This is a genomic window from Paenibacillus sp. J31P190 (assembly GCF_059692075.1).
Genome location: NZ_JCAUAS010000004.1, coordinates 403,700 through 461,370 on the forward strand (window position 1 = coordinate 403,700; position 57,671 = coordinate 461,370).

Genomic DNA, 57,671 nt, shown 5'->3' on the forward strand with positions numbered 1-57,671 from the left:
ATTTGACTGAATTGACTTTACCCTCATCGTTGAACCTGAAATTACGACCGTTGCCCAACCTATTTATGACATGGGCATGCTATCTACGAGACTACTAATCAAAAAGATTGAAGGCGACATCCAAGAAGAGCAGACACATCTGTTTGATGTGACTCTCATACCAAGAGGATCGACAGAAAGGAAAAGAAATGATGAATAAACCCCGTATTGTGGTTATCGGGAGCTTGAATATGGACATTGTAGTGGAAACGTCTCGATTTCCGCGTGTTGGGGAAACTCTGACAGGCGAGCATGTCCACTTTATACCAGGCGGTAAAGGCGCGAATCAGGCCGTAGCTGCTGCGAGGTTAGGCGGTCAAACGACGATGATCGGCTCCGTGGGAGACGATATGTTCGGACAATCGCTCATTGAATCGCTTCAGCAGGATGCGATTTCCACAGATCACGTCAATCGGATCACGGGAACCCCGACAGGAATCGCCTCCATCATGCTGGCCGAATCGGACAACCAGATTGTAGTCGTTCCGGGGGCAAACGCAAGCTGTTTGCCAGAACATATTCAAGCAGTGGAGCAAGTCATCGCGGAGCATGATATCGTGCTCGTGCAATTGGAAATTCCGCTTGAAACGGCTTCGGCCGTTTGCCAGTTAGCGAAGAAGTTAGGCAAGACCGTTATTCTGAATCCAGCACCTGCGCGCAAGCTGCCGGAGGCCATGCTGAACTGCGTGGACTATATAACGCCGAACCGCTTAGAACTAGCGACGCTCACGGACATCGATGCTTCTGGCGATCAGCTGCAGACAGCTATGGAAGCGCTGCTTGAGATGGGACCGAGCTATGTCATAACGACGCTCGGCGAGGAAGGCTCTGCCTTTCTGCGCAAAGGAGAACCGTTAGTGAAAGTTCCGGCTTACCGTGTTCCTGTTGTAGATACGACTGGAGCGGGTGACGCCTACAACGGCGGACTGGCTTATGCGCTAGCCGCGGGCAGTGAGTTGAAAGAGGCGGTAGCTTTCGCCTGTAAGGTATCTGCGATGTCTGTAACAAAGCTCGGCGCACAAGCTGGTATGCCGACCCAGGAAGATTTAAAAACACTCCAATAAGATAATCCTAAGGGGGATTTACACGATGAAAAAAAGATTAGGAATCACTGCCTTATTGTTACTGTCCGTATTGGTATTCTTAGCAGGTTGCGGGAAGTCCAACACATCGACAAGCGCGCCAGGAGCAGCAGGTACACCTGCTGCGGGCAAGAAAATCAATGCTGTATACTTCGTGAACGGAACGCTTGGAGATAAAGGGTTTTTCGACTCTGCACAAAGAGGCGTGAAGCAAGCTGGTGAAACACTTGGCATGACAGTGAAAACCGTTGAAGGCGGCACGAACCAAGCTGACTGGCCTTCAGGACTAGAATCACTCGCTTCCAGCGGGAAATATGACGTGATCGTTCTTGGGACAAGCCAAATGACGGACATCATCAAAGATGTGGCAAAGCGTTACGAAAAACAAAAGTTTATTTTCTTCGATGAAGCTATTACAGGACTTCCGAATGTATACTCCATGACGTACTCGCAAAATGAAGGTTCTTTCATGGCAGGAGCATTTGCAGCATTGGTTACGACAAGTACGGAACTGAAAGGTGCAAATCCAGAAAAAGTGATCGGCTTTATCGGCGGTATGGACATTCCAATTATTAATGACTTTAAAGCAGGCTATGAGCAAGGCGCGAAATACGTGGATCCCGCAATTACAGTTGTCGCTTCTTATGTTGGTGACTTTGCAAACGCTCCCAAAGGTAAAGAACTTGCACTAGCTCAGTATAATTCGCAAAAAGTAGATATCGCATTCAACGTAGCAGGAGGAGCTGGCCTTGGCCTTCTGGAAGCCGGTAATTCTTTAGGGAAATATTCGCTCGGTGTAGACTCCAACCAAAACGGTCTGTATCCGGGCAGTGTGTTAACTTCCATGGTAAAAGCCATTGACAACTCTGTTCTACGTGCATTGACTTTGTTCAGTCAAGATAGACTGGGATTCGGCAAGAATGAAGTGTTAGGTATTAAAGAAGGCGGAGTAGGCTTGGCGAAAGACGAATTGTACAGCAAACATGTTCCTAAAGCTATGCAAGATAAGATCTTGGACATAGAGCAGAAGTTAAACAAAGGCGAAATCAAAGTGATATCTACTTTGAAATAAGCCGGTAACGAGGGGGAAACGTATCCATGGCGATTTTGCTGGAGATGAAAGACATCCATAAAACTTACCCCAATGGTACGAAAGCGAACCGTGGTGTGGATTTAACGATACATGAGGGCGAGATTCATGCACTAGTCGGCGAGAATGGAGCTGGCAAATCAACGCTTATGAAAATATTGTTCGGACTAGAGGCACCGACAAGCGGCTCCATCCTTTATAAGGGCCAACCGCTTCGCTTCCAAGGACCGAAAGATGCGATTAAGCAAGGGATGGGCATGGTGCACCAACATTTCATGCTTGTCCCCTCGCTCACGGTTTCGGAAAACATCGTGCTTGGTGAGGAGCCCGTCAAAGGGCTTTTCTCCCTCGTGCGAGATCGTGCTAAGGAGCTTTCCGAAATTGAAAAATTGATTGAAACTTTCAAGCTGAAGGTTGATCCTCGTGCAACGGTTGAAACGATATCCGTTGGGCAAAAACAACGCGTGGAAATTATCAAGGTGCTGTATCGCGGCGCACGCCTCATTATTCTTGATGAACCTACGGCTGTATTAACTCCACAGGAAACCGATGAGTTGTTTGAATCGATCCAAACGTTGGTGCGACAAGGCTATACGATCATTTTCATTACGCATAAACTGCGCGAAGTGATGGAAATATCTAATCGTGTTACGGTGCTTAAAGCGGGGAAAACGATCACGACACTGCTCACCAAGGAAACGAATCCGGAAGAAATTTCGAGACTCATGGTTGGCAGGGAAGTATTATTCCGCGTCGAGAAGCAGCCTTCTGAACCGAAAGAAACTGTATTGTCAGCTAAGAATCTGTGCGCTTCTGATGACAAAGGAGCACCGGCGCTTCGTGGTATTTCGCTCGATATTCGGGCTGGCGAGGTTGTGGGAATCGCAGGCGTGGAAGGAAACGGACAAACGGAATTGGTCGAAACGATCACGGGTTTGCGAAAAGCAACGTCAGGTACAATCAGCTATTTTGGCGAGGAACTGATCGGAAAAAGCGTTGCACAAATTCGCGCGATGAAAATCGGGCACGTACCAGAAGACCGGCAAACGACGGGGGCCAGTTTAACGTCGACCATTGCCGAAAACTTAATTCTTGACCATTATCGGAATCCTGAATTCCGACGGGGACCTTTTCTGAATAAAAAGAAAATCAAGGAATTTGCAAAAGTGATGATGGATGTTTACGACGTGCGGGCTCAAAACGAAGATGTAATGGCAGGAGCTTTATCCGGGGGCAACTTGCAAAAAGTAGTGATTGCCCGGGAGATTTCAAAAAATCCGAAGCTTCTGATCGCTTCGCAGCCAACCCGGGGCGTCGATATCGGAGCCATCGAATCGATTCATCGTGAGATTATCAAAAGGCGTGATGGTGGTGCGGCAGTGCTGCTCGTTTCAGCTGAATTATCAGAAGTTATGGGCTTAAGCGACCGGATTGCCGTTATGTACAATGGTAAAATAGTTGCCATTCTTGATAATCATGACGGGCTGACAGAAGAGGAACTCGGCTATTACATGCTGGGGATCAAGAATCAGGAAAGGAAAGAGGCGCTCCAATGAATACAAGACAAGCTATCTATTTGGAAATCACAGGTATCATTGCCGCAGCTATCATGGCGATCCTTTGCGGATTCATCGTGATCTTGTTCTCCAGCCAAAATCCGATTGAGGCGATCAGTTCTTTTCTGGGCGGCCCGCTTTCAGGGGCGTTCAATATCGGCACCATTTTGAATAAAGCCGTACCCTTGATTTTGACGGGATTGGCGCTGTCTGTTGTTTTTCAGAGCGGCGTATTCAGCATGGGGGCAGAAGGTCAACTGTACGTTGGGGCTTTCGTAGGTTCTCTAGTCGCTGTCTATGTACACGGATTACCGGCTTGGATTTTGCTTCCCTTGGTGCTCATAAGTGCAATGGCTGGCGGGGCGCTCTATGGTGCAATACCGGGCTGGCTCAAGACAAAATGGAATGCGAATGAGATTGTCACCACGCTGATGATGAACTTCGTCGCAATTTTGACCACCTCGTATTTAGTCAACAACGTATTCAAAGATCCGACTAGCGGCGGCTTCGCTCGCATGCATTATGTGGATGAAGGTGCCAAGCTGGGCAAAATATTCGCAGGATTTCCGGCACACTATGGTGTGGTAATTGCACTGCTTGCGGCTATTGTCGTGTATCTCTTTATGTACAAAACGAGATCAGGGTATGAGCTGCGCTTAGTAGGTAAAAACAGCCGATTCGCTGATTACGGCGGTATCTCAACGAAACGTGTTGTGATTGTAAGCGTGATGATTAGCGGAGCGCTTGCTGGACTCGCTGGTATTGTTGAAATTCTGGGAGTACACGGAACTTACAAAGATAATTTTTCGTCTGGATTAGGTTTTGATGGGATTATCATTGCTTTGCTTGCAAGGAATCATCCGATTGGCGTAGTGGCTGTCAGTTTGTTCTATGCTTACCTTCAAGTGGGTGCTGCATCCATGCAAGTTGGGAGCGATATGCCGCGTGAGCTGGCTATCATTATTCAAGTTATGTTGGTCTTATTCGTTTCTTCGCAAGCGATCTTTGCTTATTTGAAACAAAAATTCGTCCTGCGTCAAAAGGCGGTGAACTAGATGCTATCAGCTCTTTGGGGTCAAATTATCGACTTATCTCTGTTTGTTGTACTGCTCAGATTCACAACACCGATTCTGCTATCGGCTTTGGGCGGACTTATCGCCGATGTCGCAGGCGTCATCAATATCGGCTTAGAAGGTTTGATGCTAATCTCAGCGTTTAGCGCCATTGCCGTTGGTTCTGTAACGGATAGTTGGGTTCTCGGTTTGGTTGCAGGAGTTGCTTCTTCCATGCTCGTTTGTTACGGGATGGGGTTCTTTTCTCTCAAACTGAAAGTGGATATGATCATTACCGGCTTTGCCGTGAATATTTTGGGTTCAGGCTTGACGATTTTCCTTATGAACAAAATTTTCGGAGTGACAGGCAACTACTCACCTTCTGGACTACACAATATTCCGGTTGTTCGAATTCCGTTTATTGATACGATTCCTTTCTTAAATAAGCTGCTTAGCGGGCATAGTCTTATGACCTGGATCGCTTTCTTATCTGTATTGTTATGTGTGTTTATTCTGTACAAAACACCATATGGGGTTCACCTCCGTTCCGTAGGTGAAGCACCGCAAGCGGCCAAATCACTCGGTATTTCCATAAATCGCATTCAATATTCGGCGCTTGCATGGAGCGGATTGTTTACGGGTTTAGCTGGCGCTTACTTATCGTTGGGCATGACGAGTATGTTCGTTAAAGATATGACCGCAGGCACAGGCTTCCTGGCACTTGCCGTCGTTTTACTCGGGAACCGCAATCCAGTTGGCATCTTGTTCGGCTCGCTGATCTTCGGCTTAGCTAGCGCGATCGCCACCGTTGTCCAAACGATTCCGGGCAGTAAAGTACCGAGTCAATTTATCCAAATGATACCTTATCTCGTAACCATTGCAGCACTTGTATTCTTTGCCATTCGCAAGAAGAAAAAGCTGAACGAAGCGCTAAGGGCGCAGGCCGAAGGGGCAGTGAAAGTCGCTGCGGCTTAAGAAAAGGAGCGAACAATGGAAACTAAAGTGAAAAGAAAAATTATTATTGATTGCGATCCGGGGCACGATGATGCTATAGCGATTTTGCTGGCAGGGGCTAATCCGCACGTGGAGCTGGTCGCCATCACGACTGTGGCAGGCAATGCCGAGGTCGAGAAAACGACGGTTAACGCGTTGAAAGTATGCGAACTGGCTGGCATCACGCACATTCCTGTGGCAAAAGGGGCGGGACAGCCGCTCGTTCGTGAGCGCCGAACCGCAGCTGATATACATGGCGATTCGGGTATGGATGGCCCTACGCTGCCTAATCCAAGGAAGTCGGTGGAGAAGGAGCATGCTGTTGATCTCCTCATTCGCAAGTTGATGGAATCAGATGGCGATATTACGCTGGTTCCTGTCGCTCCGCTCACGAACATTGCCCTGGCGATGCGCAAAGAACCTGCGATTTTATCTAAAATTCAAGAAATAGTTATCATGGGTGGAGGAACGTTTGGTAATACAACACCTGCTGCCGAGTTCAATATTTATGTCGATGCGGAAGCGGCAAAGGTTGTTTTCGAAAGCGGCGTGCCCATCACGATGATGGGGCTGGATTTAACGCATCAAGCGATCGTAACGGACGATGTTCATCAACGAATTCTAGATGTGGATAACCGGGTTTCTCATTTCGTTCATGAACTTCTGGGTTTTTTCTCCCATACGTATAAAGAAGTTTTCGGCTTTGCTGGTGCTCCGATTCATGATGCTTGCTGCGTCGCTTACTGTATTGATCCGACGGCATTCGGAACGAAGAAACTGCGGGTTGATATTGAAACAACAGGTGAGCATACGTACGGCATGACGGTTATTGATTTGCTAGGCGTCACAGGTAGGGAGCCTAACGTGAATGTGGCCTTCACACTTGACCAAGATAAATTTTGGAACATGCTTATTCAAACTTTGAAAAATTACACATAGAGGTGAATACTTTGCAAAACGTTCGCATGATTCTTGATGTTGATACAGGTATTGATGATTCAATGGCGATTTTGCTCGCCCTGAAAACAAAACACATAAAAGTAGAAGGCATTACAACGGTGTTCGGTAATACGGATGTCGTGCAAGCCACTCGCAACACGCTGCAAGTGATTGAGCTGTCGGGCGTTGATTACGAAGTACCTGTAGCTATGGGCGCAGCAAAGCCGCTGTTCCGCGACTGGCGCGGTCCTGTCACGCATATCCACGGCGATAACGGGATCGGCAACTGCGAGCTGCCGCAGCCCAAAGGAAAGGCCATTGCGGAAAGCGCTGCTCAGTTCATCGTCCGCAAGGTGAATGAAAACCCGCACGAACTAACGCTAGTGTTCGTGGGCCGAATGACGAACCTGGCTATCGCACTCGCGCAAGATCCTTCCATCGCTTCCAAGGTGAAGCGTCTTGTGATCATGGGCGGTGCAGTGAAAGTGCCTGGCAACGTTACACCTGTTGCTGAAGCGAACATTTACGGCGATCCTGAGGCAGCGCATCGCGTGTTTGAATCCGGCATCCCGATTACGCTCGTCGGCCTAGATGTAACGATGAAGACGGTCATTGGCGAGGAGCACCGACGCGTACTTATGGATTCGCCTGCACCTGGCAATGAAAGGGCGGCCGCTTATATAGGAGAAGCTATCCAGTTTTATTTTGGCGCATATGACAAGCAGAATGGTTTCTATGGCGCACCACTGCATGATCCGCTTGCGGTTGCAGTTGCTGCTTATCCGGATCTCGTCACGACGGAAGATCTTTATATAAGCATTGAGACAAAAGGGACCATGTCCTATGGAGCTACATTGGCTGATTTCCGCAGGACGGTGGCGGTTACCAATACATCAGTGGCATTTGAAGTCAACAGCCCGCGGTTTCTTGACTATTTCATCAACACATTAAAGAGCTAACGAGAGGAGAAACTTAGATGAAACCGATTATTTTGGATGTTGATACAGGTATTGATGATGCACTGGCAATAAGTTACGCGGTGAATGCCCCAGAAGTGGAATTACTGGGGGTGACGACTTGCTTCGGTAACGTTACAGTTCAAGAAGCGACCCGCAATACGCTGCTTGTTCTTGAACACTTGGACAGCTCAGTTCCTGTCATTCCGGGAGCGGCAAAGCCGCTTTTCGTTAGCCGGGTGAAAGCGAGTGCGACCCATATTCATGGCGAAGACGGAATTGGGAACACGCTGACAGATATGTCTACACGAGAAGCATCGAAGCAATACGCACCACAATTTATTATTGATCAGGTGCGGAGTAAGCCGCATCAAGTGACAATTATTACGGTTGCAGCGATGACGAATTTGGCGCTAGCGATCATGCAGGCTCCTGATATTGTTGGCCTAGTGGACAAGGTGGTTGTTATGGGCGGGGCTGTAACCCGAGCGGGTAATGTGACGCCGCATGCGGAAGCAAACATTTACGCTGACCCTGAAGCGGCGGATTATGTATTCGCCTCCGGCATCCCGATCACACTGGTTGGCCTCGACGTAACGATGGAGACGCTGCTGCCGAAGAAAGATGTTCAGGTATGGCGGGACAAGCAAACGGCTCTCAGTACCTTATTGGCGGATATGACCGACTTTTATATCGATGCCTATGAAGATTTCTACCCAGGCATCGGCGGCTGCGGCCTTCACGATCCGCTTGCCGTTGGTGTGGCCATTAATCCGGATTTCGTCAAAACGAAACGCTTGCATGTTCGGGTCGACCTCGACGGTTTCCACTCACTAGGCCGTACAGTTGGTGATCTGCGAAGCAGGCCTGCACACGAGCCTAACATGGATGTTTGTTTGGAAGTAGACGCTGAGCGCTTCTTGGAACACTTTCTCAGTAAAGTAGTTTAAATGGAAGTGACTCGATTTCGTCATAAGATTTATATATAATGGCATAATAACGAAACGTGGCGGACTGGGCACACAGTCCGTTTTTTTCTTTTCGCAGGGAGGCATCATGAAATACATTTTATTTGTTTTAGCTGGGGCATGCAGCTTCGGTTTATTATCTACTTTTGTAAAGAAAGCTTATGAGTCTGGTTTCAATGTCGGCGATGTCGTCGGCAGCCAAAACCTATTCGGTGTGATTATGTTGTGGATGTTGGTATTCTTGACCGCGAAATCCGCCAAGCAAACCTCGGCATCTAGTACGTTTAAAGTAACAAAACGGCAAGTGCTCTCGCTCATGGCCGTTGGTACGACCACAGGCATAGTGGGTATGTTATATTATGCGGCATTGCAATATATTTCCGCTTCGTTCGCGATCATCTTGTTGTTTCAATTTACATGGATGGGCATTTTGCTGGAGGCAATCGTTGAACGCAAACGCCCTGGCAAGGAGAAAATTCTATCACTTGTCATTTTGTTTGTTGGGATTATTATGGCAAGCGGCTATTTAGGCGGGGGGCAGGAAGCTGTTTCGTGGATAGGTGTTGCCCTTGGCTTGTTGGCTGCAGTAGCTTATGCGCTCTTCATCTGGTTTAGCGGGAAAACAGCCAATCATGTCGCCCCGATCACACGAAGCGCTATCATGCTAACTGGTTCCTTCATTCTCGTCATGCTGGTGTTTCCACCGCATTTCCTTGTGAACGGATCTTTACATGAGGCACTGCTTCCTTGGGCGCTGCTGCTAGCTCTCTTCGGTGTCGTCATTCCGCCGTTGTTCTATGCCATAGGTGTACCGCGTGTTGGCGGCGGACTAGCAACAATCTTGAGTGCGGCTGAACTGCCAACGGCCGTCATTATGTCATACGTCGTGCTGAATGAGTCCGTCAACTGGCTGCAATGGCTTGGCGTGGCGATCACGATGTTCGGCATTGCCCTTCCTGAGCTTATGAAGCGCAAGAAGAGTCAAGCCGCTATTGTCGGCGCGAATGTAAGTGCGTAGTGTGTGATCGTCGCGTCTTTTTCGACATTTAGCATTTATAAGTTTTGGGTTTGGGGGTAAGCGATGCTTATCCTTTTTTTCAGTTGATAAGAATAAGTGAATGAGGGATTTGAGGAGATTGAGGGGATTGAGGAAGCCAAGTTGGAAAACGTGCAACAATTTCCTTGATTTCTGCTGAATAAGTTAATGTTGTTGTATGTTGTACAACAATTTAGCGTTCTTTTCTGGTAATGTGCTGTTTTTGACTGGAATTGTTGTAATTTTTGCAACAATCGCGGGGAAAACGTGAAAAACCATGCTAAATTTTGTACAAAATGCAACAATATGTAGCAGCCTGACAGAGTAAATGCAACAACATACAGCAAAATGATAGAGAAAGAAATTATATGGTTACAAAGTGCACCATCTCATACATAAGCGCCCGAATAATTCATGCATGACCAAAGATGTAGCCTATTGCCCCGCAGCAAATTGGGCTTTCCCGGTTGATTTTATTCCATCAACCGATTACAATGCTCATGAATCTGTTGATGAGGTGTTCGCTATGCGTAGATGGTTTAAGGAAAGTTGGAAGCGCTTATTTCAGCGTAAAACGATTTTTCGCAATATGGTTACCTTGTCTTTATTTGTAGCTGTCATTCCGGTAATAGCCGTGGGATTCGGAAGCTATTGGTTTTCTGCTTCAGTCGTACAGAGTGAAGTTAACCAATCAAATGTCCGCATTTTGAATAATGTGTCCTCGAGTATCGATTCCACATTGGATCGGATACAAAACAATGCCATACAAATGCTGCTGGGCACTTTTTTTAGCTCGAATTTGACAGAGCTGAAAAGCACGAACTATACCGGCTTTTATTCCGGCATTTCACGTGAGTTATCTGCGCTGCAAAATGGCAACAAAGAAGTAAGCGATGTCGCAATTTACGTACCGGACGAAGGTTATTTAATTTCGCCAATCAACGGTGGCCGCAGAATTACGGAAGACAAAGATCGCCAGGCTTTGCTGAAAGAACTTGCATCCGATGACCAGATCAGATGGGTCACGGGGCCGGTTCCGTATTTACCCGGTTATCATCTTAACGGCGTAACCCTGATATCTAAGGTGCCGCTATTAGCCAAAAATCCGACTGGACTTTTGTTTATACGTATCGATGAGGCACTCTTTCAAAACATTATGAGCCGGTTCGTCAGTTATAGCGGCGAGCAAATGTTCATCTTAAACGCAACGGGCAACCTTGTGACTTCAAGCGGCGGGAATAGCGTTCCAGAAGGCTTAGTCGAACTTATTGCTCAAAAGCGAACTGAGCAGCGCTTTACTTTCACTTTTCAAGATACGGATTACATGGTGACGCCAATTACTTCCTCCTACAACAAATGGCAGTATATTAACATGGTGCCGGTCAATGAATTGAACGCCAAATCCAAAGGCATTGCCATGATTACGCTGACGATCATTGCCGTTTGTCTTGTACTGGGTATCTTAATTGCGTTATGGGGTACACGGCGTGTCTATCGACCGATCGAGAACCTCGTGGCCCATTTGAAAGGCGGACAAGCACTCGACTCGGAAACGGATGAAGTTGGCTTCGTACGCAAACGATGGGGTGAGCTGAACAGCACGGCCAATCAACTGCAGCAGCAGCTAAGCGATCAATTACCTTTAGTTCGAGAAATCTTTGCACTGCAGCTGTTGCAGGGGCGGTTTCTCCACTACTCTGGGGATCAGTTAGAGGGCATGTTACGCAGATACGACGTACCTTCAGGACGGGAAAACAGTGTCTTCGTCATCACTTGCGACCCGCCGCAGGAAAGCGGTTCGCGCTTTCAGGAAAATGACCGTGATTTGATCGTCTTTGCCTTGAAAAATATTGTCGGTGAACTGATGCAATCGCAAGAGATGGAGGGTATCATCATCAATCTGCTGAATGACCAGGTCGCTGTTTGGCTGTTCCGCGACCCCGAGGAAACGGATGATGGGCAGACTGAGGTTAAATTGTTTGCGGAACGCCTGCGAATGCTTGTGTCCGATTATCTACGTCTTCCAGTGACGATCGGTTTGAGTGGACAGAGCGAACGGATTACAGAGCTCCCCGAACTTTATGAAGAGGCGGTTTTGTCTGTTCGCTCTCGCATGATCGTTGGCGGTAATCAGGTGATTACGCACACGGGCGGTGGCGGCGCATCTGAACTTCATTACCGCTATCCGCTCGAGATCGAAACCCACTTCGAACATTCCCTGCAGCTAGGCGATCAGGAAGAAGCGGAGCGGATGCTGGCCGAATTCGCCAAGTCGATGAGTGACAACGTCCAAAAGCTAGAGCTGATTCAAATGTCGTATTATCGGCTGCTAACCGCTGCAATTCGTACTGCATATTTGTTGGGTCTCGATTCGGCGCATTTGTTCGGAGAAGCGGAATCCGATCCTTACGGACAAATCCACAAAATAAGCACGATTCGTGAATTGAACGAATGGTTCAAGCTGCAAATGGTCGATCCGATTGTTGCTTATGTCCATGGCAAACAGCACCAAGAACATGAACAATTAATCCAAAAGGTCGTCCGCTACATCGAGGACAACTACCACTTTGATCTATCGCTTGATCAATGCGCGCAAATTTGCGGTTTGAGTTCCCACTATTTAAGCAAACTGTTTAAAAAGACGATGGATGTTTCATTTATCGAATATTTGACGAAGATCAGGATTGAACAGTCCATCGAGCTGCTGCGAACGACGGATTTGTCGGTTTCGGACATTGCCGAAAGAGTCGGCTACCAGACGAAAAACTTTATTCGTGTATTCAAAAAGCACATCGGCGTAACGCCGGGTCAATACCGGGGAGCCGATAATGATAATTAGCATGCACATATTTTGTTCGGCAGGCTTGTTCTAAAGCAAGAAAAGCGTATAAATTTTCGGAGGAACCCCATTACTGCGGGGTTTCTCTTTTTTTGCCTCAGACGTTTTAGACTACAAGAATTGGTCATTGTACGGAAAGCTGTGATCATTGTACGATCTGTTCATGCAAAACAGCGAGATGCTAATGACATGAACGAGAGGTGAGGAAGTTGTCGCAAAGTCAATTGAAACCGCTCCAGGCAGCGGCACCAGCTGGAGTGGAAAAAGCAATTCGAGTAAAAGGCTCGTGGGTGCAGGATTGGGCCGTCGCGATAAAACGTGACAAATATCTATATGCAATGGCAGCGCCTGGATTATTGTTTTTCCTGCTATTTAAATATTTCCCATTGTGGGGACTTCTGCTTGCCTTTCAAAACTATTCTCCTTATTTAGGTTTTTGGGATAGTGAGTGGGTGGGCCTGAAATACTTCAACGAGTTTTTCACCAATCCCGATTTTATGCAATTGTTCCGAAATACGATGGCGATCAGCTTGTTGAACATCTTTTTCTTCTTCCCGATTCCAATCGTAGTGGCACTTCTGCTGAATGAGGTGCGTAAGCTCGCTTTCAAAAAAATCGTACAAACGGTCATTTACTTGCCGCACTTTCTTTCCTGGGTCATTATTGTTGGGATTTGCTTTCTGATCTTCGGTCAAGGCAGCGGAGTCATTAACCAACTGATCGCCGAGTCCGGGGGACAAAAGATCGAGTTCATGACGGAACCGAACTTATTCTGGGCTATGCTGACCGCACAAAGCATCTGGAAAGAAGCGGGTTGGGGGACAATCATTTTTCTTGCCGCCCTTGCTGGCATTAACTCAGAGCTATATGAAGCTGCGCAAATCGACGGTGCTAGTCGCTGGCAGCAAGCGAGGAATGTGACGCTTCCCGGTATTAAAAGCACGATCATCGTCCTGCTCATCCTGCGTTTGGGGCAAGTGATGGACGTAGGCTTTGAACAAATTTACTTGATGATGAGTGGACCGGTTGCGCATCTGGCCGATGTTTTCGATACCTATGCGTACCGTGTAGGTATTCAGCAAGGAAGATTCGGTTATGCAACGGTTGCCGGACTTTTCAAATCTGTGGTAGGACTAATCCTTGTTGTAATGTCCAATCGCTTAGCCAAAAAATTCGGAGAGGAGGGACTCTACTAACATGAATAGAAGCTTCGGCGTGAAATTCTTTACTGCGATCAACTACGCTGTGTTAACGATATTTGCGCTTGTGACGTTGCTGCCATTTCTCTATGTCATACTTGTATCTTTTACCGACCCGACAGAGTACATGAGCAAATCAATCGTATTAATACCACAAACATGGAGTCTCTCTGCTTACGAATTTATTTTTTCGACTAACGCGTTCGTGAAAGCTATGGGAGTCAGCGGATTTTTGGCGGTCTTCGGTACGCTCTTGAGCCTAATCGTTACGAGTGCACTCGCTTATGTCCTATCGCGTAAAAGGCTGAAGGGAAAGAAATTTTTCTTGGTTGCTATTTTGCTAACCATGCTTTTTAACCCGGGCATGATTCCAAATTATTTACTCGTGGATAGTCTTGGCTTGATGGATACGGTATGGGCTCTCATATTGCCTGCATTGACTAGCGCTTGGTATGTCTTTTTAATGAAAAACTTTTATCAGGAAATACCGGATGAATTGGAGGAAGCGGCTAAAATCGACGGCTGCTCGGATATCGGGGTTTTTATCCGTATCATGCTGCCTGTGTCCGTTTCAGCGCTTGCAGCATTCGGCTTGTTTTATGCTGTAGCTTACTGGAATACGTACTTCAGTGGAGTTCTCTACATTAACACAGACACGCTCAGACCGCTGCAGGTTCTGCTGCAAATGATGCTGGTTTCTGCTTCGCAAATGGCGGACCCGTCCATTGCCGCAATGCTGGAGAGTGAGCAGACGGTGCCACCGCAGGTGATCAAAATGGCCGCTGTCGTTATTTCTTCGCTTCCAATCGTCATCGTCTATCCGTTTCTGCAAAAATATTTTGTCAAAGGCATGATGGTTGGCTCCGTGAAAGGATAAAGGTTTATAGCTCTGAAAGGGGTGATGCTGGCTTAAACGCACAGCAGAAGAGGTAAGTATAAAGATATTATTCCTGGGAGGTCCTCACATGAAACTAATGGTTAAAAAATTGGCTGTTGTTATGACAGCGGCTGCGCTTACGGCATCCATGGCGGCTTGCGGCAGCGCATCAAATGAAGGTCAAAAGGCAGGCAGCACGGCAAGCAGCAAGCCTGCGAAACCGACGGATATTTCAATTACGACGCTGGCCTTCGCCGCAGCTCCAACGGGCGAACTGGAAGCGGTTAAAAAACTGAATGAGAAATTAAATGTTAACCTGAAGCTGAGTTGGATTCCATCCGCTCAAATATCGGAAAAATTAAATGCACTGCTCGCCTCCAGAGATTTGCCGGATGTGCTCTTCATCGAGGACTTCAATTCAACGCCTGCCTTCTTGAATGCTATCGATCAAGGCGCTTTCTGGGAATTAACGGATTATGTTAAAAATTACCCAAACTTGGCCAAATACCCGGAGAATGTGTACAAGAATGCATCGCTCAAAGGAAAGCTTTACTCGCTGCCACGCGTCAGACCGCTGGACGGTCATGAATCGCTGCTAATCCGCAAAGATTGGCTGGATAAGCTCGGCTTGCAGCCGCCGAAAACAATGGATGAGCTTTACAACGTGCTCGAAGCATTCGCGAAGAAAGATCCGGACGGCAATGGCGCTGCGGACACGTATGGCGCTGTATTTCCTGGATCTCCTGGACCGTCCAGTTATTTGTTGTCGCTATTCGGTACAGGAACAAAGTGGAAGGAAGAGAATGGCGGCCTGACGCCATATTGGTGGACCCCGCAAGCGAAAGAGGCGCTAATCAGTTGGAACAAAGTTTACAAATCAGGCGGTATCTTGCCTGACTTCCCTGTGCTCAAGACTGCACAAATCAAAGACATGCTCGTGCAAGGGAAGGCAGGTCTTGCCATCGCTAACGTTGTTGATGCCTACAAATACAATGTTGAACTGCAAAAAACGAATCCTAAGGCAAATCTGGTTGCTTTTGAGCTTCCGAAAGCGGCGGACGGCAAAGCCTATTACGAGCAAGCTAGCGGTTTCTACGGTCAATTCCTGATCAATAAGAAATCCGTAGACGAGGTGAAGCTGAAGAAAATTCTTGAAGTTTACGATTACACAGCTTCTTTAGAAGGTTACAACCTGGCTGTATACGGTATTCAAGACGTTGATTACAAATTAAAGCCTGACGGCTTTGTCGAGCAAACGGAAGAAGGCAAGAAAAAAGGATATTCGGGTGATACGACCGGCCAATGGGTGACGGGAACCTTTGATAAATACCTTAGAGCGAAAGTATCGGGCATCCCGAGCGACGTATTTGAGGCAAATAAAAAGTTGATTGATTCGATCAGCTCCATCCCGGATCCGACTTATGGCTTAATGAATTCGGCCCCATTTAAAGAGAAGGGTGCGGACTGGAACAAGAAGCTTAACGACATGCTCACTAACGTGATTATCGGCAAGAATTCAATTGAGGATTGGGATAAATTCGTAAAAACGTACAAAGACGACCCAAGCTTCCAACAGCACGTCAAAGAAACGAGTGACTTCTTTAAAGAAAAGAACAAGAAATAATTGCTGCATCGCAGACCCGACTATGACCTTATATTGGCGTCGTCGGGTTTTGTTTTCTACTTTTCATAAAAAAACGATATGGTTCAAATATCGTCGATATACAAATTCCGTTATATGTCTTACATTTTAATTGCTTTTATATTAATTTCTAGCGAGGTGAAGTTAATGAGGAAAGTAAGTATTTTGTTAGCTGTCAGTTTAATTTTCAGTCTGGTTGGATCGTACATCCCCTTTTATGAAAACGCTATCCTTAAGGCAGAGGCTGCAGCGGTGAACCAGATGACGAACGGAAGCTTCGAGCAGACAACCACAACAACGGATGCTGCCTGGAGCGGTGTCACAAGTCCTGTCCCTGTTGGCTGGGGGTTATGGATTCCAACCGGGAGCGGGAAAGCTCCGAATAAAACGGTGAACGTCATGCTGGATTCAACCACTTATCATGAAGGGAGCAAGTCGATTTTGTTTGATGCCTTCGCAACAAGCCGAGTCTCTGTGAATCAAAGCGTCACGAGTGTAACTGCCGGCAAATCTTACAGACTTAAAGTGTGGGTAAAAACCGACAACGTAACGGGCACTGGTGCTTACTTCAGAACGCAATACTATAACACGAGTAAAGTTGGAGACGGTCCTGCATCTGCCAAGTTGTTAGGTACGAAGGATTGGACTTTACAGCAAGTATTTATGACCATACCAGCGGGCGTCACGAAGTTGGTCATTGAACCTTTCCTTGAAACGGGAAAAGGAAAAGTATGGTTTGACGATATCAGTTTGGAGGAATATGACGGGATTACAGGAATTGCTTTAGATCAAACCGCCTTTTCCATGGCCAAAGGTGCATCGGTAACGATTACACCGACGTTCACACCGGCGAACGCTGCGGACAAAACAGTTATCTGGAGTTCCAGCAATCCGAGTGTAGCAACAGTGGACAGTAATGGAAAAGTAACCGGAGAAGGGTTAGGTTCAGCTACGATTATGGTTTCGACACCAGATGGAACGATAAAAGCGCAATGTCTTGTTAATGTAGAATCTGCTGAAACGATTCAATCGTACAGCGATCTGCGTCTGAAATGGTTCGGCAAATTGACCGGGGGAACCTCGTACAATACGGCTGATCCTGATATTGCTGCTAACCTAACTACTTTAGCTGCAAGCATCACGAATGGTAATGCGACAGGACATTGGGATACGCTTAATAAAGCTGCGGGCCGTTCTTATTTGTGGAACGATCTGTCCAGCGCGACGGATTCGGCTCAAATATCTAGTGCTTTCGGCAGGCTGAAAGCCATGGCGCTCGCTTATTCTCTTCAAGGCTCAAGCCTGTATCAGAATACGGCGCTGCGAGATGACATCATCAGTGCTTTGGACTGGATGTATACGAATCGTTACAATGAAACCAAAAATGAGTACGGCAATTGGTGGGATTGGGAAATCGGAGCGCCGCAAATTCTGAACGATACGATAGTGTTGATGTACGCTCATTTGACACCAGCGCAAATAAGCAAGTATATCAAAGCCGTCGATCGCTTCGTTCCGGATCCGAAGAAGAGAACGCTCAACAACGTGACGGAAACGGGAGCTAACCTGCTCGACAAAGCATTGGTCGTTACGATGCGTGGAGTGATCGGGAGCAATAGCGCGAAGATCACGCAAGGACTTGATTCCATCGGGCCGGAATTTGTTTACACGGATCATGGAGACGGTGTTTACAAGGACGGTTCGCTTGTTCAACACACCAACATCGCATACACAGCGGGGTACGGTGCGGTATGGCTCAACCGTGCGGCCGATATGACGTTCTTGTTGAATGGTTCACCATGGCCGGTGACGGATCCTAACGTGAATCATGTTTACGATTGGGTATCGGATACGTTTGAACCCGTCATCTATAAAGGATTATTTATGGATATGGTGAACGGAAGAGGGATCTCCAGACAAAGCTCGGGAAGCGCGCGAGGCACGATTGTTACCTTGCTTCGTTTAGCCGAAGGGGCACCTGCGGACGTAGCTTTATCGATTAAGCGGATGGCCAAAGAATGGATTCAGTCGGACACGACATATGCCAATTATTACGAGGGATTGCCGATTTACGAGCTATCGCTAGTCAAAAAATTGATGAACGATGCTTCGATCCAACCTCGCGGAGAATTGCTGAAAAACCAAGTGTTTGCTGGTATGGACAGAGTTGTCCATTTACGAGAAGGATATGGTTTCGGGCTCAGTCTATTCTCAAACCGCATCTCTGCCTTTGAAAAGGGCAATAACGAGAATTTGAAGGGCTGGTATACGGGCATTGGAATGACTTTTTTATATGATCAGGATCTTACCCAGTACCGCAATGATTTTTGGCCAACTGTGGATTCATTCCGACTGCCAGGCACGACAACGGATGGATCAGGGAAAGGGACGACACCCGTCGAATGGAAAAGTTACATGAATCCGAAGAAATGGGTCGGCGGCTCGTCCATCGATAACCTTTATGGTGCAGCAGGTATGGATTTTTCACTAGCCCAATCGACTGGAAGTAATCTGCAAGGCAAAAAGTCTTGGTTTATGTTCGATGATGAAATCGTCGCTTTGGGCTCCGGTATTTCGAACACGACAGCCGGACCGCAAGCGGTGGAGACCATTATCGATAACCGCAAACTGAACGATGCGGGAGATAATGCCCTCACGATTAACGGAACCGTAAAGTCGGGTCAGCTCGGCTGGTCGGAAACGATGGGAGACGTGAAGTGGGCTCACTTGGCAGGCAATGCGCCGGGTACCGACATTGGCTATTATTTCCCGGAAGCTTCTAATGTGTACGGTTTGCGCGAAGCGAGAACTGGCGCTTGGAAAGATATTAATAGCGGACAATCGGCTGCTCCGATTACGCGAAATTATTTGAGTCTGGCCTTTGAACACGGGGCGACACCTTCGAATGCATCTTATTCCTATGTCATGCTGCCGCATAAAAATACGGCGGATACAGCGCTATATAGCAGCGCTCCTGATGTTGAGGTGCTGAGCAATACAACGGACGTACATGCGGTCAGAGAGAAAAAGCTAGGTATTACGGCGCTGAATTTCTGGAATCCGGCAACGGTTGATTTCATTTCTGCGCAAAATCCCTCATCCGTGATGGTGAAGGAAACGGACAGTGAACTGACAGTTGCTGTATCCGATCCGACGCAAACGCAAAGTACGATTTCGCTTGAACTGAACAAGGAGGGATTAACGCTAGTTCGTGCCGATGGCACGGTTGCGGTTCTGCAGACGATGCCTTCCTTAAAGCTGAATATTACGGTCACAGGATCTTTTGGCAAAACGCATGTCGTCACATTCAAGAAAGATACAGCAGCGCCGGTTACGACAACTAACGCGAAGTCTGATTGGCAGCGTACTGCGCAATCGGTGACATTGACGGCGAGTGATGATGGCAGCGGCGTGCAGAAGACGTTTTACAATTTGGATGGTGGCGCTTTTGTGGAAGGGAACAACATCGTTGTTGCTGAAGAGGGTATCCATCAAATCCAGTTTTACAGCATTGATAATGCTGGAAACCAAGAAGCAACTAAAACGACAGTAATCAAAATCGATTCATCAGCTCCCGTCATCGTTCCTACGGTAACCATGGATGTCTATTGGACCGATGGCGGCAGCCTGCAATTCGATATCTCCGATCCGGTGAGCGGCGTGGCAAGCGAGTCTCTTGAGTTGGACGGTGTCCCAATAAGCCGCCCCTATTCGTTTAGTCCGTTATCGCTCAGCATTGGCGAACATGCGGTGAAGGTAAAAATGGTTGATGCGGCCCTGAACGAAACTATCGCAGCATACTTGCTAAAAGTACGGATGGATGCCGATCATTTGGACGAAGCTGTTCGTTACGCTTATCAACAAGGCTGGATCACCAATCAGGGCATATTGAACAGCTTGCTTTCGAAGATAGAAAAGATTCAACGGAATGATGATGACAGTCAAAAGAAAAATGACTGGAAAGATCTGGAGAATCACATTCGAGCACAATCCGGCAAAAAGATTGACTCCGTGTTTGCGGAACTTTTATTACAAGCCATTGCACAGTGTAAATCCTAACAGCTGCTGAGACACGGAACCCGACTTTGTCCGATTGGACGAAGTCGGGTTTTGCTTGATGTGAGGGGGAGAGCAAAGCTCACTACCTCCTGATGTTTAGTATTCTGATCTGAGGGAGAAATGGGAAGGGGAGCTAGGACGGTAAGTTGTATAGCGAAGAGAGACCATGCCAAGGTTGAGTAACTAAGCAGGTGAGAGCCTTGCTTAGGGGGATGTTGCAGAAAGTACAACAATTGCTGTCTAAATCTCGCCTCTCCCCTTCATTGTTGCAGAAAGTACAACAATTGAGCCCGATAAAGCCGATTTTGTAGCAAATAGGCTCAAAATGTTGTACGAAATGCAACTTCAAGTTGCAAAATAGCCTTTAGGTGTGTGAATTGTTGTAAAAAATACAACATGGGGTAACCCTAATAGCTCTTCTACCGTTAAGAAAGCTGGATGCCTCTAAAATCGAATGTTGGAGTTAAGTCAACTGGTTGTGTGGAGGGATATTGAATCAATCGATAGTCTCTAATGTATAACAATTGGGCCCCAATACAGGACATTTCGCAACAACCGTGTTCGCAATTGCTGGAGATTTCAAGAAAATAAGAAAATAATCAGGCATCCAACCAGATGTGCTATGATATTTTACATCTTGGGGTAAATCCCTATTCCACAATGAGATGCGAGGTCGAGTACGGTTGAACCGATTCAGAAAACCATGGAGAACGTCTACTACGCTCTACATTCTGCTGTTTACGATGGTGGTGCTGCCAATATTGACGATAAGCGTTACTATTCTGCAGGTATACAAGAGAGATCTTATCCAGCAGACAACGGATCGAACGCTTCAGACGCTTCATGCGGTTAAATATTCCATCGAGCAGGAAATAAATAATGTGGTAACCTTCTCGGCCGCTGTCGGTATGGATACGGAAGTTCTGGAGACTGCGACTTTGCTGCATGAATCCAGTTCCAGCGAGCGGCAGCCCTATTATAATGACTTATCGAAAGCGCTAGGCAAGTATAGTTCCTCCATGTCGGGCAGGGTGCAGTCAATCAATTTCTTTTTCAAGGGCGGAGGCGTCTATTCGTATCTCAAGGATTTGGATGTCGACGATGCCGGGATTCGCGAAATGGATTGGTATAAAAAGACGGTTACTGAACAGGACCACGTTCATTTCATTGGTAAGCAAGTAGGCGTGCTATACGGCTCTCCAGATTCGACTAGCATTGTGACAACGATTGCACCAAGTTATTATCAAATGCTGCATGACATCGATTTCATTTATTTTGTTTTCAGCCGGGATCATTTCGAGAAAATGCTATGGCAAAATCCAATCAGCGGTTCATCGGCTTTGCGTATCATGACCTCCGATGGCCAAGCTATTGCTTCGAGCTATCATTTGCCTCCAGAAGGGCAGGGGGCGGATGCGTCGTTACTGAGCCGAATCGCTTCGCAGCGCGAAGGCAATTTCGTGGATACGATCGACGGACAAAAGATGCTGGTCGCCTTTGCCACGGTTGACATCGCAGACTGGAAAGTCGTGTACAAGATTCCTTACAGCGAGTTGACGGCGAATTATCGCGCCATATATGAACTCATCCTGTTTGCAACGGTTGTTGTAATCGTTGTGTTCTTGTTTATATCCTTTTATCTCGTGCATAACTTAACAAAGCCTCTACATGTGTTAGGTGTGAAAATGTCACGCGTCATGGACGGGAATCTCAATGCCAAAATTGAGGCTTCCGGCAGCGCAGAAACAGTCACCCTCGGTCGCACATTCAATCATATGATGGACCAAATTAAGCTGCTGATCAAACAAACCGAGCAGCAGGAGAAAGCGAAGCAAAAGGCGGAATTTGCCGCCATGCAGTCCCAGATCAATCCCCATTTCTTGATCAATACGCTTAATTCTATTAAGCTCATGGCCATTATTAGTCGAGTTGACAACATCCGTAATATGACCCAAGCACTGATCCGCTTGGTATCTTCGTCCTTCAATCGCGGAGGCAGTTTAACACTGCTCGCTGATGAAGTTGAGAATCTTAAGCAGTACATTTTCATTATGGAAACACGCTATGGCAATAAATTTGAAGTCAAATGGGAAGTCGATGAAGCAGCGACCTCTTTCTATATACTGAAGCTGCTGCTGCAGCCGATTCTAGAGAATGCCATTACGCATGGGTTAGTTAGCAAAGAAACCAACGGTTTGATAACCATTCAGATTCGCAAGTTGGGAGAACAGCTGAACATTATCATTTCGGACGATGGTGTTGGTATTCCAGACGAGCAGGTCGAGAAGTTACAGGACTCTGATCAGGATTATACCTTTAGCGGAATGGGCATTCTCAACGTGCATCATCGGATTCGATTGCATTACGGACTTGAATATGGCATTTCGATAGAACGTTTGGAACCGTCGGGCACGAAGGTGGAAATCTCGCTTCCCGTCATCCGAAGTCAGGAAGAATAAAGCCAGTAGTTCAAAATAGATCAAGTAATGAGCAAAATCGATCATTCGGCTGCGTTAACCGATCGTTTATGATAAATACAGGTACAAACAACCTAATTGAATTCAGGTGGAGGGTCAACGCGATGAGTAATAAAAAATGGGTAAGTTCCTTGGCTTTGGTTGGGGTAATGGCCATGACGGCATTGACAGGTTGCGGCGGTACACAGACAGCAACATCAACGCCAGCAAGCGCAGGAACAGAAGCAACGAAAGCGGCTGCACCGACGACTAAGCCAGCGCAACCAGTGAAGCTGAAGCTCGCCATGTGGGACACGAAAGCGGATTTGGAATTTTGGACGGAGAAAGCGAAAGAGTATTCCAAAATAAAACCGAATGTCACGGTTGAAGTCGAGAAGGTACCGGACAATGGAGGACAGTACCTCAAGGTTAGACTGGCGGCAAACGATTTACCTGACTTGATGTATTTAAAGCCAACACATTTCCAAATCTACAAGCAAGCGCTACTGCCATTGGATGAGCTATCCGCAGTCAAAAATAACAAGTACCCGACCAAAGTGGACGGTAAAGTACTTGGCGTACCGCTAGTCGCTTTCTCGGAATTCGTTTACTATCATCCAAGCATTTTCAAAGAATTAGGCATCGAAGTTCCGAAAACGTTTCCAGAATTCCTGGCAACCATGGAGAAGGTAAAGGCAAGCGGCAAATACACGCCACTAGCGATAGGCGGTAAGGATGATTGGACATTCTACCCGTTGATGGAGTTCGGACCTCATATTTTGTCCGGAGATGAACAGTATTTGGCAAGCTTGGCGAAGAACCCTGCACCTTTCACTGCTGGCAGCACGTTCGACAAAATGGGCAAAGTCATCAAAGAAATCGCAGACAAAAAGTATGCAGGACCTGACGCGCTTTCGGTTTCTTTTGACCAGTCAACACAATCGTTTGAATCAAACAAATCAGCAATGATCGCATTAGGCCAATGGTATTATGCCTCTTATATGGAAAAAGTGAAAGCTGACGATGACCTTGGGGTATTCCCGCTGCCATTCAGAGACACGACAAGCACCGATCTGCAATCCATCATGATGTCCGATATGAACGTCGGGATTAACAAAAGCTCCAAAAACGTCGAAGAAGCGAAAGCTTTCTACGAGTGGATGTTCAGCAAAGACGTATACACAGCGTTCATTAATAAATTACAGCAGTTCTCTACCGTTAACGGTGTGACTTCTGAACTCCCATTCTTCAACAAATGGACGACGGCGAATCCGTACAAACCTTTCATTTATTATGCGACAGATGAAGGTTACGCTAAAGTGAGCGCAGCAGCTCAATTTGACCCGAAAAAAGCGGCACAAAGTATTTTTGCTGGCAAACCGATCGATGCCGTAGAAAAAGAACTTAACGAAAAATGGAAGAAAGCGATCGACGCAGCTGCGAAGTAATGACCAATGAGGGGTACTATTTGAGCAAGTCGGAATAGTACCCTTTTTATATCAACTGAAGGCCTAGGAGTGAGTAGAGATGAGTTATACCTTGCAGAAGAAAGTCATCATATGGTCGTTTTTGTTCATTCCCGTTGCGCTCATGCTCTTATTCCTCATCTATCCGACATTTCAACTGTTTCGTTATAGTATAACGAATTGGGATGGATACAGTGAGAGCTTGAAGTATATCGGTTTTGAAAATTATAAGAAATTGATTTTTGATTTTCCCGATGCGTGGAAGGCTATTGGCAATAATGGGATATATTTTATCGTTCATCTACTTTTCATCCCCATTGAAGTCATGACGGCGGTACTGCTCAATCGCACGATACGAGGAAGCTCATTTTTCCGGTTCACGGTGCTAATGCCCTATATTATTAATGGTATTGCTGTCGCTTATATGTTTAGCTACATCTACAATCCCGTCAATGGTCCACTCAACGAGCTGCTCAAATGGCTGGGTTTGGAGTCTCTCATTACTGGCTGGTTAAGTAACCTGAGCGTCGTCAATTACTCGCTGGTCGCCGTATCCTTATGGCGCTTTAGCGGTGTTCATATCATTCTGATTCTGGCTGGTTTGCAATCGGTTCCAACGGATCTGTATGAAGCTGCCAAAATGGATGGTGCCGGCTTTTGGAAACAGCTGCGCCATATCGCACTTCCGGGTATTCGGCGCGTAATGGAAATTATACTATTCTTGAATATCTCCGGCGCGCTGCTGCAGTATGATATTCCTTATGTCATGACCGGCGGCGGACCTGGAACCGCCAGCTCTACATTCGGCTTGTTTTCCTTGCAAACAGCGTTTACTTATAACAATTACGGCCTCGCTGCGGCTATGGCAGTCAGTCTTCTGATCTTGATCATCTGCTTCTCGTCTTTGCAAAATTGGCTCATTAAAGATAGGAGCGAGTCTTAATGGAAACATCACTTGCCGCAAGCAAACACCAATTGCTCAGTAATGTCCTGTATTATATACTTTTTATTACGATGTGCTTGATTGTTTTTATACCGATTCTGCTTGTCGTTTTCGGCTCATTGAAGACGAATGCCGAGCTTGGGGTTACTTCGCCATTCTCCCTGCCAAGCAATTTCTTTCATTTCGAGAATTATGTAAAGGCCTTTAATGAGGGCCACATTTTACTTGGTTTGCGCAATACGTTTGTGCTAGTTGTAGTTAGTATGGTAGGTAACGCGTTCCTTGGCACGATGATTGCATTTGTGTTAAATCGTTTTGAGTTTAAGTTGAAAAAAGTGGTGCTTCTGCTGTTCATGATTTCGATGATCATTCCGACATACACAACGGAGATCGCGCGTTTTCAACTGATTCACTCGATGCATCTGTACAACACATTGGGGGCTCCGCTGCTCATTTATGTGGGTACAGACATTATGCAAATCTATATTTACATACAGTTTTTGGAGAAAATATCGGCGCAGCTCGATGAAAGCGCAATGATGGATGGAGCTTCGTATTTCCGGATTTTCCGCTCCATTATTTTTCCTCTGCTGCTGCCAGCGACGGCTACGCTAGGTATTCTGAAGAGCGTGACCATCATGAACGATATTTATTTGCAAAACTTATATATGCCGAAAAAAGAGCTGGCGACCTTGCCTACAGCGTTAATGGCTTTTGTCGGTGAACGGACTTCAGATTTAGTAGCTTTATGTGCAGGCATTATTCTTGTCCTGCTGCCCAGCATGCTTTTCTACATCGCCTTTCAACGGTTAATATTTAGAGGCTTGATGGATGGAGCCATTAAAGGTTAGCCGCAAGGCAGCTAGACAGATGAATTTCTATATGAGGGGTAACTACCATGTACAAGATGATGATCGTTGATGATGAACCGTTAGTTCGTTTGGCCTTGCATCATTTGATCGATTGGCAAGCTCTCCATATTGAAATCGTGTGCGAAGCGGGTGACGGTGTCGAGGGTCTCGCGCTTCTTAAGGCCCGTAGCGACATCGACTTGCTGCTAGTTGATATCCAAATGCCGCGAATGAACGGCATAGAGTTATTAAAGGCACTGAATGACCCAGGTTTACTAAAGCGTCCGATTCCAGTTATCCTAAGCGCTTATAGCGACTACAGCTATGTGAGGGAAGCTTTCCTTCTCGGTGCTCTCGACTACATCGTCAAGGTGGATATGGATGAGGAGCATATTAGTCCGGTTATCGCTAAAGCCGTAGAGGAGTTAGTCCGGTTAGGTGGCGTATCGAAGATAGAGGCGAGTGAAGATGGGGACAAGCAGCTAGTCCAAGAATCGGATAAGGATGCGTTATTACATAAGCTTCTTGACTTCGATCCAAAGGAAGACACGGGTTTGTTCGAACAATGGCTGTTATCAGCGAACGGTTTGTTAAATGAAACGAACGAGATCGCGATTGTTATTCAAATCGCACGAGGTATCGATACGACTAAGCTGCATGGTTTCATCCAACAAACGATCCAGACTGTTCTCCATGAAATGTCCATTTTGCATGAAATGGTTCGACGGGAGGCTGGCGAATACGTCTTATTGTGTGCGTTCCCGCATGATCGCAGCGAATCGGCGATTCGTGCCCACATTCATAGCGCGATGACGATGATTCAAACTCGCCTGCTGCAATATGTGAACGCACCTATTTCGGTAGGCATAAGCGATTTGGCAAATGGCTGCAAGCAGTGGCCTCGCCTATACCAGCAAGCTAAGCAGTTGGCAGCGAAAAGTTATTTTGTCGGTTTAGGTAAGCTGTTTTATGTGGAGTCGGCGTCTCACGGTTCAGGTGTGAAAGACAAAGAGGGCCATGCGTTGTGGGAAGACTTGAAAGCAGGGAGGCTTGCATTGCTTCAAGCTCTTAAGCAATCTGACGAAAGTCAGTGGGGTCGTGAGTATGAGCAATTGGAGAAACGAATGAATGATGCCAAGCAGGAGCAGCCCGACAGGGTGCGGGCTTACTTCGTCGATGTGTTGTGGGAGCTCGGCGCTGTTCTCTATGCCAAAGGCAAACGCATAGAGGAGGTACAGCCTGCTTCTCGCAATCCATTTGATGAAATTAAACAGATGGAGACGCTGGAGGAAACACAGCAGTATGTCAGACAGTTGTTACAGCGAGCTCATTCCGCTATTCACGGGAATAGCCTATTGAACGCAGTGCGCTATAGTCCTTCTATTGCTAGTGCAAAGAAATTCCTCGATTTGCATTATCGTGAGGAAATTAATCAGTCGCTCATTAGTGAGATGGTGGGCGTGAGCGAAAGCTATTTGAGCAAGCAGTTCGTCAAAGAAGTCGGCTGCAATTTCATTCACTATTTAACGAAGCTGCGTATCGAAGAGGCGAAGCAGCTGCTCGAAAAGGGGATTAAAATTTCCGATATCTCGGAGAGAATCGGATACCTCAACCCCGAGCATTTCAGCCGCATTTTCAAGAAGATGACGGGTTTTAGCCCGAAGGCTTATCGGGAGAGTTTGGGGAGAGAGTAGGGTTAAAGAACTAGCGATGATCTTACGCTAGTTCTTTTTTTATGTAAATATGGTTAATGATTTTAGAAATAGTCTATTGCTTTGGAGAAATAATCAGTTTGCTGAATGAAAATCAACATGGCATTCCTCATTTTACACATATTTAAGTCAGAGGCGTTCCATTAATCTAAGGGAAGAGATGCATCTCACCATAAAATTACTGGAGGGTCAATGAATGAAGAAAATGTTAGCTTCTACAATGACTGTCTTGATGATGGGCACAATGATTGCTTGCTCCTCTCAGACGGGATCTACACCGAATACAACGAAAGAAACGTCGCCATCGGCGAACAACGCCGTGACGACATACCCAATCAAAACCGATAAGACACTTACTTATTGGGGCGAGTTGACCCCGAATTTAACCGGTGTTAAAACAACCCACGCTGAAGTTCCTTTCTTTCAAGATTGGCAGAAGAAGACGGGCGTGCAGCTCAAGTTCTCCGCACCGCCGGCGGGTCAGGCCAAAGAGGCTCTTAATGTCATGTTGGCATCCGGGGATTTGCCGGATATGATCGAATATAACTTCCTTACGTTCCCGGGTGGACCTGAGAAGGCGATTAAGGATAGATACATCCTTAAATTGAATGATTTGATCGACAAGCATGCGCCTAACCTTAAGAAATTTCTGAAAGACAATCCCGAAATTGACAAAATGGTAAAAACCGATAGCGGCAGCTATTATGCGTTTCCTTTCATTCGGGGAGATGAGTATCTGCAAGTCTTCCAGGGTCCAATAATTCGCAAAGATTGGCTAGACGAGGTCGGTCTTCCTGTACCGGAAACGATTGATGAATGGACAACTGCTCTTAGGGCGTTTAAAGAGAAGAAAGGAGCAGCTGCACCGCTTTCTTTCATTAGTAAACCGCAATTTTTCAATGACTCTTACAACGGCGCATTTCTGGGGGCGTTTGGAGTTAACCGCAACTTTTATTTAGAAAATGGATCAATCAAATTCGGTCCGGCTGAGAGCGGATACAAGGATTATATGGCATTATTCAGCAAATGGTATAAAGAAGGCTTGTTGGATAAAAATATTGCCACTGTCGACTCGAAAGCGTTGGATGGAAACTTCTCTACAGCCAGCACGGGAGCAAGTATTGGGAATGCTGGAGGCGGTATTGGGAAATGGCAGCCGATTGTCCAAGCGAAAGATCCCAAAGCCCAATTGGTGGCAGCTCCTTATCCGGTATTGAAGAAAGGAGATATTCCTAAATTTGGTCAAAAGGATAAACCGTATTCCTCTGGAGGCATTGTGGCCATTACGACGAAGGCGAAAGATCCGGAACTCGCGACGAAGCTGCTGGATTATGGTTATAGTGAAGCTGGACGCATGTTTTTCAACTTCGGTACAGAAGGCGTTAGCTACAATTTAGAGAACGGATATCCGAAATATACAGATTTATTGATGAAAAATCCGGATAAATTAGCTCCGGCGCAAGCGATGTCCATGTATGTTCGCGGCAGCTACAACGGTCCGTTTATCCAAGATAAACGATATGCCGAACAATTTTTTACATTGCCTACCCAGCGTGAAGCGATCAATATTTGGAAGAAAACGGATACAGATAAGTATAGTCTGCCTCCGCTTACGCCAACGCCCGAAGAGAGTTCGGAATATGCAAAAATCATGAGTGACGTTAACACCTTGGTAGATGAAATGACGTTAAAAATCGTTCTTGGAACGGAATCCGTCGATCAATATCCGAAATACTTAGATAAAATGAAATCTTTGAAATTAGATCGCGCTATTGAAATTCAAAAGGCAGCTTTGGATCGTTATAACAAAAGATAATGCGGAACGGAGTGGAGAGAGCTTGGCTCTCTCCATCCATTCAGAATGAGGTGAAGGAAAAGATGGAGACTACGCAACCGCTCAAAAGTATGGCGCTAGCAAAGAAAAAAACGGGCAAAAACCGATATGTTCGTGATTTCATAATGAATAAATACTTGTATCTGATGATGGTTCCTGTGCTTGTCTATTATATTATCTTTCATTATGCCCCTATGTATGGGGCACTGATTGCATTCAAAGAATATTCGCCAATGAAAGGAATCCTAGGCAGCGAGTGGGTAGGATTTAAGCATTTTCAAGATTTTTTTAGCAGTTTTTACTTTTGGCGCATTTTAAAGAATACGCTTGTTATCAGTTTGTACTCCTTGGTATTTGAATTCCCGGCACCGATTATTCTGGCCTTGCTAATCAATGAAGTGCGCAGCAAGATGTTCAAGCGTGTGGCTCAGACCATTACGTATATGCCTTACTTTATTTCACTTGTTGTTATTTGCGGGATTATTACTGATTTTACGAACGCGGATGGTGTGATCAACAAGATTTTCATGGCTTTCGGGTATGACGGCCAAGCGATGCTGCAGAAGCCAGATTTATTCCGTCCTATCTATATTCTGTCGGAGATTTGGCAGCGAATTGGTTGGGAGTCCATTATTTATATTGCTGCATTAATGGGTATTGATACCGAGCAGTATGAAGCTGCGCGTATGGACGGAGCAACCAGGTGGAAGCAAATCATTCATATCACCTTACCAGGCATCATGCCAACAATTGCTATCATGTTCATATTGCGAATGGGGAATTTATTAAATGTAGGATTCGAGAAAATTATTCTCCTTTACAATCCGGTCACTTATGAAACCGCGGATGTTATTTCTTCCTTTGTCTATCGTAAGGGATTACTTGAATTTGGATGGAGTTACAGTTCAGCAGTCGGCTTATTTAACTCTGTAATCAATCTTATTTTATTGGTTTCAGCCAATTATATCAGCCGCAAAGTAAATGAAAGCAGCTTATGGTGAGGTGAAGCAAATGAATAAGGAACCTAGTATAGTTGAAAGATTGTTCGATATTGGTATTCATCTAATTTTGGTAGTGCTAGTGGTTGCTACTTTATATCCACTGCTATATGTCGTCTTCGCATCCTTAAGCGATGCAGGTCAGCTAGTGGCTCACAAAGGAATTCTTTACAAGTCCTTAGGTTTTAGTCTGGAAGCGTACAAAGGTGTCATGAAAAACCCGGGTATTCTGATTGGATATCGCAATACGCTATTTATCGTTGTGTTTGGTATTTTAGTGAATATTTTGATGACAGCGTTAGGCGCTTACGTACTTTCACGGAAAAATGTCATTTGGAATAAAGCATTTATGCTGATCATCGTTTTCACCATGTTTTTTCACGGGGGCTTAATTCCTTTATATCTGGTTGTGAAGAATGTCGGTCTTCTTGACTCGTTGTGGGCTACGATTATTCCATTTGCGATCGGTACCTTCAATCTCATCATCATGCGTACGGCCTTCATGTCTGTACCCGATAGTTTAGAGGAGTCGGCCAAGATCGATGGAGCGAACCATTTTACCATCTTGTTCAAAATCATTATTCCGCTTTCCATGCCGGTCATTGCGGTTATGATTCTTTATTATGCGGTTGATAAATGGAACGCTTGGTTCTACGCCTCTGTATTTATTAAAAGTAGAGACCTGTTCCCCTTACAACTTGTACTCCGTGAGATATTAATCTCGAATTCTACAGACGGAATGTCTGTAGGGGCAGATGCGGGAGATCGTCATCAAATAGGTGAAACGATTAAATATGCAACGATTGTTGTAGCAACACTTCCTGTACTTTGTATCTATCCTTTTGTTCAACGTTACTTTGTAAAAGGGGTTATGGTAGGTTCTTTGAAGGGGTAAAATCGTATAAATCGGGTTAAATAGAGCTTTTGTCAATCGGTTTTGTCATTTTGGACATTCCTCCCCTTGCAATCAGAGGTATAATAGAGGTAAGTGGAGACAATCCCTTCAGACATTCATCTACCATTCAATGGGAGGAGATCCATGTGAAGATCCGATTTCTTTGGCAGAAGCGAAAAAGCATTATTTTTACTTGGTTAATTTCATACAGCGCGGTGTTGTTCGTACCCATGCTGATGAGCTGGATTATTTATATGCAATCCAGTGAAGCACTTAAGAGCGAGATACATCGTGCGAATGATTCCTTATTGAAACAAGTCCGATATACGATAGACAATCAAATCGATTTAATGAAACGATTGAATATGGAGATCACTTGGAATGCTAAGCTTCAAAGCTTAATGTACTCCAATCTAAGATCAAACGACGATCAGTTCCTCGCTTTTCAATTGGTGAAAGAATTTAGGATGTACCAAACGTCCTATGCAACAATCGATGAGTTTTATGTGACTTGGGATCAGGAATCCTCGATCCTTCGTCCGGGAAATATTAGGGACCTGAAAACTGCTTTTGATACGATTCACGACACAGGAACGCTTCGATACGAACAATGGCTAGATACGATACATAACGCCGCTAATAACCAATTTCTCTTATTGCCTCGAACAGATGAGGCTATTCCTCAAACCTCCATCGCTTACATTGCCCACCTGCCAAAGGACCTTAACGGCAAGCAAACCGGTACTGTCGTCGTGATGGCCGATATGGAAAGATTCCAGAAGGCGATTGAAAGCATTTCTGGGTTTAGTGGCGGGCAGATTTTAATTCTTAATCATGATAATCAAGTTCTTCTTTCCAATTTACCTGTGTCGGTCAATAAGAACCTTATTTTGGAGCAATTGTTGGATAGGGATGATGTGATGTATAAGCCGGCGCAGAATGGGGATTCAGAACTATTTTACATGCAATCAGCTGTGTCTGATTTGAAATATGTTTTGGTTATTCCTAGTCGTATTTATTGGGAGAAAGCGGAATATGTCCGTAAATTCACCTATATTAGCATTTTAATAAGTTTAATGGGAGCAGGCGTATTGACATGGTTTTTTATGCGCCGTAATTATTCGCCTATTCAGCGGCTGGTTCAGTCGCTTTCTGATAAGAATTCCACCCAGGAACGGCCAGATGGAAATGAACTCAACTTCATCCAAAGAGCGATTTCACAAACAAGAAATGAAAAAGATAAAATAGCTTTACAATTGCAATCCCATCACCATGTGTTACGTTCCAATATGTTGAATCGGCTCCTGAAAGGGAAGATGGATACACTGATTCCATATGAGGAAGCTTTCAAATCGTTCCATATTGATCTAATTTCTAATGATTTTGCCGTCATTTTATTTGCTGTTGAGAATCAAGACAGCCTTTCCACCAATTTGCCGGGAATGGATATGAATGAAAGAAGGAAACATATACAGTTCATTATAACCAATGTCGTGGAAGAGCTTGTTGGACAGCGTGGGCACGCGGGTTATGTGGCTGAAGTCGACGAAATGATGGTTTGTCTTGTGAACTTTGCAGATATCGAAGCTGCCGAAATGAAGCAGGACCTTCATTGGATTGCTACAGAAGCACAGCGGTTTTTAATTCGATTCCGCATGGATCTTACGGTATCCATCGGCGGAATCCATGGCTCCTTGTTTGGAGTCACCGAGGCATATAGTGAGGCATTGGATGCCATGGAATATAAGATGGTTCGAGGAAAAAGAGAGATCATCACCTACGATGAAATTCGAATCGATTCCACGGATCAGCAGCAGCTGGGCTATTATTATCCGCTTCAAGTCGAGCAGCAGATTATTAATCTGATCAAAATTGGCGAGTTTGAACAGGCTCGGGCGAGTATGAACGAAATTATGGAGCGGAATTTCAATAAGCCCCTCGTGTCACTGACGTTGGCGAGATGTCTCATTTTCAATCTTGTCGGTACGATGGTGAAGGCGATCAATGAACTAGGAGACGGTGATAGCCGTATTTTAGGAGACAATCCATTGTGGATGGATAAAATCATCGCTTGTGATACGATTCTGGAGATGCAGCATGAACTCGAAACCTTACTCAAAGAAGTTTGTGCGTTTGCTGCTGTGAAAATGGAGACGAACTTGTCCAAAGAGCGCGCAGAGACGCTGCGTGAGCTTATCTCCAAGGTGATTCTTTACATCGACGAGCATTATCAGGATTCTAATTTAAATGTGAATACAATCGGTGAACGCTTTGAATTAAAAGGTAGTTATATCTCTAAATTGTTTAAGGATCAAACGGGTGAGGGACTGCTCGATTACATCACAAAGGTTCGCATTCAGCAAGCCAAACGCATGATCAGCTATAAGCAAGACTCCATATCCGATATTGCCAATTATGTGGGTTACAATGAGGTTGCGACGTTTATTCGAGTGTTCAAAAAGTACGAGGGGATTACACCCGGGAAATTCAAGGAAATGAATTGACACATGTTAGGCATTAAGGCATGGAGGGAGGGTCAACAGATGAGTAAAAGACCTAGAAGTACCTCAATCATATTGTTCATGTGGATAATTGCCCTGTTGTTATCGGCTTGTACTTCTGGGAATAACCCAGCAAAGCCTGCAGAGGAGCCGAATAAAGCTACTACCAAGGTCGAACAACCTGATCAGGCCAAGAAGACGCTATCCTATTGGTCTGAATTAAACGGCAATGCAGCGAGTGTAAAGCCGAACATTCAGGACATACCGTTCTTCCAAGAATGGCAGAAGCGGACGGGGGTACGGCTGACTTTCATTCAACCTCCAGCTAATCAGGCGAAGGAAGCGATGAATGTCTTATTAGCATCAGGCGATTTGCCCGATATGATGGAATATGAATGGGATAACCATCCTGGTGGACCGGAGAAGGCGATCAATGATGGTTATATTTTGAAATTGAATGACCTCATCGACAAACATGCACCTAATCTAAAAAAATACTTAGCTGAACACCCGGAGATCGACAAACAAGTCAAAACGGACAACGGCAGTTATTATGTGTTCCCGTTCATACGGGGGGACGAATTGCTTCGGACCTATCAGGGGCCTATTATCCGACTAGATTGGCTTCATGAGCTTGGTCTACAAACGCCTACTACAATCGATGAGTGGTACACGGTTTTAAAAGCTTTTAAAGAAAAGAAGGGAGTCGCTGCTCCATTGACATTCTTAGGGGTTCCTAATCCGTTATTCGGCATAGAGGGCGGTGCTTTTGTAGGAGCCTATGGAATTAAAAAAGGATTCTATTTGGATAATGGCCAAGTGAAGTATGGACCGATGGAAGATGGCTATAAACAGTTCCTCGCTACTTTTCGCAAATGGTATGCTGAAGGGCTGATTGACAAAAATATTGCTACGGTTGATACCAAAACGCTGGATTCCAATATGATTTCTGGAAGGAGCGGGGCAACGATATGGAATGCTGGCGCAGGTATTGGAAAATGGCAGCCTATTGTTCAGGAGAAAGAAAAGAATGCGCTGTTCGGGCCTGCACCCTATCCCGTGATAAATAAGGGAGATAAGCCTAAGTTTGGGCAGCGGAGTTATGCTTATGTAGGGACTGGCGGGGTTGCTATTTCGAGTAAAAGCAAAAACGCGGAAGCAGCCGCGAAGCTTCTGGATTTTGGGTACAGCGACGAAGGCCATATGCTTTTTAACTTCGGGATTGAGGGAATTAGTTATAACATGGAAGGCGGATATCCGAGATATACGGATTTAATTTTGAAAAACCCCAATAAACTCGCGCCATCTCAAGCCCTTTCGATGTATAACCGGGCTAGTTACTTCGGTCCTTTCGTCCAAGACGTTCGTTATATGGAGCAATATTACACACTGTCGCAGCAAAGAGAGGCCATTCAAGTTTGGGCAAATACCGATGTTGACAGTCATACACTCCCGCAAATGCCGAAGACAGAGCTAGAAAGCGCAGAGTTATCTTCCATCATGATCGATGTTATGACGCTTGTCGACGAGATGTCGCTGAAAATCATACTTGGCGTGGAGCCTTTGGACGCCTTTGACAATTATGTAAGTAAAATTAAAGCTTCCAAAATTGATCGTGCCATTCAGATCCAGAAATCAGCTTTAGATCGATATAATAAGCGTTAAGAGTATGTATAAAGGGCTAATGCAACGTCTACTGACAATGTGTTAGCCCTTTTCCTACGTTTTCCGAATATGAAGAACTAAATCAAGCGTCTGGAGGAAACTATGGTCTCTCGATACTCTTTTTTTATCAAATTGATCACATTTACTACACTGATCAGTACGATTCCACTTTTGTTTTTAGGCATTTACGCTTTCTTTCAATCTACCTCTACGGTCCAAACGAAAGTCAATGAAGCAAACGTTTTCATTTTACAGCAGTCGCAAAGTAGGGTCGAGCAGATTTTAAAAGTCATCGATCAAGTATCTAGGCGCAACGCGGAAACACCTCTTGTCACCCTTTCCATCTCCAAACGGATGAAAATTGAAGATTTTCAGGACATTGATTTGCTTGTAAAAGGGCTTCTTGGTGTGCAAACCTATGAGCTGGGTGTAAAGGATGTGGAACTGCACAGCCTTCGGAATGATTGGTATATCAAAGGCGGGGGCTTTTATTTTGGCAAGGACACGGCTATCAAGTCCTTCTCTTTGGACTCCGCATTTAACTCCCGCTGGTTCCCAGTGTCTGATCAGGCCTTTACAGGCATTAAGCTGGTGAAAACTATCCCTTCTACGACCGCTGATCCAATGGGATATTTGTCCGTTAGTGTGTCCAATAGCGAGTTAGCCAAGCTGCTGACAGGCGGCTTTTCGACCCGGGAAACGATGATTGTTGACGACAAGATGAATATCATTGTTCATACCAACGAGAAGAGAATCGGTCAAAGCGTTCTATCTGAGCCCTGGTCGCAGGAGCTGCAAAACACGGGCCATACGCAGGGGTATTTTAACAGCACATCACTTGGCAAGCCGTACAGTGTGTTATACAACCAATCCAAGTACAATAACTGGACCTATGTATCCGTCATTCCGATAGAGGAAGCGAAGAAGGAGTCCGCCAGTATCGGATGGGCAACTTTGACTGCATGTCTGCTGCTTTTGCTTTTTACTGCGCTGCTGTCTTACTTGGGCTCGAAGCGAATCTATTTCCCTGTGCGCAGCCTGATGGAGTTCACCATGAAGCAAAGCAGACCATCCGGAGAAGAAACAGTATTTAAAGACGAATTACTGTGGATTGGTATACAGTTCGCTTCACTGCATCAATCGAAGGAACAGCTGGAAGGGAAAATGAAGATACAGTCGGGCCAACTCGTCGATTATTTTATGTTAAAGCTTTTCCAAGGGGAGCTGAACCGTAGTGAATTGGCGGGCAAAGCAAGTCAGTTTCAACTTCCTGCATGGCGCCGATATGCGGTTCTGGTCATGCAAATCGATACATTAGCTCAAACGCGCTACGATGCTAATGAGCAGGATCTGCTATTATTTGCGATGAACAATATGGCGTCCGAATTAATCCCAACACCGCAGCGTATTCATGCAATGCCCATTGGTAATTATCAGGTCACTCTGGTCGGGAGCGATGCCGAAAGTCATGGGAATCTGCTTAGTGAGTTGAGCGTGTTAGCTGAGTCCGTACAACGAGCTGTTGATGAATTTTTGGGACTCAAAGTTAGTGTTGGGATCAGTCGTCCATATGAGACCATGTATACCACGCCCCAAGCGTTTCTTGAAGCCAAAGAAGCCTTGCAATATCGGATTCGACTTGGTGAAAAAGCAATTTTACATATCGGTGATCTGAAGCCGCAGATGGCATCTCAGCCGTACTATCCGCATCATCTGGTGTCTAAGCTCACACAGGCCATCACCTTTCTAGATAGGGACAAGGCCGGAGATCAGCTTCGTCAGTTTATTCAAGAAGTATTTAGGGTGGCAAGTGAACCCACTCTTTATCGGATGTCCTTTGCGATGCTTTTGACAGATCTGGTGCGTGTAACTTACGACATGGGTGCTGCTGGAATCATGGTTTCCCAGGATCATCGCAATAAATATGAGCAATTATTAAACTTGAAAACACCGGAAGAAATTGAGGAGTGGTTCAAGTCGCAAATGATTGCCCCCATGATGGAGTTAACCCGCGCAGTGCATGAATTTTCAGGAAAAAGCATTTCTCATTCCGTGAAGGATTTGATTCATAACCATTATGACAGCGATCTAACGTTAGAGCAGTGCGCGATGAGGTTGAATTACAGCACACATTACATTCGCCGCATGTTTCGTAAAGAAACCGGCATGAATTTTAGCGATTATTTAGCAGGGTTTCGCCATGATATGGCCAAGAGTTGGCTGAGTGGGACAGAAATGAAGATCACAGAAGTAGCTGAACGTTTGCAGTATACGAACGCGCAAAATTTTATCCGTCAGTTCCGCAAGCTGGAGGGAATGACGCCAGGTCAATATAGAGAGCAGAAGCTAAAGGAGCCAGTGTGAACGGAATGGCTGATTCCAATGATTATCATCAGGAACGCTAGTGATTATAAAGCGCGTGTTGCGGAAGTATTTTCCCATAGATAGCAAGTGGAGCGCTGCTGATTATTGAACGCAACTTTTGGTTTAGGTAATCTGATGCTATCAATCGAATCAAGGAGGACAATGGATGGTGGAACTGATTTCTACGCCGATCAAATCGGCAGCCAGGAGCAATGTCCGCCACAGGTTATTAGCGAGACTGATTAAAAACAGGTGGCTATATCTGATGGCAATTCCAGGCATGCTCTACTTTATTGTGTTTAAATACTTGCCGATGTGGGGGCTGCTAATCGCCTTTCAGAACTACCAGCCTACGTTGGGTATGCTGCATAGCAAGTGGGTAGGTTTTCAGCATTTCGAACGCTTTTTCTTTGATAGCTCATTTTTAATGCTGTTCAAGAACACGCTCGTCTTGGCTTTTTACAATCTAGTTTTCTTTTTCCCACTGCCGATTGTCATGGCTTTATTGTTAAATGAAGTCAGGAAAGAAGTATTTAAGCGCACTATTCAAACCATTGTGTATATTCCGCATTTTGTATCTTGGGTCGTTGTCGTGGGGATTTCTTACATTTTCTTTACGACGGAAGGTGGAATTGTCAACGATATGATTGCAGCGTTGGGTTTTCCCAAAGTTGAATTTCTCATATCAAGCGAATGGTTTCGCACGATGATCGTTTCGCAGGTCGTTTGGAAAGAAACCGGTTGGGGGACGATTATCTTTCTGGCGGCATTGGCCGGGGTCGATCAGCAATTGTATGAAGCTGCTACTATCGATGGTGCGGGTCGCTTTCGGCAGGTGTGGGACATCACGCTTCCAGCAATACGAAGTGTCATCGTCATCCTGTTTATATTAAGACTGGGTTCTTTCCTAGATACCGGATTTGAACAGATCTTTCTTATGCTAAACGCCATGAACCGTGATGTCGGCGAAGTATTCGATACTTATGTCTACAATGTGGGTATTCAGCAGGGCCAATTCAGTTATAGTACAGCAGTTGGTTTGTTCAAATCGATGATCGGACTGCTGCTTGTTATGGGTGCGAACCGGTTGGCCAAAAAATTCGGCGAAAGCGGTCTATATTAAAGAAAGGAACGGTACTTGATGATCAACAAAAGCATTGGCAGCCGTATTTTTGACGGGTTCAACTATACATTTTTAATTTTGGTTGCTTTGGTAACCATTATCCCCTTTATCTATATTGTGTCTGTTTCCTTTGCGGAACCGGAGGAGGTGCTCCGTCGCGGCTTTATTCTATTCCCAACCTCATTCTCGCTCGAGGGGTACAAGTACATATTTTCCACTAGCATCATGATAAGGAGTTTGCTCGTTACAGTAGGAATTACATTGGTGGGGACATTTATCAACTTGTTGTTCACATCGCTATTGGCATATCCATTATCGAGGCAGGACTTTGACGGTAGGAAGTTATTTATAATGCTAATTGTATTTACGATGCTGTTTAACGGCGGCATTTTACCCACTTTTCTCGTTGTGAAATCGCTCGGATTGCTTAATAGCTATTGGGCGCTGCTCATACCGAACGCCATTAGCGCTTTTAATCTGATCGTGGTGGTGAGCTTTTTTCGGCAGTTACCGGAAGGGCTTGAAGAGGCCGCGAAGATCGATGGCTGCAGCGATCTGGGACTGCTCTTCCGTATCGTACTCCCGTTATCGGCACCGGTACTGGCAACGTTTGCACTTTTTTACGCCGTTGGACATTGGAATACATTTTTCAGTGCAATCTTATACATCAACGATGCTAAAATGTGGCCGATCCAAGTTTGGTTGAGGCAAATCGTGATCTTATCTCAGGGAGGGATCGGCGATTCCACGCAGTTCGATCAGAACTATATCGCTCCACCGTCGCAAATCATCAAGATGGCCGTTATCGTCATCTCAACCGTTCCGATATTGATCGTGTACCCTTTTCTGCAGAAGCATTTCGCCAAAGGGGTTATGTTAGGCTCTGTAAAAGGTTGAAAGGGTTAGCAAATCAGAAAAATTAAATCAGGGAGGCATTAAAACAATGAAACGCCAATTGAAAATAAGAAGATCAGGAATTACAGCTATAAGTGTTATCGTAGGAGCAACGGCATTGCTCACGGGTTGCGGGAGCAATTCGAGCCCGACAGCAGAAGGAACTGCTTCGAATACCGCAGCGGTAAAAAAGGAACCTTTGAAATTGAGCATTATGACGTTAATGTATGCTGAACCGCCGAAGGCAGACAGTGATGTGCAAAAGAAGATCGAAGAATATACGAACACCAAGCTCGATATCTCTTGGGTGCCAAACTCCTCCTATAAGGACAAAGTCAATGTGACGATCGGTTCAGGCGAACTGCCGAAGGCCATGCTCGTGCAAAATAATAAGGACTCCAATATTTTGAGTGCCATTCGTTCGGGCATGTTCTGGGAAGTTGGCCCGTATTTAAGCGCGTACCCCAATTTATCCAAAATGAATAAGTCGGTATTCGACAATATTAAGGTGGATGGTAAAATTTACGGACTATACCGTGCCCGTGATTTATCGACCTCTGGGATTATTTTTCGAAGTGACTGGTTGAAAAACGTCGGTTTAAGTGAACCGAAAACAATGGATGAGCTTTACAACGTTTTGAAAGCCTTTACATTGAACGATCCAGATAAGAACGGAAAGCAGGATACCGTTGGCCTGACGGAAGAGAAAGTGATGGATGGTTTTAATACGGTGGCATCCTACATGGGTGCTCCGAATGGCTGGGAAGTGAAGGATGGCAAGCTGAGCCCGGACTTCCTATCACCGGAATATTATGAAGCGATGAAATTTTATAGAAAACTCTATGACGAGAAGCTCATTAAACAGGATTTCCCTGTGCTGAACAACCAACAGAAAAAAGATGATATCAATCAAGGAAAAGCAGGCGTTGTGATTTCCAACATGATTGATGCAGCGGGCTATCAAGCAACGCTTACCAAGACATTCCCTGGAGCAGATATCGATGTGGTGAGCCGCATTAATGGGCCTAAAGGGGAGAGGACATTTGGCGGTCAAGGTTATAACAGCGTATTCATGTTTCCCAAATCGAGTGTGAAAACGGAAGCTGAGCTCCAGATGATCCTCAGCTTTTATGATAAGCTGTCTGATCAGAAAATGCTTGATTTGCTCGGCTGGGGCATCGAGGGTAGACATTATAAAGTTGAAGAAAACAAGCCTGTATTCATCGACCAAAAGCTGCAGGACACAGAGGTTGGATCCAGTTATCTCCAACTGCAAGTAGCGAAATATACCGCTAAAACGACAGGTAAAGAAACAAAGTTGATGGAGAAATACGGGAAAATGATTAGAGACAACGAAGCGATTGCCGTGAATAACCCATCAAACCCGCTTGATTCAAATACGCAGACGACAAAAGGCAGCGAATTAAAACAGATCATTGACGATTCCCGTACGAAATTTGTATTAGGTAAGCTGGATGAAGCGGGATGGAAGCAGGCGATCGAGCAGTGGCGCAAAGCAGGCGGCGATAAAGTTATCGAGGAATTTAGCGCGCAGTATGCGAAGAATGCGAAGTAAAGATGTTGAAGGGGCAGATCTGCCCCTTCTTAAATATCGAATACAGTCCAAACACAATTCCCCGCAAGAGAAGGGGACTCGTTATTGCGATGTATAGTGAACGCTTACATTTCATTGAAACTTATTAAGGGGGTGATCAGGTGTAAGGACAGCCAGAAACCGAACATAATGGGCATAAAAATCTAATTTTAGTGATGGAGGTTCATTTGATGAAAAAGAAGCTCGGTTGGAAGTTGTTAGCGACAGTATGCATGTTTGCGTTAATTCTATCCTTTGTTGTGCCTGTAGAATCGGCAAATGCAGGCACGCCTTGGAGAAGCTCGTTATATCCATCTAATTGGACCCCTGGGTATAAAGATGCACAAGGCAGGTTTTTTCAGGACTTTTCTTATGCGGGCTATTGGAGAGGTGAGAAAAGTATCCCGTCCACTCCGCCAGGCGCCACCTATAACGTCGTAACCCAGTATGGGGCAGATTCAAGCGGGGCCAATGATTCCACGAATGCCATTCAGAATGCCATTGATGCTGCAGGAGCCGCTGGTGGAGGCATTGTATATTTACCTGCGGGCACATACCGTGTTAAACCGCAAGGAACAGCTACAAGTGCCCTCTGGATTAATAAGGATAGTGTCGTGCTCCGAGGTGCAGGAACATCATCAACATTCATCTACAATGATTCTACGAGTATGCGGAGTAAAGCAGTTATCCGTATTTCTCCGGTCACTTCAGCGGATTGGTTTACGCCAACGAATACCCCTACTTCCCTTGTAAGCGATGTGCATCCTCTGGCGATGACCATTCCGGTGAATAGTGTCAGTGGATATAACTTAAACGATTTTGTTATCGTCCATTCCGATGCTACGGATGCTTTTATTGCCGAGCACGGTATGACGGGTAAATGGGACTCCTCCTTGAAGGGACCGACGTTCTTCCGGAAAATCACTGGTATTAATGCATCTGCCAACACGCTTACTATCGATATTCCTATTCGTTATGATGTGAAAACAAGGGACAATGCTCGTGTATATAAGATTGGCGAAGCCGTTGCTGAGGTAGGAATCGAAGATTTGTCCATCGGCATGAAGCAGCATACGGGAACAGGCTGGGGAGACTTGGACTTCAACGTGGCAGGCACTGGGGCTTATGATGTGCATGATTCTAAGGCGATAACGATTGTTAATGCTAAAAATAGCTGGGTAGATAACGTCAACAGCTACAAACCTAGTTCGAATACCGCAGATTATCATTTGTTATCTTATGGTATTACGATCAGTCAATCGCGTACAGTCACCATCCAGAATACTCATTTTCAGAAGCCGCAGTATAAAGGTGAGGGCGGAAATGGATACATGTACGCCATACAGGGATCGGATAACTTAATTCAAAATGCGACGGCAACTAACGGAAGGCACAACTTCGATTTCAAAAGCATGTGGACGAGCGGTAACGTCATTCGCAACAGCACATCGAATACGCCTCGTTTAGCCTCGGATTTCCATATGCATTTAAGTATGGCCAACTTATTCGATAACATGACGATGAACGGTGACTTTCTCGAAGCCGTGTATAGACCGTACGGTACGGTAGAGCATGGTTGGACAACAACGCAATCGGTCATCTGGAATACGAACGGTCTTGCGTACTATCCTGGAAAGTCGTCCATTGTGACATCGAAACAATTTGGTCAAGGCTATGTGATGGGAACGCGAGGTGCGGCAAACGGCGTGGAGTATACGGTTTCACCCACGGATGGCTCCGCGCCGCAGGATTTGGTAGAGGGTATTGGTACGGGACTGGATTTGACGCCGCAATCCTTGTATTTGGACCAAAAAGCAAAGAGGGATTTAAGAGACAATCAATACACGATCATTCCTGCGAAAATCGAAGCCGAAAGCTATAGCGCGATGAACGGCATACAAACGGAAACCACAGCAGATACGGGCGGAGGACTAGACGTAGGTTGGATCGATGCGGGAGATTGGATGGACTATAATGTCAACGTACCGACAGCCGGAGCCTATACTTTACAATACCGCGTGGCCAGTCAGACCACAACCGGTCAGATTCAATTGCAGTCGGGAGGAGCGGTCTTTAATACAACATCTGTACCGAATACGGGGGGCTGGCAGAATTGGCAAACGGTTACTACAACTGTTAACCTAAACGCTGGACAACAAACCTTGCGCGTTTATGCAGGTGGATCAGGGTTTAACCTCAATTGGATCGATTTCGGCGGACAATCTGCAAATCCAAATCTGTTAACGAACCCGAGCTTTGAAACAGGAGATCTGACAGGATGGACGGAATGGCACAGCTCAGTGTTGGCGCACAAAGTAGACACGGATACTCCACTAACTGGAAGCTATAAATTAACCCATTGGGCTTCGACCGCTTACAAACAACTTACATCTCAATCGATCTCAGTGCCAAACGGACTCTACTCGGCTAGCGTATGGGTACGCTCCGGCGGCGGACAAAATGTACTGCAGCTATTCGCGAAAAACTACGGTGCTGCCGAACTCGATGCTGTTATTGGAAGTAGTCCAATCACGACGTATACGAAGTATACGATAGACAACATTCCAGTGACAACCGGTACAATTGAGATTGGCATTTGGAGTGACGCAAACGCGAGTAACTGGGTTGCATTCGATGATTTTGAATTAGTGAAAAAATAACGTAATACAATCGTTAACTAAAAAGAGATGGCTCCTGTATTCGGTATTCGCCGGGAGTCATCTCTTTTCATGTCCAATGATAACGATCGCTAATTCGATATAACATTTTGAGCTCATTTGTTACGAAATGGCCTGATTAGCTCCAAATTGTTGTACATAATTGTTGCACATTCTCCAAACCATGTAAATGGCAGAGGAGCAGCCTCTCATTGTATATATGGCTTTTAAGACACTCGATAATAACGAAAGAATCAATTAAAATGTAAATAGGGGAATTTCAATTACAAAGGGGACACAACACATGCTAAAAGCATTCATTTTCGATATGGACGGCGTCATCATTGATAGTGAGCCGATCCATTTTGATGTAGACGTACAAACGATGAAACATTTCGGGAAGGAGATCACACAGGTAGAGTTGGAGAAATTCGTGGGGATGACGAACCCTGAGATGTGGAAGGTCATTAAAGAAGAATATCAGCTCCAGCAGACGGTTGCCGAGATCATCGAGCATCAACTCTCCTCTAAAATAACGCTTTTACAAGGCATTCAAATCGAACCTATTGAAGGAATTAGAGAGCTGCTTACATCGCTAAAAAACAATCAAATTCCAATTGGAATCGCATCTTCGTCACCTAGGGTTTTTATTGAGGAAGTGTTAAAGAAGTTCGAGCTTTCCAGTTATTTTGATTGCGTGGTGAGCGGTGAGGAAGTTAATCAAGGCAAACCGGCTCCTGATGTCTATTTGGAAGCGGCCTCCCTGCTAGGTGTTGATCCAAAAAATTGTGTTGTTGTTGAAGATGCTAAACATGGTGTTGCTGCCGCTAAAGCTGCGGGCATGACTTGTTTTGGCTACGTTAATGAGAACTCGGGCCATCAGGATTTGTCGAAAGCGGATTTCATTATCCATGCAATTAGTGAGATTAAGGTTGAAAATTTACTGTAAATAGAATGGGAATTTGGAGGGGTTTGCGGACCTGGACGGAATGTCTAGGCGCAATATCCCTCTATTCATTTCCACTGAGTATAAGTGATCATGAATGTCCTCCTTATCAAAAAACATCAAGAAATAGCAAAATGTATCATTATTTTCTTCCTATCCTCATTGATATAATGGGAAAGTAGTTGAAACTAGGAGGGGGATGAATTTATGATCAAAAGGGGAAGTATGAGGTGGAAAATGAGTTTGGCACTGTCTGCACTATTAGCTATTCAAGTTGGATCTGCCGCAGTGCCACCATTATCAACTGTGATGTACGGTACGGCCAGTGCCGCAACGCAGTCCATTTCCTCAACCGTGTTAAGTGTCGAGGTAGACACAGCATTTCCGAAGGTAACCCAGTACACTTGGCTGGCTAATGGAGCTGTGATGTATGGTTCGGAGGATACGTTAAACCAGGTTTACATCAATGGCACGGCTTATACGCCAACGGTTACTTTCTCAGCTCCTTCATCAGACACAGTCTTGTATACGCTTACAATACCGTCTATTAACGTTGTTCTTACGGTACAAATGAAGGTTGTGAACAACACACTGCTCTTCGATGTTACGAATATTGCTGAGAATGGCGCAACGAAAGTGAACACACTGGAAATCCGCAATCATAATTTGCTTTCAGTGAGAAGCACTCAAACGGGGGCTGCTTTTGCCGGGAATAAAATGTACACCGCCGTTTCGGGCACGGGCGATACGATCAAGTCCGTAACCGGCAATCCAGCTGCAGATGCAGCGTCGGTCGATTACATGTATGGATTCGTGAATACGAGCCTGCTTGCTGGCGGAATATGGACGAATTCGGTCTATGAGAGCTCGGACAACGACGGACGGGTAAAAGAACAGACCGTAGCTAAGACGGGCTACTCCCGTACAGGGCTGTGGAGCGGTGCATGGATTTATCGCGCAAATGGCATAACTGCGGCAGACCCACTGCCAAGCGCGAAGGTTGTCATAACTAGCGACGCGAACAATGACGGCAGCGTGGATTGGCAGGATGGCGCGATTGCCTATCGCAGCATTATGAATAATCCGATCGGCGCAGATAAAGTGCCGGATCTCGTTGTTCAGCGCATTCCGATGAACTTCGCCAGCCAGGCGACGAATCCATTTACGAAGACGTTGGATGAAACGAAGAAAGTGTACAATGCAACTGACGGACTTGGACAGATGGTGCTGCTCAAAGGATACGGCTCCGAAGGGCATGATTCCGGGCATCCGGACTATGGTGACATCGGCCAGCGCCAAGGAGGGGCGACCGATATGAACACGCTTGTGAATGCCGGAAGCACATATAATGCTTTCTTCGGTGTTCATATCAATGGAACTGAATCTTATCCGGAAGCGCAGGCGTTCAATGAGACGCTAGTGGACAAAAACTTGCCCGGCTGGGATTGGCTGGATGCTTCGTACTATATCAATAAACGGTATGACTCCGCCTCCGGCAGTCGGCTTGCACGATTGCAGCAGCTGAAAAATCAGGTACCGAATCTGGGCTACATTTACATTGATGTCTGGCAAACCAATGGCTGGGATAGCCGTCAGGCGGCGAGAGAAGTGAACTCTCTCGGTTGGCCTTTAGCTACGGAGTTCCCTTCTGACCACGAGTACAACAGCATCTGGAACCATTGGGCAGTTGATTATAACTATGGTGGTTTGGATATAAAGGGTTTTAACAGTCAGATTGCACGTTTTCTCCGTAACCATCAGAAGGATACTTGGATCGCACGCGATCCACTGCTCGGTGGAACTGAGATTTCTGCTTACGAAGGCTGGCAAGGTAAAACGAACTTTGACTCGATGATCAATATGACGTTCGGGACAGACTTGCCGACGAAGTATTTGCAGCATTTCAAAATTATGAAATGGGCAGCTAACTCGATTAACTTGGAAAATAATGTGGCAGTGAACAATGTCAGCGGTATACGGGTGATCACCAAAGACGGACGCACCATTTTGAACGGCGGCGCCTATCTCTTGCCTTGGAACCCATCAACGGAGGATAAATTGTACCACTGGAATTCCGCAGCAGGCAGCACAACATGGACGCTTCCTGTCAGTTGGGCAGGCCTGAGCACGGTGAAGCTATATCAGCTTTCGGATCAGGGAAGAACATATGTCAGCGACCTAGCTGTAACAAGCAATCAGATCACGATTCCTGCAAGTGCGAATAAAGCTTATGTGATTTACAAAGGCTCAGCGCCTGCGAATGCAGCAGTAAATTATGGCGAAGGTGCGAGCATCACAGATCCGAGTTTCAACAATGGTAATTTAAGCGCTTGGACGGTTGCTGGCAGCGGAACTTCGGTGCAGCGTAACACCAACGGCCAATATGAGCTGCAAATCGGTAGCAGCACAGGAGCGACTACGATCAGTCAGACGCTGACAGGGCTTACGCAAGGTACGTATTACGCTTCTGTCTATGTGTCAACGGGCGGCAGTCGCAAAGCCTACCTCGGCGTCAACAACTATGGCGGTCCCGATGTAAACACGTACGCTGATAGCTCGCTGTGGAAGAATTACATCCAAGCGGATTCTAAACGAGACACGATGATGCAGCGCATGTACGTGTGGTTCGATGTACCTGCCGGCTCTACGACGGCAACGCTTTATTTGAAAACGGATGCTGGAACTTCTACAGTGACCTTTGATGATGTTCGCCTGGAGAAGACAGTCATAACACCGAACCCGAATAACGATTACTTCGTGCAGGACTTCGAAAATGTGCCTGACGGCTGGTACCCATTCGTGAAAGGGCCTGCGGGCGGCACGAACGATCCGCGTACGCATCTGATGAAGCTGCATGCCCCTTTTTCGCAAAAAGGATGGAACGGTAAAACGATCGACGATGTGCTGAACGGCACTTGGTCGCTCATGGCCCATAAGGAAGCTTCGGGTCTTCTGTACCAGACGATACCGCAAACACTGCGTTTCGCTCCGGGAACGACGTATACGGTCACATTCAGCTATGAGAATCAAGCATCTGGTGACTATGCTTTCGTCGTAGGTGACGGGACATCCGTCGTATCTACAACGAGCTTAGGTACGGTGACGACACCGACGACTTTCACCAAAGTATTTACGGCGGGTTCCTCCGGCAACAGCTGGATCGGTATTCAAAAAGTGACAGGAAACAATACGGATTTCATCATGGACGACTTGAAAGTAACTATAGGCGGTACCGTACCTGTGGATCCTGCATTAATTCCGCAGTCTCAGATGACGGCTGCCGCAACAAGCCAAGAGACGGTAAATGCGAGCAATGGGGCAGCGAATGTGTTGGATGGCAACTTATCCACGTTTTGGCATACGAAATGGGATTTATCGAATCCGCTACCGCAGTCGATAACGCTGAATTTGGGCGGCAGCTACAATGTCAATCAATTGAAGGTCATGCCTCGACAAGATGGCAATTCGAACGGTAACATAACAGGATTTAAAGTATATACGAGTACAAATGGAACCACATTTAACCAAGTGGCAACGGGCACATGGGCGAATGATGCTTCGGAGAAAAGCGCTGCGTTCACCGCAACGACAGCGACGTATGTTCGTTTGGAAGCGACTGCCGGCACAGGCGGCTGGGCTTCTGCGGCAGAAATCAACGTATATAAGGCAGCTGCGGCGTATACGCAGGATTTTAACAGCGGCATTACAGGCTGGAATCGTGTTATTGGCACAGGAACCGTGGGAGCTTTGTCGGGTGGTCTTCAAATTAACGCGAATAACAGCAGTACGGTTGTCGTAGACAGTCATTCACCGGCGAAAGCGGACGGCGTATATACGTTTAAGGTCACTCCGCAGAATGCGAACGGGCGCTTTCAGGCCGTATTCCGTTATACAGGAACGGGCACTTGGGCAGCAATTGGCTATGATCTAGGTACGACCTGGGCATGGAATAACGGAGCAGGCCAATATGGCACCTTCACGGGACCGACGCTTGCTAGCGGAACTACGTACACCATAAAAGTACAATTCACAGGGTCAACTGTGACCGTATGGGTAGATGGCACCCAAGTGTATACGGGCACTTTAAACAACATCCCTACCGCTGCTGGACAAATCGGATTCCGCAGTTGGAATGCGGGCAACATGTTATTCGACGATGTGACATATTCGGATAATTAGTCAAACCATATAGCCCCAAGAACCTCTTTCTCTGAGTGGTTCTTGGGGCTATATTTGGCGATAAGCCTAAGTTCGGGCGAAGGTGGATATCCGAGATATACGGATTTAATTTTGCGAAATCCTAATAATCTCGCAATCATAAACTCCCGCAAATGGCTAAGACAGAGTTAGAAAGCGCGGAGCTCTCCTCCATCATGATTGATGTTATAACGCTTGTCGACGAGATATTGCTAAAAATTATACACGGCGTGCAATCGCGGTCCATTATATATCGGGACATACTCGTTATGAGCCTGTAGGCAACCATCCCATGAATAAGCATGTTCGTGTTCAACCAGGCGAAATTTTGTCCGGAGAGGATTTTCCGGTTGTTATAACAAGTAACGAATGAGGGGCAAGATTATTCTTGCCTTCTCATTTTTTTGCATTCTGTCGTTTGCAAGGGAAAGTCTCACCAACCTCTAGTTAGCGGAACGTCGATTCGCCATTTTGGGAAATCTGTGTTTGAAATCGAATGAGAGGAACGTGAGTGCGCTATTTGATCATAGGGGACGATCTTGAAGCCAAAAACGGCGAACTAACGTATCGTCGTTCCTCTTCCTCATGATTTCGGGTGTATTTCGTCCAAATAGCGAACTGATGTTCCTCTTCGGGAGTTCTGGTCACCATGCAAGTACCATAAAGGGGAGAGAGTCATAATATTCAAAAATGGCTTTTGGGATAGTTGTGAAATTTGTTATATAACAATAAAATTATTTCGAAATTGTTATTGCATAAATGTTTTATTTAGTTATACAATATAACATATAAACACAATCTGTATTGGTACAATGGTTCATATGTTGAAGGGAGAGATGGGTATGAGTAGTTTGGCATCGTCGATGGAGTTTGAAAGAAGGAAATTCACAAACCTTCGCACCTATGATTTTCAGCGGTCTGTTGCAAAACGAGAAGTTTGTACGGAACACGATGAATGCGGTGAAACGGCTCTGTATCCATTGTCTCCATTGTCTTTGACACTGTACTATGCCTTTGATAATGATGTGGAAGTGGGATAATTGACCGACTGCGCAACTTAAATAATAAAATGAAAGCCTACCGAGTTCTCGGTAGGCTTTCTATTGTTATAGTATATTCACAAAAATAATAAATTTTATAAAACAATATTGAACATTGTTTTGTGATGTGTTATATATTATATAACAAAATTAATTCTGTATTAATACAATGAAGGAGGAAACAACAATGGATTGTCCAACATGCCAAGGTAATGGAGATTTAGAGGAAATGAGAAGCACAGATGAGCACTTTCACAAAGAGGGGTCGTCGATCCATTTTGGTCAGGATCGTGTACTCTGGCCCAACACTTGCCCGATTTGCGGCGGCAGCGGATTTCTAGACGTATCCTTTTAAAAAAATAAAACCCATAAAGGAGTGCATTAGGATCATGAGCAAACAAATTCAACGTGAACAACTGCAAGCAAGCTGGAATTCCAAGCGATTCGAAGGGGTGTCTCGACCCTATTCGGTTGAGGATGTGCTTCGCCTTCGTGGCTCTGTAATGATTAAGCAGACACTAGCAGAGCAAGGAGCTCGTAAATTCTGGGAGCGGGTTAACGAAGATGACTTTGTACCTGCACTTGGCGCTCTAACGGGAAATCAAGCTGTGCAGCAAGCAAAAGCAGGACTTAAAGCCATTTATTTAAGCGGTTGGCAAGTTGCCGCCGATGCGAACTTATCCGGTCATATGTATCCCGATCAAAGTCTTTACCCAGCTAACAGCGTACCTAGCGTTGTGAAAAGAATTAATCAGGCGCTGCAGCGCGCCGATCAGATCCAGCATGCGGAAGGCAAGGGAAGCATCGACTTCTATCTCCCCATTGTGGCAGACGCGGAAGCTGGCTTCGGAGGACCACTCAACGTGTTCGAACTGATGAAGGGCATGATTGAGGCTGGAGCGGCTGCTGTCCATTTCGAGGATCAGCTCTCCTCCGAAAAGAAATGCGGCCATTTGGGCGGCAAGGTGCTGCTGCCAACGCAGCAAGCCGTGAAAAATTTGATCGCAGCAAGGCTGGCAGCCGATGTGATGGGCGTGGAGACGGTGCTAATCGCGAGAACGGATGCGAATGCAGCAAGTCTCCTGACGTGCGACATTGACGAGAATGATCGGCCGTTTCTAACTGGTGAACGTTCACCCGAAGGATTCTTTTATGTACATGCAGGCTTGGATCAAGCGATCTCACGCGGACTGGCTTATGCGCCTTATGCGGATATGGTCTGGTGTGAAACCTCGGAGCCAAATCTAGAGGAAGCAAGACGTTTTGCCGAAGCGATTCATGAGAAATTCCCAGGCAAACTGCTCGCATATAATTGCTCTCCCTCATTTAACTGGAACAAAAAATTAGATGGACCTACGATAGCGAAATTTCAACAAGAGCTAGGTAAGCTGGGTTATAAGTTCCAATTCGTAACCTTGGCAGGCTTCCATGCGCTGAATCACAGTATGTTTGAACTCGCTCACGATTATAGAGATCGTGGCATGGCTGCTTACTCTCAGTTCCAACAAACGGAATTCGCTAGTGAATCTCGCGGTTATGAAGCGACACGCCATCAGCGCGAAGTAGGAACGGGCTATTTTGATGAAGTTTCTCAAGTCATTACCAGCGGTACTTCTTCCACAACTGCACTTTCTGGCTCCACAGAAGAGGAGCAATTTGCCCATTAATAGCAATGCCAGAAGGCTTAAGGAGATGAGGATATTGATCGATCAAACCATGCTAAGGGGAATTGAAATCGAACCGACTTCTACGGAGGGGCAGAAGATTCTCACCCCAGAAGCACTAGCATTCGTGGCGCTGCTTGAGCGCACATTTGGAGCAAAACGCCTTGAGCTATTGCAGCAGCGCAACCTGAGGCAGAGCCGTATTGATGCAGGCGAGCTGCCGGACTTTTTAACGGTAACAGCAAGGATACGCAGCAGCGATTGGACTATTGCGCCGATCCCTGATGATTTGCAAGATCGTCGCGTCGAGATAACAGGTCCAGCTGGCGACCGTAAAATGGTCATTAACGCGTTCAATTCTGGTGCTTTCGTCTATATGGCAGACTTCGAGGACGCTAACTCGCCAACGTGGAACAATACGATCGACGGTCAAGTGAATTTGTACGATGCTGTTCGTCGAATGATCGCTTTCACCAGCCCGGAAGGGAAAAGCTACAACCTTCAATCTCAGACGGCAGTGCTCAAAGTTCGTCCACGCGGTTGGCACTTGGAAGAGAAACATATGCAGGTTGATGGGCATCCTGTATCCGGTTCGTTATTTGATTTTGGCCTATTCTTTTTCCATAATGCAATGGCACTTATTGAGCAAGGAAGCGGACCCTATTTTTACTTGCCTAAGCTTGAGAGCCATATCGAGGCGCGTCTTTGGAATGAAGTGTTCCTATTTGCTCAGCAGGAGCTGGGCATTCCGCAAGGTACGATCAAGGCTACGGTGCTCATCGAGACCATCGTCGCTGCCTTTGAAATGGACGAAATCTTGTATGAACTTCGCGAGCACAGTGCAGGCCTGAACTGCGGACGGTGGGACTATATCTTTAGTTATATTAAAAAGCTGCAGAAGCAGCCGCACGTCATCGTGCCCGATCGAGCGCTCGTTACGATGGAATCGCCGTTTATGAAAGCTTATTCGCTGCTCGCCATCCAGACTTGTCATAAGCGGAATGCGCCTTGCATCGGGGGTATGGCCGCACAAATTCCGGTGAAGAATGATCCGGAGGCAAACGAAGAAGCAATGGCGAAAGTAAGAGCAGATAAGCTGCGCGAGGTGAGAAATGGTCACGATGGCACATGGGTGGCTCATCCTGGATTAGTCCCTATCGCCAAAGCGATATTCGATGAGCATATGCCTTCAGCCAATCAAATCGACAAGCAGCTTTCTGGTACCAAAATTACCGCTGAACAATTGCTTGAAGTGCCGCAAGGGCCGATAACAGAGAAGGGGATTCGGACGAACGTCAGCGTCGGCATTCAGTATTTGGAAGCTTGGCTGCGCGGTTTCGGTGCTGTACCGATCAACAACTTGATGGAAGACGTGGCCACTGCGGAAATATCTCGTGCGCAGCTTTGGCAGTGGATCCACCATCCACTAGGAATTTTGGATGACGGGCGTAAAGTAACGGCAGAACTATTTCAACAGATTCAGTTTGAAGAGATGGCAAAGATGAAAGAAAAGCTTGGGGAAGAGATGTTCCAGCAAAGGAAGTTTGACCAAGCGAATGTTCTTTTTACCCAGATGACGGTTTCACCTGAATTTGAAGCTTTTTTAACCGAACAAGGGTATCGATATTTGTAATTGGAGTAATTTGAGACAGGGCCTTCATGAGGCTTCTGTCTTTTTTTATTTGAATATACTATAATTATTTCAATGTTATAGAACAGTTCAGCGAGGTGTGAACCATGAGCACGGGCCATTCGGAGCTTCATACGAAGCATGAACAAATTACGAAATATATTGAATCTTTGGCTGTAGGCACCAAGCTGTCTGTTCGGCAAATCGCTCAAGATCTGGATGTGAGTGAGGGAACGGCTTATCGGGCCATCAAGGAAGCGGAAAATATCGGTCTGGTAAGCACCAAACGGCGGATCGGCACGATTCGCATGGAGAAGAAAGAAGAACCCGTCATTGATAAATTAACGTTCTCGGAAATCGTCAATGTGGTGGAAGGCGTTGTGCTGGGAGGTTCTTCGGGTATACATAAGTCACTGAATAAATTCGTGATTGGCGCGATGCAGTTGGAGGCCATGCTGAAGTATATTGAAGCAGGTAATTTGCTCATTGTCGGCAATCGTGTACAAGCACACATGTGTGCACTAAGTCAGGGCGCTGGCGTATTGATTACCGGTGGATTTGATACCACGCCTGAAGTTAAGGAGCTTGCAGATGAACTGCAGCTGCCTATCATCGGCAGTTCATTCGATACATTCACAGTTGCTACGATGATTAATCGCGCCATGGAAGATCGCCTTATTAAGAAAAAGATTATGATCGTCGATGACATCGTGCGCAAAGACAGCCCTATTTATTCGCTGCTCGCGGTTAATACGGTCAAAGACATGCAAAAACTGGTTGAGGAAACGACGCATACCCGGTATCCTGTCATCGATGATAATCAGGTGCCGATCGGCATGATCACGACCAAGGACATCATGGGCGCGAAGCCGAATCAGCTCGTTGGCACCTTGATGACTCCTAATCCGTTGATGATTAACTTGAAAACGTCGGTAGCATCTGCTGGACATACCATGGTGTGGGAAGGAATTGAGCTGCTACCCGTCATAGATGCCGATCGCAAGATGATCGGAGTCATTAGCCGTAAGGATGTTATGAAAGCCATGCAGCATATGCAAAGGCAGCCTCAGAACGCTGAAACATTCGAGGTACAGATCTATTCGGGGATCGACGAGCTTCGAGATGAAGAAGGCAAGCTGTATTTCCAAGGAACGGTTACGCCGCAAATGACGAATTTTGAAGGTTTGGTCTCTGAGGGTGTGCTGACAACGATTATGATTCGAGCGGCTTATCGCACGGTTCAGGAGCACAAGAAAGGCGATCTCATTCTGGATAGTTCTTCCAGCTATTTTCTGATCCCGCTGCAAATCGATGACGTCATCGAGATCGTCCCCTCGATCGTGGAGATGAGCCGCAGATTTTGCAAGATTGATATGGAAATCAGAACGAACGGAACTAGAGTAGCTAGATCCATGTTTACGGCACGTATCTTATAATCGCAAAGCAAGAATAGCCATCTGTTGAGGTGGCTATTTTTTGCTTTTTGGAAGCATAAGTTTGCTCTGAAAATGATATGTATTATTTATCTAATAACGAAGCGCGGGCTGGTTTGTTTTTTAATTAAACTGGGGGAGGAGTCACGGCCAATGAATGCATGGATCTTCTACTTAATGCTAGCTTTAGCGCCTTGGGTGAATGTGGGGAACCAGGATGATCCCCTCAATCAGGTTTGTTCCAGCATTAATGAAAGCGCAATCATTAGGCCGGCAGTGGATACGAAGGTTATTCATTATACCAATCAAGCTATTTTTCTTACCTACCACCATCTGGACGAAAACGAGTCATTTGTGACGATTACCCCGGCTAAATTTAATCAGCACCTCCAGGTATTAAAAGAAAATCATTATAATGTGATCCCGATCGAAGATTATAGCTGTTTTCTAGAGCATCGAAAGTCAATTCCACCGAATGCTGTCGTGATTACCTTCGATGATGGCTATCGATCTTTCTATGAGAAGGCGTACCCTTTACTGAAAAAGCAAGGGTTCCCGGCAACTAACTTTGTTGTTGTAAGTTATCTGGATTCTGAATATCCGTCTCTACCCTTTTTGACCTGGAAGCAAACACAGGAGATGAAACATGATGGATTCAGTTTCTATTCTCATACGTTTGACCTTCACCAAAAAAAGAAGGGGGATGGAGTAGGTACCGTACCTACTCTGACGAATCGCATTTTCCTAGAACAGGAAAAGCGATTGGAGACAGAAGAGGAATGGAGAAAAAGAGTCCGTGAGGATCTTTGGATGGCCGAAGCCCTGTTAAAAACACAGCTAGACAATAAGCTTTCCATGCTATGTTTCCCTTTTGGGGAATATAATCAGACCGTTATGGATGACGCGAAAGAAATGGGTTTCCGTTATTTTATCACGACAAAAGAAGGGATTAACTCGGGGGACAGCAGAGAAATAAATCGGTTAAATGTTGGCATGCCCTATCTATCCGCGGATAACTTTCTTAGAAAGCTGCAGAACTATGATCGTAAAAAGTGAGGGAGAGAAGCTGCCCCTCTAATGAATTTATCATCTTTGAGGACAGCCCTTTCATATAAAATGTAGATGAGGATACCCTTTATTTACGTGAGGCTATCTTCATCAGCACTGCCAGATTGTTCTGTCCGTGCTTCTGCTAATTGTGCATGTGCTTGATCAAGTTGTTCGTGTGCTTGCTGGACAGCCCTTCTGCGATGATTACTAATCGATTGTGCTTGATTCAGTTCGCTTAGTGCATCAGCTACTGCATTATGAGCTTCAATTTCTGCACTTTGTTGTTCGGATTGTTGGTCAGACATGACATTCATCCCCGATCTATTGTTTTTTTAGGCAAAGTTAATATTGCCACAATTTGACTAAATCATTCGTTATCCGTATCGTATAAATAAATAATGAAAGGCGGTAGATTATATGGGTAAAATTAACAAATTAGGCGGAAGCGGTTTCCATCATGTTGCCATTCGAGCAAGCAACTTCGAAGCAACGGTGAAATTTTACACAGAAGGATTTGGCTTTACGGAAAGATTAAGCTGGGGTGAAGGCGATGGGCGAGCTGTTCTTCTTGATACGGGAGACGGCGATTATCTGGAAGTGTTTGCGGGTGGTGCACCAGGAGCTAAGCCGGAAGGTTCCATTATCCATATGGCGTTTAGAACAGATGATGTTGCGGCGGCGGTGGAAGCAGCTCGCGCGGCTGGCGCAGAGATCACGGTTGAGCCCAAAGATGTGGTCGTTAGTCAAAGTCCGGCAACACCCATTCGAATTGCCTTCTGCAAAGGGCCAGATGGTGAAATCATTGAATTCTTTCAAAGCACAGGAGAAAATCAGTTGTAATCTAATTACATGTACAGAGAGCAGTCCACTGTTTCCGAACGCTGGACTGCTTTTTCACGAGGAGCTAACGTGTCTTTACACGTTTAATCGCAAATGATAAGATAAAATCATACACGATATATAATATATGGTGAAATTGAGGGGGCTAATCCTGCATGAATGATTTGAAGCTGTGGTATAAAAGCGCTGCGCTGAACTGGTCGCAAGGGCTGCCAATAGGCAACGGAAGACTAGGTTCCGTCATCTATGGCGGGATCGAGAAGGAAACCTGGAGTATGACGGAAGTTACCTATTGGTCTGGAAAGACGGAGAGGATCGAAAGCCACTCAAGGGGCAAAGCTGATCTTGAGCAGATGCGGGAGCATTTCTTCGCAGGGGATTTCAAGCGCGGTGAAGAGCTAGCTCAACGTGCCCTGCAGCCTAAAAAGAAGAATTTCGGCACGAATTTGCAGATGTGTAATCTAACCCTGAATGTGGAGCATCAAGGTGAGGATCTTCAGCGTGTTCTAAACCTTGAAAATGCTATCTTTCATACTTCTTACAGCGTAAATGGGAATAACTTTACCCGGGAAATATTTGCTTCGCACGCGG

The 57,671-nt window shown here is 45.8% G+C and carries 41 protein-coding genes (1 of these 41 cut by a window edge); 40 read left to right on the forward strand and 1 reads right to left on the reverse strand.

Translation table 11 applies throughout. The annotated features are described in order from the left end of the window. Positions 1–25 precede the first annotated feature (25 nt). The 38 genes from AC58U0_RS11375 (at position 26) to AC58U0_RS11560 (ending at position 56,246) form a co-directional block, all read left to right on the forward strand. Positions 26–199, forward strand: coding sequence for a substrate-binding domain-containing protein (locus tag AC58U0_RS11375; RefSeq protein ID WP_497379179.1), 174 nt, complete (start codon positions 26–28; stop codon positions 197–199). Continuing rightward, positions 192–1,103, forward strand: coding sequence for a ribokinase (rbsK, locus tag AC58U0_RS11380; protein WP_497379102.1), 912 nt, complete (start codon positions 192–194; stop codon positions 1,101–1,103). The genes AC58U0_RS11375 and rbsK overlap by 8 nt, the downstream gene beginning before the upstream one ends. Positions 1,104–1,128: 25 nt before the next feature. Next, positions 1,129–2,193, forward strand: coding sequence for a BMP family lipoprotein (locus tag AC58U0_RS11385; protein ID WP_497379103.1), 1,065 nt, complete (start codon positions 1,129–1,131; stop codon positions 2,191–2,193). Positions 2,194–2,219: 26 nt separating this feature from the next. Continuing rightward, complete coding sequence (locus AC58U0_RS11390) at positions 2,220–3,767, forward strand: ABC transporter ATP-binding protein (RefSeq protein WP_497379104.1); 1,548 nt, start codon at positions 2,220–2,222, stop codon at positions 3,765–3,767. Further along, entirely contained in the window at positions 3,764–4,822 is a 1,059-nt protein-coding gene (locus AC58U0_RS11395) for an ABC transporter permease (protein ID WP_497379105.1), read from the forward strand. The genes AC58U0_RS11390 and AC58U0_RS11395 overlap by 4 nt, the downstream gene beginning before the upstream one ends. Continuing rightward, the gene (locus AC58U0_RS11400; RefSeq protein ID WP_497379106.1) at positions 4,823–5,794 is read left to right on the forward strand and encodes an ABC transporter permease; all 972 of its coding nucleotides are present in this window, start codon (positions 4,823–4,825) and stop codon (positions 5,792–5,794) included. Positions 5,795–5,809: 15 nt separating this feature from the next. Continuing rightward, on the forward strand, positions 5,810–6,751 hold the full coding sequence (locus AC58U0_RS11405; protein WP_497379107.1) for a nucleoside hydrolase: 942 nt from the start codon (positions 5,810–5,812) through the stop codon (positions 6,749–6,751). Between the two features lie 11 nt (positions 6,752–6,762). Continuing rightward, positions 6,763–7,710 carry a nucleoside hydrolase gene (locus AC58U0_RS11410; protein ID WP_497379109.1) on the forward strand — a complete coding sequence of 316 codons (948 nt, stop codon included), beginning with the start codon at positions 6,763–6,765 and terminating at the stop codon, positions 7,708–7,710. 17 nt (positions 7,711–7,727) lie between these two features. Then, positions 7,728–8,657: a nucleoside hydrolase gene (locus AC58U0_RS11415; protein WP_497379110.1), complete on the forward strand. Its 930-nt coding sequence runs from the start codon at positions 7,728–7,730 to the stop codon at positions 8,655–8,657. A 106-nt stretch (positions 8,658–8,763) separates the two neighbouring features. Continuing rightward, the gene (locus AC58U0_RS11420; protein WP_497379111.1) at positions 8,764–9,693 is read left to right on the forward strand and encodes an EamA family transporter; all 930 of its coding nucleotides are present in this window, start codon (positions 8,764–8,766) and stop codon (positions 9,691–9,693) included. A gap of 544 nt (positions 9,694–10,237) precedes the next feature. Continuing rightward, on the forward strand, positions 10,238–12,550 hold the full coding sequence (locus tag AC58U0_RS11425; RefSeq protein WP_497379113.1) for an AraC family transcriptional regulator: 2,313 nt from the start codon (positions 10,238–10,240) through the stop codon (positions 12,548–12,550). A gap of 209 nt (positions 12,551–12,759) precedes the next feature. Further along, positions 12,760–13,746: an ABC transporter permease gene (locus AC58U0_RS11430; RefSeq protein ID WP_497379115.1), complete on the forward strand. Its 987-nt coding sequence runs from the start codon at positions 12,760–12,762 to the stop codon at positions 13,744–13,746. 1 nt (position 13,747) lies between these two features. After that, positions 13,748–14,626 (forward strand): carbohydrate ABC transporter permease, encoded by an 879-nt coding sequence (locus AC58U0_RS11435; RefSeq protein ID WP_497379116.1) that lies wholly within the window; start codon positions 13,748–13,750, stop codon positions 14,624–14,626. Between the two features lie 88 nt (positions 14,627–14,714). Next, positions 14,715–16,250, forward strand: a complete 1,536-nt coding sequence (locus AC58U0_RS11440; RefSeq protein WP_497379117.1) for an extracellular solute-binding protein — start codon at positions 14,715–14,717, stop codon at positions 16,248–16,250. A gap of 165 nt (positions 16,251–16,415) precedes the next feature. Further along, positions 16,416–20,327, forward strand: coding sequence for a polysaccharide lyase family 8 super-sandwich domain-containing protein (locus AC58U0_RS11445; RefSeq protein ID WP_497379118.1), 3,912 nt, complete (start codon positions 16,416–16,418; stop codon positions 20,325–20,327). 683 nt (positions 20,328–21,010) lie between these two features. Next, entirely contained in the window at positions 21,011–22,786 is a 1,776-nt protein-coding gene (locus AC58U0_RS11450; RefSeq protein WP_497379119.1) for a cache domain-containing sensor histidine kinase, read from the forward strand. A 122-nt stretch (positions 22,787–22,908) separates the two neighbouring features. Then, positions 22,909–24,231 (forward strand): ABC transporter substrate-binding protein, encoded by a 1,323-nt coding sequence (locus AC58U0_RS11455; RefSeq protein ID WP_497379120.1) that lies wholly within the window; start codon positions 22,909–22,911, stop codon positions 24,229–24,231. 79 nt (positions 24,232–24,310) lie between these two features. Beyond that, complete coding sequence (locus AC58U0_RS11460) at positions 24,311–25,192, forward strand: carbohydrate ABC transporter permease (protein ID WP_497379121.1); 882 nt, start codon at positions 24,311–24,313, stop codon at positions 25,190–25,192. Next, positions 25,192–26,043 (forward strand): carbohydrate ABC transporter permease, encoded by an 852-nt coding sequence (locus AC58U0_RS11465; protein ID WP_261305449.1) that lies wholly within the window; start codon positions 25,192–25,194, stop codon positions 26,041–26,043. Before AC58U0_RS11460 ends, AC58U0_RS11465 begins: the two co-directional genes overlap by 1 nt. 47 nt (positions 26,044–26,090) lie before the next feature. After that, on the forward strand, positions 26,091–27,737 hold the full coding sequence (locus AC58U0_RS11470) for a helix-turn-helix domain-containing protein (RefSeq protein ID WP_497379122.1): 1,647 nt from the start codon (positions 26,091–26,093) through the stop codon (positions 27,735–27,737). A gap of 214 nt (positions 27,738–27,951) precedes the next feature. Further along, positions 27,952–29,571 (forward strand): extracellular solute-binding protein, encoded by a 1,620-nt coding sequence (locus tag AC58U0_RS11475; protein WP_497379123.1) that lies wholly within the window; start codon positions 27,952–27,954, stop codon positions 29,569–29,571. Positions 29,572–29,660: 89 nt separating this feature from the next. Next, a complete protein-coding gene (locus tag AC58U0_RS11480; RefSeq protein WP_497379180.1) occupies positions 29,661–30,590 on the forward strand; it encodes an ABC transporter permease in 930 nt (309 codons plus the stop codon). 10 nt (positions 30,591–30,600) lie between these two features. Continuing rightward, positions 30,601–31,482 (forward strand): carbohydrate ABC transporter permease, encoded by an 882-nt coding sequence (locus AC58U0_RS11485; RefSeq protein ID WP_497379124.1) that lies wholly within the window; start codon positions 30,601–30,603, stop codon positions 31,480–31,482. 146 nt (positions 31,483–31,628) lie between these two features. Next, positions 31,629–33,986 (forward strand): helix-turn-helix domain-containing protein, encoded by a 2,358-nt coding sequence (locus tag AC58U0_RS11490; protein WP_497379125.1) that lies wholly within the window; start codon positions 31,629–31,631, stop codon positions 33,984–33,986. Positions 33,987–34,025: 39 nt separating this feature from the next. Next, the gene (locus AC58U0_RS11495) at positions 34,026–35,648 is read left to right on the forward strand and encodes an extracellular solute-binding protein (RefSeq protein ID WP_497379126.1); all 1,623 of its coding nucleotides are present in this window, start codon (positions 34,026–34,028) and stop codon (positions 35,646–35,648) included. 102 nt (positions 35,649–35,750) lie between these two features. Further along, positions 35,751–38,012: a helix-turn-helix domain-containing protein gene (locus AC58U0_RS11500; protein WP_497379127.1), complete on the forward strand. Its 2,262-nt coding sequence runs from the start codon at positions 35,751–35,753 to the stop codon at positions 38,010–38,012. A 265-nt stretch (positions 38,013–38,277) separates the two neighbouring features. Beyond that, positions 38,278–39,135 carry an ABC transporter permease gene (locus AC58U0_RS11505; protein WP_497379181.1) on the forward strand — a complete coding sequence of 286 codons (858 nt, stop codon included), beginning with the start codon at positions 38,278–38,280 and terminating at the stop codon, positions 39,133–39,135. Between the two features lie 18 nt (positions 39,136–39,153). Continuing rightward, positions 39,154–40,032, forward strand: coding sequence for a carbohydrate ABC transporter permease (locus AC58U0_RS11510; protein WP_497379128.1), 879 nt, complete (start codon positions 39,154–39,156; stop codon positions 40,030–40,032). A 46-nt stretch (positions 40,033–40,078) separates the two neighbouring features. Further along, on the forward strand, positions 40,079–41,605 hold the full coding sequence (locus AC58U0_RS11515) for an extracellular solute-binding protein (protein WP_497379129.1): 1,527 nt from the start codon (positions 40,079–40,081) through the stop codon (positions 41,603–41,605). Between the two features lie 209 nt (positions 41,606–41,814). Next, a complete protein-coding gene (locus AC58U0_RS11520) occupies positions 41,815–44,283 on the forward strand; it encodes a carbohydrate-binding protein (RefSeq protein ID WP_497379130.1) in 2,469 nt (822 codons plus the stop codon). 301 nt (positions 44,284–44,584) lie between these two features. Continuing rightward, on the forward strand, positions 44,585–45,229 hold the full coding sequence (locus tag AC58U0_RS11525) for an HAD family hydrolase (RefSeq protein WP_497379131.1): 645 nt from the start codon (positions 44,585–44,587) through the stop codon (positions 45,227–45,229). 204 nt (positions 45,230–45,433) lie between these two features. After that, positions 45,434–49,405: an endo-alpha-N-acetylgalactosaminidase family protein gene (locus tag AC58U0_RS11530; RefSeq protein WP_497379133.1), complete on the forward strand. Its 3,972-nt coding sequence runs from the start codon at positions 45,434–45,436 to the stop codon at positions 49,403–49,405. Positions 49,406–50,265: 860 nt separating this feature from the next. Next, on the forward strand, positions 50,266–50,463 hold the full coding sequence (locus AC58U0_RS11535; protein WP_497379134.1) for a hypothetical protein: 198 nt from the start codon (positions 50,266–50,268) through the stop codon (positions 50,461–50,463). 187 nt (positions 50,464–50,650) lie between these two features. Next, entirely contained in the window at positions 50,651–50,818 is a 168-nt protein-coding gene (locus tag AC58U0_RS11540; RefSeq protein ID WP_156411099.1) for a hypothetical protein, read from the forward strand. Positions 50,819–50,852: 34 nt separating this feature from the next. Then, a complete protein-coding gene (aceA, locus tag AC58U0_RS11545) occupies positions 50,853–52,130 on the forward strand; it encodes an isocitrate lyase (RefSeq protein ID WP_497379135.1) in 1,278 nt (425 codons plus the stop codon). A gap of 49 nt (positions 52,131–52,179) precedes the next feature. Beyond that, entirely contained in the window at positions 52,180–53,760 is a 1,581-nt protein-coding gene (aceB, locus tag AC58U0_RS11550; protein WP_497379182.1) for a malate synthase A, read from the forward strand. A gap of 104 nt (positions 53,761–53,864) precedes the next feature. Continuing rightward, positions 53,865–55,193 (forward strand): DRTGG domain-containing protein, encoded by a 1,329-nt coding sequence (locus AC58U0_RS11555; protein WP_497379136.1) that lies wholly within the window; start codon positions 53,865–53,867, stop codon positions 55,191–55,193. 150 nt (positions 55,194–55,343) lie between these two features. Then, positions 55,344–56,246: a polysaccharide deacetylase family protein gene (locus AC58U0_RS11560; protein WP_497379137.1), complete on the forward strand. Its 903-nt coding sequence runs from the start codon at positions 55,344–55,346 to the stop codon at positions 56,244–56,246. Between the two features lie 83 nt (positions 56,247–56,329). Here the strand turns inward: AC58U0_RS11560 and AC58U0_RS11565 are convergent, their stop codons facing one another. Beyond that, on the reverse strand, positions 56,330–56,545 hold the full coding sequence (locus AC58U0_RS11565) for a hypothetical protein (protein WP_497379138.1): 216 nt from the start codon (positions 56,543–56,545) through the stop codon (positions 56,330–56,332). 112 nt (positions 56,546–56,657) lie between these two features. On the opposite strand from AC58U0_RS11565, the gene AC58U0_RS11570 reads away from it, so the two are divergent. Both AC58U0_RS11570 and AC58U0_RS11575 read left to right on the forward strand, forming a co-directional pair. After that, positions 56,658–57,080: a VOC family protein gene (locus AC58U0_RS11570; RefSeq protein ID WP_497379139.1), complete on the forward strand. Its 423-nt coding sequence runs from the start codon at positions 56,658–56,660 to the stop codon at positions 57,078–57,080. Positions 57,081–57,235: 155 nt separating this feature from the next. Further along, positions 57,236–57,671, forward strand: partial view of a glycoside hydrolase family 95 protein gene (locus AC58U0_RS11575; RefSeq protein ID WP_497379141.1) — the 5' end (the start) only. It continues 1,871 nt past the right edge of the window; 436 of the gene's 2,307 nt are visible here — the first part of the coding sequence; the start codon lies at positions 57,236–57,238; its stop codon lies off the right edge, out of view.

Bases quoted from the DNA above. Each gene is read 5' to 3' on its own strand.
- AC58U0_RS11405 (WP_497379107.1), top strand. From the start codon at position 5,810: ATGGAAACTAAAGTGAAAAGAAAAATTATTATTGATTGCGATCCGGGG.
- AC58U0_RS11530 (WP_497379133.1), top strand. From the start codon at position 45,434: ATGATCAAAAGGGGAAGTATGAGGTGGAAAATGAGTTTGGCACTGTCT.
- AC58U0_RS11400 (WP_497379106.1), top strand. From the start codon at position 4,823: ATGCTATCAGCTCTTTGGGGTCAAATTATCGACTTATCTCTGTTTGTT.
- AC58U0_RS11385 (WP_497379103.1), top strand. From the start codon at position 1,129: ATGAAAAAAAGATTAGGAATCACTGCCTTATTGTTACTGTCCGTATTG.
- AC58U0_RS11440 (WP_497379117.1), top strand. From the start codon at position 14,715: ATGAAACTAATGGTTAAAAAATTGGCTGTTGTTATGACAGCGGCTGCG.
- AC58U0_RS11560 (WP_497379137.1), top strand. From the start codon at position 55,344: ATGAATGCATGGATCTTCTACTTAATGCTAGCTTTAGCGCCTTGGGTG.
- AC58U0_RS11415 (WP_497379110.1), top strand. From the start codon at position 7,728: ATGAAACCGATTATTTTGGATGTTGATACAGGTATTGATGATGCACTG.
- AC58U0_RS11445 (WP_497379118.1), top strand. From the start codon at position 16,416: ATGAGGAAAGTAAGTATTTTGTTAGCTGTCAGTTTAATTTTCAGTCTG.
- AC58U0_RS11510 (WP_497379128.1), top strand. From the start codon at position 39,154: ATGATCAACAAAAGCATTGGCAGCCGTATTTTTGACGGGTTCAACTAT.
- AC58U0_RS11500 (WP_497379127.1), top strand. From the start codon at position 35,751: ATGGTCTCTCGATACTCTTTTTTTATCAAATTGATCACATTTACTACA.
- AC58U0_RS11425 (WP_497379113.1), top strand. From the start codon at position 10,238: ATGCGTAGATGGTTTAAGGAAAGTTGGAAGCGCTTATTTCAGCGTAAA.
- rbsK (WP_497379102.1), top strand. From the start codon at position 192: ATGAATAAACCCCGTATTGTGGTTATCGGGAGCTTGAATATGGACATT.
- AC58U0_RS11520 (WP_497379130.1), top strand. From the start codon at position 41,815: ATGAAAAAGAAGCTCGGTTGGAAGTTGTTAGCGACAGTATGCATGTTT.
- aceB (WP_497379182.1), top strand. From the start codon at position 52,180: ATGCTAAGGGGAATTGAAATCGAACCGACTTCTACGGAGGGGCAGAAG.
- AC58U0_RS11515 (WP_497379129.1), top strand. From the start codon at position 40,079: ATGAAACGCCAATTGAAAATAAGAAGATCAGGAATTACAGCTATAAGT.
- AC58U0_RS11455 (WP_497379120.1), top strand. From the start codon at position 22,909: ATGAGTAATAAAAAATGGGTAAGTTCCTTGGCTTTGGTTGGGGTAATG.
- AC58U0_RS11485 (WP_497379124.1), top strand. From the start codon at position 30,601: ATGAATAAGGAACCTAGTATAGTTGAAAGATTGTTCGATATTGGTATT.
- AC58U0_RS11540 (WP_156411099.1), top strand. From the start codon at position 50,651: ATGGATTGTCCAACATGCCAAGGTAATGGAGATTTAGAGGAAATGAGA.
- AC58U0_RS11495 (WP_497379126.1), top strand. From the start codon at position 34,026: ATGAGTAAAAGACCTAGAAGTACCTCAATCATATTGTTCATGTGGATA.
- AC58U0_RS11435 (WP_497379116.1), top strand. From the start codon at position 13,748: ATGAATAGAAGCTTCGGCGTGAAATTCTTTACTGCGATCAACTACGCT.
- AC58U0_RS11395 (WP_497379105.1), top strand. From the start codon at position 3,764: ATGAATACAAGACAAGCTATCTATTTGGAAATCACAGGTATCATTGCC.
- AC58U0_RS11420 (WP_497379111.1), top strand. From the start codon at position 8,764: ATGAAATACATTTTATTTGTTTTAGCTGGGGCATGCAGCTTCGGTTTA.
- AC58U0_RS11480 (WP_497379180.1), top strand. From the start codon at position 29,661: ATGGCGCTAGCAAAGAAAAAAACGGGCAAAAACCGATATGTTCGTGAT.
- AC58U0_RS11555 (WP_497379136.1), top strand. From the start codon at position 53,865: ATGAGCACGGGCCATTCGGAGCTTCATACGAAGCATGAACAAATTACG.
- AC58U0_RS11470 (WP_497379122.1), top strand. From the start codon at position 26,091: ATGTACAAGATGATGATCGTTGATGATGAACCGTTAGTTCGTTTGGCC.
- AC58U0_RS11475 (WP_497379123.1), top strand. From the start codon at position 27,952: ATGAAGAAAATGTTAGCTTCTACAATGACTGTCTTGATGATGGGCACA.
- AC58U0_RS11390 (WP_497379104.1), top strand. From the start codon at position 2,220: ATGGCGATTTTGCTGGAGATGAAAGACATCCATAAAACTTACCCCAAT.
- AC58U0_RS11570 (WP_497379139.1), top strand. From the start codon at position 56,658: ATGGGTAAAATTAACAAATTAGGCGGAAGCGGTTTCCATCATGTTGCC.
- aceA (WP_497379135.1), top strand. From the start codon at position 50,853: ATGAGCAAACAAATTCAACGTGAACAACTGCAAGCAAGCTGGAATTCC.
- AC58U0_RS11535 (WP_497379134.1), top strand. From the start codon at position 50,266: ATGAGTAGTTTGGCATCGTCGATGGAGTTTGAAAGAAGGAAATTCACA.
- AC58U0_RS11465 (WP_261305449.1), top strand. From the start codon at position 25,192: ATGGAAACATCACTTGCCGCAAGCAAACACCAATTGCTCAGTAATGTC.
- AC58U0_RS11505 (WP_497379181.1), top strand. From the start codon at position 38,278: ATGGCAATTCCAGGCATGCTCTACTTTATTGTGTTTAAATACTTGCCG.
- AC58U0_RS11565 (WP_497379138.1), bottom strand. From the start codon at position 56,545: ATGTCTGACCAACAATCCGAACAACAAAGTGCAGAAATTGAAGCTCAT.
- AC58U0_RS11525 (WP_497379131.1), top strand. From the start codon at position 44,585: ATGCTAAAAGCATTCATTTTCGATATGGACGGCGTCATCATTGATAGT.
- AC58U0_RS11460 (WP_497379121.1), top strand. From the start codon at position 24,311: ATGAGTTATACCTTGCAGAAGAAAGTCATCATATGGTCGTTTTTGTTC.